51 protein-coding genes are annotated in these 55,918 nt (G+C 63.7%); 23 read left to right on the forward strand and 28 right to left on the reverse strand.

Features of this window, described 5'->3' with window-relative positions; translation table 11 throughout:
- Positions 1–93: 93 nt before the first annotated feature.
- Positions 94–822, reverse strand: coding sequence for a DNA/RNA nuclease SfsA (gene sfsA / locus LQ952_RS04155; protein ID WP_238621401.1), 729 nt, complete (start codon positions 820–822; stop codon positions 94–96).
- 114 nt (positions 823–936) lie between these two features.
- On the opposite strand from sfsA, the gene LQ952_RS04160 reads away from it, so the two are divergent.
- Positions 937–1,236: a hypothetical protein gene (locus LQ952_RS04160; protein ID WP_238621445.1), complete on the forward strand. Its 300-nt coding sequence runs from the start codon at positions 937–939 to the stop codon at positions 1,234–1,236.
- Positions 1,237–1,264: 28 nt separating this feature from the next.
- Positions 1,265–2,296 carry an agmatine deiminase family protein gene (locus LQ952_RS04165; RefSeq protein WP_238621402.1) on the forward strand — a complete coding sequence of 344 codons (1,032 nt, stop codon included), beginning with the start codon at positions 1,265–1,267 and terminating at the stop codon, positions 2,294–2,296.
- Between the two features lie 54 nt (positions 2,297–2,350).
- Here LQ952_RS04165 and mrcB read toward each other — a convergent pair whose 3' ends face one another.
- Positions 2,351–4,678 carry a penicillin-binding protein 1B gene (gene mrcB / locus LQ952_RS04170; protein ID WP_430733404.1) on the reverse strand — a complete coding sequence of 776 codons (2,328 nt, stop codon included), beginning with the start codon at positions 4,676–4,678 and terminating at the stop codon, positions 2,351–2,353.
- An 87-nt stretch (positions 4,679–4,765) separates the two neighbouring features.
- On the opposite strand from mrcB, the gene LQ952_RS04175 reads away from it, so the two are divergent.
- The 4 genes from LQ952_RS04175 (at position 4,766) to LQ952_RS04190 (ending at position 9,769) form a co-directional block, all read left to right on the forward strand.
- Positions 4,766–6,331 (forward strand): bifunctional aminoglycoside phosphotransferase/ATP-binding protein, encoded by a 1,566-nt coding sequence (locus LQ952_RS04175; protein ID WP_238621404.1) that lies wholly within the window; start codon positions 4,766–4,768, stop codon positions 6,329–6,331.
- Positions 6,332–6,344: 13 nt separating this feature from the next.
- Positions 6,345–6,824, forward strand: a complete 480-nt coding sequence (locus LQ952_RS04180) for a C40 family peptidase (protein WP_238621405.1) — start codon at positions 6,345–6,347, stop codon at positions 6,822–6,824.
- A gap of 14 nt (positions 6,825–6,838) precedes the next feature.
- Positions 6,839–7,336: a DUF302 domain-containing protein gene (locus LQ952_RS04185; protein WP_238621406.1), complete on the forward strand. Its 498-nt coding sequence runs from the start codon at positions 6,839–6,841 to the stop codon at positions 7,334–7,336.
- 75 nt (positions 7,337–7,411) lie between these two features.
- On the forward strand, positions 7,412–9,769 hold the full coding sequence (locus LQ952_RS04190; RefSeq protein ID WP_238621407.1) for a putative bifunctional diguanylate cyclase/phosphodiesterase: 2,358 nt from the start codon (positions 7,412–7,414) through the stop codon (positions 9,767–9,769).
- Between the two features lie 42 nt (positions 9,770–9,811).
- On the opposite strand, the gene LQ952_RS04195 is transcribed toward LQ952_RS04190, so the two are convergent.
- From LQ952_RS04195 to LQ952_RS04205, 3 genes are all read right to left on the reverse strand, one after another.
- Positions 9,812–10,129 (reverse strand): hypothetical protein, encoded by a 318-nt coding sequence (locus LQ952_RS04195; RefSeq protein ID WP_238621408.1) that lies wholly within the window; start codon positions 10,127–10,129, stop codon positions 9,812–9,814.
- A gap of 84 nt (positions 10,130–10,213) precedes the next feature.
- Complete coding sequence (locus tag LQ952_RS04200) at positions 10,214–10,654, reverse strand: nuclear transport factor 2 family protein (protein ID WP_238621409.1); 441 nt, start codon at positions 10,652–10,654, stop codon at positions 10,214–10,216.
- The gene (locus LQ952_RS04205) at positions 10,651–11,433 is read right to left on the reverse strand and encodes an SDR family NAD(P)-dependent oxidoreductase (RefSeq protein WP_238621410.1); all 783 of its coding nucleotides are present in this window, start codon (positions 11,431–11,433) and stop codon (positions 10,651–10,653) included. The genes LQ952_RS04200 and LQ952_RS04205 overlap by 4 nt, the downstream gene beginning before the upstream one ends.
- 63 nt (positions 11,434–11,496) lie before the next feature.
- Here LQ952_RS04205 and LQ952_RS15855 point away from each other — a divergent pair, with 63 nt between their 5' ends.
- Positions 11,497–12,477, forward strand: coding sequence for a MerR family transcriptional regulator (locus LQ952_RS15855; RefSeq protein WP_274521953.1), 981 nt, complete (start codon positions 11,497–11,499; stop codon positions 12,475–12,477).
- Positions 12,474–13,931: a cryptochrome/photolyase family protein gene (locus tag LQ952_RS04215; protein WP_238621411.1), complete on the forward strand. Its 1,458-nt coding sequence runs from the start codon at positions 12,474–12,476 to the stop codon at positions 13,929–13,931. Before LQ952_RS15855 ends, LQ952_RS04215 begins: the two co-directional genes overlap by 4 nt.
- 238 nt (positions 13,932–14,169) lie before the next feature.
- Here LQ952_RS04215 and folE read toward each other — a convergent pair whose 3' ends face one another.
- Positions 14,170–14,751 carry a GTP cyclohydrolase I FolE gene (gene folE, locus LQ952_RS04220; protein WP_238621446.1) on the reverse strand — a complete coding sequence of 194 codons (582 nt, stop codon included), beginning with the start codon at positions 14,749–14,751 and terminating at the stop codon, positions 14,170–14,172.
- A gap of 345 nt (positions 14,752–15,096) precedes the next feature.
- Between folE and LQ952_RS04225 the strand changes: the two genes are divergently transcribed.
- From LQ952_RS04225 to LQ952_RS04265, 9 genes are all read left to right on the forward strand, one after another.
- Positions 15,097–16,434 (forward strand): NAD(P)/FAD-dependent oxidoreductase, encoded by a 1,338-nt coding sequence (locus LQ952_RS04225; protein WP_238621412.1) that lies wholly within the window; start codon positions 15,097–15,099, stop codon positions 16,432–16,434.
- Between the two features lie 3 nt (positions 16,435–16,437).
- Entirely contained in the window at positions 16,438–17,187 is a 750-nt protein-coding gene (locus LQ952_RS04230) for a DUF1365 domain-containing protein (RefSeq protein ID WP_238621413.1), read from the forward strand.
- Positions 17,188–17,202: 15 nt separating this feature from the next.
- Entirely contained in the window at positions 17,203–18,432 is a 1,230-nt protein-coding gene (locus LQ952_RS04235) for an SAM-dependent methyltransferase (RefSeq protein WP_238621414.1), read from the forward strand.
- A 1-nt stretch (position 18,433) separates the two neighbouring features.
- The gene (locus LQ952_RS04240) at positions 18,434–19,003 is read left to right on the forward strand and encodes a DUF3833 domain-containing protein (RefSeq protein ID WP_255722026.1); all 570 of its coding nucleotides are present in this window, start codon (positions 18,434–18,436) and stop codon (positions 19,001–19,003) included.
- Between the two features lie 364 nt (positions 19,004–19,367).
- Positions 19,368–19,688 carry a high-potential iron-sulfur protein gene (locus LQ952_RS04245; protein ID WP_238621416.1) on the forward strand — a complete coding sequence of 107 codons (321 nt, stop codon included), beginning with the start codon at positions 19,368–19,370 and terminating at the stop codon, positions 19,686–19,688.
- Positions 19,689–19,835: 147 nt separating this feature from the next.
- The gene (locus LQ952_RS04250) at positions 19,836–20,609 is read left to right on the forward strand and encodes a hypothetical protein (protein ID WP_238621417.1); all 774 of its coding nucleotides are present in this window, start codon (positions 19,836–19,838) and stop codon (positions 20,607–20,609) included.
- Positions 20,610–20,702: 93 nt separating this feature from the next.
- Positions 20,703–21,509 (forward strand): proteasome-type protease, encoded by an 807-nt coding sequence (locus tag LQ952_RS04255; RefSeq protein WP_238621418.1) that lies wholly within the window; start codon positions 20,703–20,705, stop codon positions 21,507–21,509.
- A gap of 213 nt (positions 21,510–21,722) precedes the next feature.
- Complete coding sequence (locus LQ952_RS04260; protein WP_238621419.1) at positions 21,723–22,031, forward strand: DUF485 domain-containing protein; 309 nt, start codon at positions 21,723–21,725, stop codon at positions 22,029–22,031.
- The gene (locus LQ952_RS04265; RefSeq protein ID WP_255722028.1) at positions 22,028–23,659 is read left to right on the forward strand and encodes a cation acetate symporter; all 1,632 of its coding nucleotides are present in this window, start codon (positions 22,028–22,030) and stop codon (positions 23,657–23,659) included. The genes LQ952_RS04260 and LQ952_RS04265 overlap by 4 nt, the downstream gene beginning before the upstream one ends.
- Positions 23,660–23,718: 59 nt before the next feature.
- On the opposite strand, the gene LQ952_RS04270 is transcribed toward LQ952_RS04265, so the two are convergent.
- From LQ952_RS04270 to LQ952_RS04290, 5 genes are read right to left on the reverse strand one after another with little or no spacing between them, the layout of a single operon-like run.
- The gene (locus LQ952_RS04270; protein ID WP_238621420.1) at positions 23,719–24,594 is read right to left on the reverse strand and encodes a transglutaminase family protein; all 876 of its coding nucleotides are present in this window, start codon (positions 24,592–24,594) and stop codon (positions 23,719–23,721) included.
- Positions 24,591–27,152: a circularly permuted type 2 ATP-grasp protein gene (locus LQ952_RS04275; RefSeq protein ID WP_238621421.1), complete on the reverse strand. Its 2,562-nt coding sequence runs from the start codon at positions 27,150–27,152 to the stop codon at positions 24,591–24,593. Before LQ952_RS04275 ends, LQ952_RS04270 begins: the two co-directional genes overlap by 4 nt.
- A gap of 24 nt (positions 27,153–27,176) precedes the next feature.
- On the reverse strand, positions 27,177–28,127 hold the full coding sequence (locus tag LQ952_RS04280; RefSeq protein WP_238621422.1) for an alpha-E domain-containing protein: 951 nt from the start codon (positions 28,125–28,127) through the stop codon (positions 27,177–27,179).
- 36 nt (positions 28,128–28,163) lie between these two features.
- Positions 28,164–29,609, reverse strand: coding sequence for a circularly permuted type 2 ATP-grasp protein (locus tag LQ952_RS04285; protein WP_238621423.1), 1,446 nt, complete (start codon positions 29,607–29,609; stop codon positions 28,164–28,166).
- A 50-nt stretch (positions 29,610–29,659) separates the two neighbouring features.
- Positions 29,660–30,346 carry a class I SAM-dependent methyltransferase gene (locus LQ952_RS04290; protein WP_238621424.1) on the reverse strand — a complete coding sequence of 229 codons (687 nt, stop codon included), beginning with the start codon at positions 30,344–30,346 and terminating at the stop codon, positions 29,660–29,662.
- A 185-nt stretch (positions 30,347–30,531) separates the two neighbouring features.
- Between LQ952_RS04290 and LQ952_RS04295 the strand changes: the two genes are divergently transcribed.
- Positions 30,532–31,494 (forward strand): hydrolase, encoded by a 963-nt coding sequence (locus LQ952_RS04295; protein ID WP_238621425.1) that lies wholly within the window; start codon positions 30,532–30,534, stop codon positions 31,492–31,494.
- 119 nt (positions 31,495–31,613) lie between these two features.
- On the forward strand, positions 31,614–33,020 hold the full coding sequence (locus LQ952_RS04300) for an alanine/glycine:cation symporter family protein (RefSeq protein WP_238621426.1): 1,407 nt from the start codon (positions 31,614–31,616) through the stop codon (positions 33,018–33,020).
- 56 nt (positions 33,021–33,076) lie between these two features.
- On the opposite strand, the gene LQ952_RS04305 is transcribed toward LQ952_RS04300, so the two are convergent.
- Positions 33,077–33,271 carry a hypothetical protein gene (locus tag LQ952_RS04305; RefSeq protein WP_008932680.1) on the reverse strand — a complete coding sequence of 65 codons (195 nt, stop codon included), beginning with the start codon at positions 33,269–33,271 and terminating at the stop codon, positions 33,077–33,079.
- A 143-nt stretch (positions 33,272–33,414) separates the two neighbouring features.
- On the opposite strand from LQ952_RS04305, the gene LQ952_RS04310 reads away from it, so the two are divergent.
- Complete coding sequence (locus LQ952_RS04310; protein ID WP_238621427.1) at positions 33,415–33,774, forward strand: cytochrome b5 domain-containing protein; 360 nt, start codon at positions 33,415–33,417, stop codon at positions 33,772–33,774.
- A gap of 55 nt (positions 33,775–33,829) precedes the next feature.
- The gene (locus LQ952_RS04315; RefSeq protein ID WP_238621428.1) at positions 33,830–34,384 is read left to right on the forward strand and encodes a glutathione peroxidase; all 555 of its coding nucleotides are present in this window, start codon (positions 33,830–33,832) and stop codon (positions 34,382–34,384) included.
- A 52-nt stretch (positions 34,385–34,436) separates the two neighbouring features.
- Here the strand turns inward: LQ952_RS04315 and pnp are convergent, their stop codons facing one another.
- The 8 genes from pnp to LQ952_RS04355 all read right to left on the reverse strand — a co-directional run bounded on the left by pnp (position 34,437) and on the right by LQ952_RS04355 (position 43,981).
- Positions 34,437–36,527, reverse strand: coding sequence for a polyribonucleotide nucleotidyltransferase (gene pnp, locus LQ952_RS04320; protein ID WP_238621429.1), 2,091 nt, complete (start codon positions 36,525–36,527; stop codon positions 34,437–34,439).
- A 49-nt stretch (positions 36,528–36,576) separates the two neighbouring features.
- Positions 36,577–36,846 (reverse strand): 30S ribosomal protein S15, encoded by a 270-nt coding sequence (rpsO, locus tag LQ952_RS04325; RefSeq protein ID WP_238621430.1) that lies wholly within the window; start codon positions 36,844–36,846, stop codon positions 36,577–36,579.
- Between the two features lie 104 nt (positions 36,847–36,950).
- Positions 36,951–37,877 carry a tRNA pseudouridine(55) synthase TruB gene (gene truB, locus LQ952_RS04330; protein ID WP_238621431.1) on the reverse strand — a complete coding sequence of 309 codons (927 nt, stop codon included), beginning with the start codon at positions 37,875–37,877 and terminating at the stop codon, positions 36,951–36,953.
- Positions 37,874–38,263, reverse strand: a complete 390-nt coding sequence (gene rbfA / locus LQ952_RS04335; protein ID WP_238621432.1) for a 30S ribosome-binding factor RbfA — start codon at positions 38,261–38,263, stop codon at positions 37,874–37,876. The genes truB and rbfA overlap by 4 nt, the downstream gene beginning before the upstream one ends.
- Before the next feature lie 41 nt (positions 38,264–38,304).
- Positions 38,305–41,046 carry a translation initiation factor IF-2 gene (infB, locus tag LQ952_RS04340; RefSeq protein WP_238621433.1) on the reverse strand — a complete coding sequence of 914 codons (2,742 nt, stop codon included), beginning with the start codon at positions 41,044–41,046 and terminating at the stop codon, positions 38,305–38,307.
- Between the two features lie 96 nt (positions 41,047–41,142).
- Entirely contained in the window at positions 41,143–42,648 is a 1,506-nt protein-coding gene (gene nusA / locus LQ952_RS04345) for a transcription termination factor NusA (RefSeq protein ID WP_238621434.1), read from the reverse strand.
- A 68-nt stretch (positions 42,649–42,716) separates the two neighbouring features.
- Positions 42,717–43,157 carry a ribosome maturation factor RimP gene (rimP, locus tag LQ952_RS04350; RefSeq protein ID WP_238621448.1) on the reverse strand — a complete coding sequence of 147 codons (441 nt, stop codon included), beginning with the start codon at positions 43,155–43,157 and terminating at the stop codon, positions 42,717–42,719.
- Between the two features lie 329 nt (positions 43,158–43,486).
- Positions 43,487–43,981: a disulfide bond formation protein B gene (locus LQ952_RS04355; RefSeq protein WP_238621435.1), complete on the reverse strand. Its 495-nt coding sequence runs from the start codon at positions 43,979–43,981 to the stop codon at positions 43,487–43,489.
- Positions 43,982–44,213: 232 nt separating this feature from the next.
- Here LQ952_RS04355 and LQ952_RS04360 point away from each other — a divergent pair, with 232 nt between their 5' ends.
- A complete protein-coding gene (locus LQ952_RS04360; protein WP_238621436.1) occupies positions 44,214–45,470 on the forward strand; it encodes an MFS transporter in 1,257 nt (418 codons plus the stop codon).
- A gap of 184 nt (positions 45,471–45,654) precedes the next feature.
- On the forward strand, positions 45,655–46,002 hold the full coding sequence (locus tag LQ952_RS04365; RefSeq protein ID WP_238621437.1) for a hypothetical protein: 348 nt from the start codon (positions 45,655–45,657) through the stop codon (positions 46,000–46,002).
- 96 nt (positions 46,003–46,098) lie between these two features.
- Here LQ952_RS04365 and arsA read toward each other — a convergent pair whose 3' ends face one another.
- The 8 genes from arsA to LQ952_RS04405 all read right to left on the reverse strand — a co-directional run bounded on the left by arsA (position 46,099) and on the right by LQ952_RS04405 (position 55,719).
- Positions 46,099–47,817: an arsenical pump-driving ATPase gene (gene arsA, locus LQ952_RS04370; protein ID WP_238621438.1), complete on the reverse strand. Its 1,719-nt coding sequence runs from the start codon at positions 47,815–47,817 to the stop codon at positions 46,099–46,101.
- Positions 47,818–47,952: 135 nt separating this feature from the next.
- The gene (gene arsD, locus LQ952_RS04375; RefSeq protein ID WP_238621439.1) at positions 47,953–48,303 is read right to left on the reverse strand and encodes an arsenite efflux transporter metallochaperone ArsD; all 351 of its coding nucleotides are present in this window, start codon (positions 48,301–48,303) and stop codon (positions 47,953–47,955) included.
- Positions 48,304–48,465: 162 nt separating this feature from the next.
- Complete coding sequence (mobB, locus tag LQ952_RS04380) at positions 48,466–48,984, reverse strand: molybdopterin-guanine dinucleotide biosynthesis protein MobB (RefSeq protein ID WP_238621440.1); 519 nt, start codon at positions 48,982–48,984, stop codon at positions 48,466–48,468.
- Between the two features lie 56 nt (positions 48,985–49,040).
- Complete coding sequence (locus tag LQ952_RS04385; RefSeq protein WP_238621441.1) at positions 49,041–49,916, reverse strand: TorD/DmsD family molecular chaperone; 876 nt, start codon at positions 49,914–49,916, stop codon at positions 49,041–49,043.
- 81 nt (positions 49,917–49,997) lie between these two features.
- Positions 49,998–51,137 (reverse strand): NrfD/PsrC family molybdoenzyme membrane anchor subunit, encoded by a 1,140-nt coding sequence (nrfD, locus tag LQ952_RS04390; protein WP_238621442.1) that lies wholly within the window; start codon positions 51,135–51,137, stop codon positions 49,998–50,000.
- 14 nt (positions 51,138–51,151) lie between these two features.
- Positions 51,152–51,913 (reverse strand): 4Fe-4S dicluster domain-containing protein, encoded by a 762-nt coding sequence (locus LQ952_RS04395; protein ID WP_371200083.1) that lies wholly within the window; start codon positions 51,911–51,913, stop codon positions 51,152–51,154.
- A gap of 30 nt (positions 51,914–51,943) precedes the next feature.
- On the reverse strand, positions 51,944–54,430 hold the full coding sequence (locus LQ952_RS04400; RefSeq protein ID WP_238621443.1) for a molybdopterin-dependent oxidoreductase: 2,487 nt from the start codon (positions 54,428–54,430) through the stop codon (positions 51,944–51,946).
- A 23-nt stretch (positions 54,431–54,453) separates the two neighbouring features.
- Complete coding sequence (locus LQ952_RS04405; RefSeq protein ID WP_238621444.1) at positions 54,454–55,719, reverse strand: 4Fe-4S dicluster domain-containing protein; 1,266 nt, start codon at positions 55,717–55,719, stop codon at positions 54,454–54,456.
- Between the last annotated feature and the right edge of the window lie 199 nt (positions 55,720–55,918).

Consider the following 55,918-nt stretch of genomic DNA (forward strand, 5'->3'; position numbering starts at 1 on the left):
CCTGCCGTCACTCCCGCGAAAGCGGGAGTCCAGGATCTTCAGCCCCTGACTGGATTCCCGCTTGCGCGGGAATGACGTTCCTGAAACACCATGTCAGAGAGGCGATGACGGCCCCCGAATCGACAGGTCCACCGGCAGGGGACGCATGAGTTCAATCCCGCAAGGCGAGACCCGGGCGCCCAGCGCCAGCACCTCAACCCCGGCCGCATGGGCCCGGCGCAGCCAGATCCCGTATTCCGGATCGATGGCGTCGGCAGGCCGGACCTGATGGACATCCTCCCTCTGGACACAGAAGATCAGGGCCGCCCGATGTCCCGCCTCCACCATGGCGATCAGCTCCCGCAGATGCTTGCTGCCGCGACTGGACACGGCATCGGGAAACAGGGCCACGCCCCCCTGTACGGCCGCCGTGACGTTCTTCACTTCCACGTAGCAATCCACCCCGTTCAGATCCAGCAGCAGGTCGACGCGGCTGTTATGCAGGCCGTATTTCACCTCCCGGCGCAGGCCGGTGAAGTGTGCCAACTCCGGCACCCGTCCTGCCCTGAGGGCCTCCTCCACCAAGGCATTGCTGCGACCGGTATGGATGCCCACAAAGACCCCGTCGGCCTCCACCAGTTCCCAGGTATGGGGGTATTTGCGCTTGGGATCGTCGGAACGACTGAGCCAGACCCGGGCCCCCGACGTCATGCAGCCCAGCATGGAACCGGTGTTGGGACAATGGGCGGTGATCGTCTCACCGTCATCCATCAGGACATCGGCCAGAAAACGCTTGTAACGCCGCTGCAGGATGCCGGATGTCAGGGGCTGGGAAAAGATCATCGGACGAAGGGTCTCCATCGGGGGAACGGGCGGGAACAGTCGGTATTTCCTCACCCTGGGTGCGGTGCTATATTCAAGCTCGTATAGTTTAGTTCGGAGACCATGATGCCAAGAATGCCCGCCTTCTGCGCAGTCCTTGCCGGGGCCCTGTTCATGGTATCCACTGCGACCGCCGATGTCCTCGTCATGCCCAGCGGCGAACCCCGGGTCGTGCAGCAACCTGAGCAGCCTGCCCGTGGCATGCACAAGAACACGGTGCTGCATCGCCATGGTGAGCCGGAAGTCCGTCACCCCACCGTGGGCGCCCCCCCCATCACCCGCTGGGACTATGACGGCTTTGCTGTGGTCTTTGAGGGCCATCATGTGATCCATACCGTGGTGCGCGGCAGCCGGACCGACGCCCTGCACCCCTGATCCCTGCATAAAACCCGAAGATACATTCATGTCCCGCACCCTGCTCCCCGAGTGGGCGCCTCAGAGCGCCGTGATGCTCACCTGGCCCCATGAAGACACCGACTGGGCACCGATCCTGGAGGAAGCCGAAACGGTCTTCTGCCGGATCGCCCATGAAGTCACCCTGCGCCAGGGCCTGGTGGTCACCTGTCAGGATGAGGCCCACGAGGCCCATGTCTGTCGGCGTCTGACCGAGGCGGGCGTGGACATGACGCGGGTGATCACCGGGCTGGCTCCCGCCAACGACACCTGGGCTCGGGATCATGGTCCGATCACCGTGCTGGCCGACGGCGCCCCGTTGCTGCTGGATTTCACTTTCAACGGCTGGGGCGGCAAGTACCCGGCCGAGGCGGACAACAAGGTCACCCGCCGGCTGCACCAACAAGGGGCTTTCGGCAACCTGCCCCTGGCCACGGTGGATTTCGTGCTGGAAGGCGGCTCCATCGAGTCGGACGGCCGGGGCACCCTACTCACCACCCGCCAGTGCCTGCTGACACCCACCCGCAACCCCGACCTGGACGAGGCCGCGATCGAGGCCGTGTTGCGCCGGGAGCTGGGCGTGGAGCGGGTCCTGTGGCTGAGCCGGGGTCATCTGGCCGGGGATGATACCGACAGCCATGTGGACACCCTGGCCCGGCTGTGCAGCCCCGACACCATTGCCCATGTAGTCTGTGATGACCCCAAAGACCCTCACCACGCCCCCCTGGCGGCAATGACGGCAGAGCTGGAAGCCTTCCGGACCGCGAATGGGGAACCCTACCGGCTGATCCCCCTGCCCCTACCGGCCCCGATCTACGACGAGGAAGGTCGCCGCTTGCCCGCGACCCATGCCAATTTCCTGATCATCAACAGGGCGGTGCTGGTGCCGACCTATGGGGACCCTATCGATGGAGTGTCGCTCACCCGGCTGGCGCAGGCCTTCCCGGACCGGGAGATCGTGGGTATCGACTGCCGCCCCCTGATCCACCAGTTCGGTAGCCTGCATTGCGTCACCATGCAACTACCGGCCGCCATCGACTGACCGCAAGATGGCACATTGAGCCTCTGTGGGAGCCGGCCTGCCGGCGAACGGGGGCTATGGCATCATCCCGCAGGGGGAATACTCCCGGGGGGCCGAGCCGCGGATGAACGGCATCCAGCGCGCAGTCTCGCACTGTTCCACTGCCCGCAGACCGTAGGCCGGGTCCACCAGCAGCCACTCGATCTCCTCCGGCGGCGTCTGCGACAGCCCCCGTCGGGCCACCCGGGCCATTACCTCACCCCAGACCGGCAGGGCGCCGCTGGCACCGGTCAGCCCGGTGGGCTGGTTGTCATCCCGCCCCACCCAGACCACGGACAGGACATCCCCGCTGTAACCGGCAAACCAGGCATCACGCAACTCATCCGTGGTGCCCGTCTTGCCCGCCACCGGCAGATCCGCCGGCAGCCGCCGCTGCAGGGCGCGACCGGTACCGCTGCGGGTCACCTCATGTAACGCAGCCGTCACCAGGTAGACCGCCTCGGGATCCGCCGCCAGACGCAGAGACAGAGGATAACGCTGCAACAATTGACCCTCCCGGTCCACCACCTCCCGGATCGCCCGCAAGGGGACCTGGTAGCCGCCGGAGGCCAGCCCCTGATACAGCGCCGTCACCTCCAGGGGCGTCATATCCACCGCCCCCAGCACCAGCGAGGGGAACGGCGGCACCCGACGCTCCAGCCCCAGGGCGTTGAGCTGATCCACCACGGAGGCAATGCCCAGATTCAGGCCCAGCCGGGTGGTGGCGATGTTATAGGACTGGACCAGGGACTCCTGGGTGGTGACCCAGCCGTGATATTGACGGTTGGCATTGCGCGGGGTCCAGGTATCGCCGTTCTCCAGGCGCACGGTGAGGGCCTCATCATCCAGCAGGGTGGCCAGGGTAAAGCGCTCCGGCCGGGACAGGGCTGCCAGGTAGACCACCGGCTTGATCACCGACCCCACCGGCCGACGGGCCTGCAGGGCCCGGTTGAAGGCGGCCTGACGCATCTGCCGGTCCCCCACCAGGGCCAGAACCTCGCCGTTGTCGGCACTGGTCACCACCACCGCCCCCTGCAGGCTCCCCGCCTCCAGGCGCCGCTCCCGCTCCAGCCGGTCCAACTCCCGGGTCAGGGCCTGCTCGGCCGCCAGCTGGGCCATCGGATCCAGGGTGGTGAAGATCAGTAGCCCCTCTTCCCGCAGATCCTCGTCCCGGTAATCCCGGCGCAGCTGCTCCCGTACCAGCTGGATGTAGGCCGGGAAGGGGCTGACACCGGAAGGGGCCTGGGCACTGACGTGAAGCGGCCGGGCCTGGGCCTGGGTCAGTTCCTCCGCGCTCAGATACCCCGCCTGCCCCATCAGTCCCAGGACCAGGTTACGACGGTTCATGGCCCGCTCCGGACGGCGACGGGGTTCGTAGAAGTTCGGTCCGCGGATGATACCCACCAGCAGGGCCATCTCCGGCACTTCCAATTCATTGAGGCGGCGCTGGAAATAGAACTGGCTGGCCAGCCCGAACCCGTGAATGGCGCGACCGCCGTCCTGGCCCAGATAGACCTCGTTCAGGTAGGCCTCAAGGATCTCATTCTTGTCATAGCGCCGTTCCAGCAGCAGGGCCATGATGGCTTCGTTGAACTTGCGCGCCAGGGTACGATCGTCGGTGAGGAAGTAGTTCTTCACCAGCTGCTGGGTCAGGGTGCTCCCCCCCTGGACGGTGCGCCCCGCCCGCAGGTTGGCCAGGGCGGCCCGGGCGATGCCCATAGGATCGATCCCGAAGTGCCGGTAGAACTTGCGGTCTTCCACCACCAGCAGGGCCTGGATCAACTCCGCCGGCACATCTTCCAGACGCACCAGCACCCGGTCCTCCCCGTGGGAGGGGTAGATGTTGGCGATCGGTACCGGCTCCAGCCGCAGCAGGGAGAGAGGGCCGCCGGCTTCCAGGTCCTCCAGGACCGAAACCTGCCCGCCGCTGAAACCCACCCGGACCCGGCGGGGTGGCTCATGCCCATCGGCGAAGGGAAATCCCCGGGTGCGGATGACCAGACTGTTCCCCTGGCGCCGGTACTCCCCCTCCCGATCCCCTTCCCGGTAGTGCAGCAGGCTCAGTTCCCTGACCAGAGAATCGGCATCCAGGGGCAGTCCGGCATACAGTTCCAGGGGGCGGGCGAACACCCGCGCCGGCAACGCCCAGCGCTTGCCCTCGAACTGGGCCTGGATCTGCCGATCCAGCTGCATCGCGTGATTCCCGAGTACCACACCGCCGAACACCAGGATCACCAGCAGCAGGGGCCAGAGCCGGAATCGCCGGGGCGGCCGGGACTTGCCTCCTTTGCGGGGCGCAGTGCGGGCACGCGTCTTGCCGCGGGCGGGGCGGCGGGAGGTGGAAGGCTTGCGGGTCTGGGTCATGACATTGATCGACAGGAAGGCTGCGGTTTTGTGCCCTACACTATACCCTTGAATCCAGTCGCCCATCCGGAGCCTGTTCACACCCTCATGCCCCCCGATCAGACGACGCAGCAGACGCTCATCCAGACCCTGAAACATCCGGCGGCCTATCCCCATCCCGTGGGTGAGGTGCAGTGCATCGAGACCCACATCTCCACGGTGCTGCTGGCCGGCGAATTTGCCTACAAGTTCAAGAAACCGGTGAGCCTGGGGTTTCTGGATTTTTCCAGCCTTGAACAAAGACGGCATTACTGTGAAGAAGAAGTGCGCCTCAACACCCGCCTGGCCCCGAAGGTCTACGATGGCGTCGTCGCCTTTTCCGGCAGCCCGGAACACCCGGTCTTCGACGGCCCCGGCCTCGCCTTTGAATATGCGGTACGCATGCACCGCTTCGATCCCGCCGACACCCTGGATCACCTCCAGGAACAGGGCCGGCTGTCCCTGGACCTGATGGATCCGATCGCCGCCCGGCTGGCCCGGTTCCATGCCAAAATCCCGGCCAGCACGGACTACGGCCACCCGCTACAGGTACTGGCGCCCATGGTGCAGAACTTCGAGCACATCCGGCATCTGCAACCGGCCGGGCTGGACCTTGCGCCACTGGACCCGCTGGAAGCCTGGACCCGGTCACGACACCAGGCCCTCACCCCCCTGCTGGAACAGCGTCGCCGGGACGGTTTCATCCGCGAATGCCACGGCGATCTCCACCTGGGCAACATCGCCCTGGTGGACGGGGAACCCACCCTGTTCGACGGCATCGAGTTCAACCCGGCCTTGCGCTGGATCGACATCATCAGCGAAGTGGCCTTCCTCACCATGGACCTCATCGACCGGGGTGCCGAGGCCCATGCCCACCGGGTTCTCAATGCCTGGCTGGAGTCCACGGGCGACTACGAAGGTATGCCTCTGCTGCGTTTCTACCAGGTCTACCGGGCCATGGTACGGGCCAAGGTGGCCGCCATCCGCCTGGGACAGTCGGATCTGTCTGAAGCGGAGACCCGGGCAGCCACGGCTGCCTGCCGGACGTATCTGCAACTGGCGGAACGATTCACCCGACCCGGCCCGACGGCCCTGTTCATCAACCACGGCTTTTCCGGCAGCGGCAAGACCACTCTGAGTCAGCCCCTGCTGGAAGCCACCGGCGCCATTCGCATCCGCTCCGACGTGGAGCGCAAACGTCTGGCGGGCATGGCCGCCACCGATCGAGGTACAAACAGCTACCAGCAGGGCCTTTACGGTCAAGACCTGACCCGGCGCACCTATGATCGGCTGGCGGAACTGTCGGGCCTGCTGATCCGGGCCGGTCATCCGGTAATCGTGGATGCCACCTTTCTCAAGGCGAACGCCCGCGACCACTTCGCCGAGTTGGCCCGGCACTTGGGCGTCCCGTTCAGAATACTGGATTATCGGGCGGATCCGGACTGTCTGCGGGCACGGATCAGCCGACGCACGGCTACGGGCGATGATGCCTCGGACGCCGATCTGGAGGTGCTGGAGATGCAACTGCAACACCACGACCCGCTGGAGCCGAATGAGCCTGTCATCATCATCCTGGCGGACCGGCCATCGCCGGTGGATGAGATGCGGGGACTGCTGATTACCCTACCGGACTGACGGGGCGAATCCGATGAGCCCATGGCTTCGCCTTGCCCTGCCCCTTGCCGCACTGCTGCTGGGGGCCTGCGGCACCACACCGTCGCATCCGCCCGCGGACCCCCAGGTGCTGGATGCCCAGCGATCTCAGGTCGTGTTTCATGCCCTGTCCATGGTGGGCAAGCCCTATCGGTATGGCGGCACCTCCCCGGAGAAGGGCTTTGATTGCAGCGGGCTGGTATGGTTTACCCACCACAACGCGGGCATTCCGGTGCCCCGGACCACTACCACCCAGAGTCAGGGTGCCCGGCGGATTTCAACAGATGCACTGACCCCGGGGGATCTGCTGTTCTTTCGCACCGGCCGTGCCGGCCCCGGCCATGTGAGCATCTACATCGGTGACGGACGCTTCGTGCATGCCCCTTCCAGTGGACGGCCCGTCACCACGGAAGATCTGGATCATCCCTACTGGAGCCGGCGGTTCCTGCATGCCGGCCATTTCTACTCACCCTGAAGGAGCGCCCGACCATGATGCCGCTATCCATCCGTACCCTGTGCCTCGTCCTGCTGAGTGCTTCGGCCCTGAGCCTGCCCGCCCAGGCCGTGGAACCAAGGGTCGCGAACGAGCACCTGAAGGTCTACAGCATCGGGGGTGACTATGCCCTGTACCGGGAGGCCGTGGAGATGGCCATCATCGACCGGGGCATCGTCATCAACAACGTGGCCCACATCGGTCCCATGCTCTCCCGCACCGGGGCGGACATCGGGGGGGAAGCAATCTTTCTGCACGCCGAGGCCCTGGAGTTCTGCAGTGCCCTGCTGTCGCGGCGCATGATGGAGGCCGAACCCCATCACATCGTCTTCTGTCCCTACGTCATCAGCGTGTACGAACTGGCGGATGAGCCGGGCACCATCCACCTGGCCTACCGGCGTCCCACCCTGCTGGGGGACGCCCGATCCCGGGAGGCCCTGGAAGTGGTGGATACCTTGCTGGACGAGATCGTGCGGGAAGCGCTGGCGTTCTAAGCGGTGTCGGTATGGACAGTCGGGCAACGGCACCGGATACTGTCGGCATCACTGGATCCCCCCTCCGGAGGGCTCATGGATCGGCTCAGCCCCCGCATCAGCCTGGCCATTGGCGCACCCATCATCGCTTTCATGGTGATAGCCGGGATGGCACTCTTTGACCGACAACAGTTCAGCCATGATGTGTCCCAGGGCCTGGCTGCCGCCGGTCTCGCCCTGGAAGGCAAGCGACTGATTCACGCGCTGCAGGCGGAACGAGGCAGCTCCGTGGGCTTTCTGAGCGCCCGGGACAACGATTTCCAGATCATTCTGGAAGAGGCGCGTCAGAGTACGGATGCCGTCATGGCGCGCTTCATACCCCTGGCAAGACAATCCCCGGATATCGAAGACCCCGTCCTTCAGCAACTGATGGGAAGGCTGCTGGCCGATCTGGATCACCTGGAAAACCACCGCATCGAAGTGGACCACCTCGGGCTGGAGCCTATCGAGGCGCTGCTCCTTTACAACCGCCTGGTGGAGGCGATGATCCTGATCGCCACCCATATCCCCGAGACACTGCCCGACGCGGATATCCGCAAACTCATCACGGCGTACCGGCCATTGCTCCTTCTCAAGGAGTATTCGGGTCTTGAACGGGCACTGGGCAGTGCCTGGCTGGGCGCACGGGCACCGGATTCGCTGGTGTTCCAGCATTATGTCGGCGCGGTTGCCATTCAGGGCAATCATCGCGGCCAGTTCATGGCGCTCGCCCCACCCCATCTGGCCGACCTCCTCGTCACCATCGAGGCCCAGCCGGCCAATCAGGAATTGCTGGCCACGCGCGCGGCCATCCTCAATTACGGCGTGGCGGCCAAACCCGAATATCTGAGCGCCATCCGCTGGTTCAGAATCACCACCGAACGGATCAATGCCCTGCTGGAACTCGAGATAACTCTGACCGGAGAAATCATGACCAAGGCCGGGAACGCCCGGAAGCGGGCTCAGCATGAGGTGATTATCCTGCTGATCACGATTCTGTTGCTGATGGGTCTGAGCCTGGGACTATCGGTCGCCATTGCCCGCGATCTCATCCACCGATACAGGATGTATCAGGCGTCCATGGATCGGATCGCTCATATGGCCCGTCATGACCCCTTGACGGACCTGCCCAATCGACGTTACTTCACCGAACTGCTGGAGCAAAGGCTACAATCCGCCACGTCGACACAAATCCCATGCAGCCTTTGCCTGCTGGACCTCAAGGGATTTGCAGACCTGAACCGCATTTGGGGTGAGTCGGTGGCGGACCAGGTGCTGACTCAGGTGACCGACAACATCAGGGCCATCACCCCTGCGGAGACACTGCTGGCCCGGATCTATGGTGACCAGTTCGCCCTGTTCATCGAGCACCGTTTGGGTTCGCAGGACTCGGTGGCCTTTGCGGAACAGATTCTTAAAGCACTGGGCTCCCCCCTGCAGGTGGGACAAAGGCGGATCGACGTGACCGGCAAGGCCGGCCTGATAACCTGCCCCCCCTACCCCGAACATGCCGCGGAACTGCTCGCCTTGGCCGCCTTCGCGCTGGAGCATGCCAAATCCGACCACCGCCGGAATATCCGGTCGTATGAGCCGGCGATGCTGGCCAATCACACCACCCTCAAGCAGTTGGACAAGGACCTGGAAAAAGGACTTAAAGAAGGCCAGTTCAGCCTGCACTACCAACCCAAGATTGATCTGGAAACCGGCCGTATCGTCAGTGTGGAGGCGCTGCTGCGGTGGCAGCACCCTGACCGGGGAAACGTGCCCCCGGACATGTTCATCCCCAGAGCCGAGGCCAACGGCACCATCATTGAAATTGGGGATTATGTTCTGCACGAGGCATGCCGACAGGCCCGGCACTGGCGGGAACACGGTCACCCGACACTGACCATGGCGGTCAACCTGTCCACCGTACAGATCTACCAGGCAGACCTGCTGGAAAGGGTGGAAAAAGCGCTGGCACAGTCGGGGTTGCCCGCCGCAGCCCTGGAACTGGAGCTGACTGAAGGTGGCCTGATGGAAGATATGGACACCGCGGCCTCCGTGCTGCAGCGACTGGTGGGACTGGGTATCTCTCTGTCCGTGGATGACTTCGGCACCGGTTATTCGTCCTTGGCTTATCTGCGACGTTTCCCGGTGGACACCTTGAAGCTCGACAAGCGTTTCGTGCAGGACCTGGAATCAGGGGGCGATGAGGAAGGGGAAACCGTTGCCGAGGCAGTGTTGGCCATGGCCAGGAGTCTGTCTCTGATCTGCGTGGCGGAAGGTGTCGAGACCCCGGCACAGGCCGCCTGGCTCAAGGCCCGAGGGTGCCAGCAGGCGCAAGGATACCTTTACGGCCGACCACTACCGCCGGAGCAGTGCGAAAGGCTGTTCAGCCCGGAAACGGGAGCGTCCCATTCCGACGAGCCGTAACGACTGCCCCCATGAGCAACCGCTACGGCTCGGGACGTGCGGCTATCTCACGGGACGTTCACGCAAGGCCGCAACCCCCTCCGGGACACGGCGATCAGCCCCCAGTAGCGCCGGCAGCTCTTCCATCTCTTCCGTCATGAGCTGATCGCCATCCATCCAGGGCGGCGGATTGCCCGGCCACATCTCCAGGGTCCGGGCCAGGGTGGGCGCCTCCAGGCCGGAGACGAGATCGGCCATGGCATCCTGCGCCACGGGCGTCTGCAGGGTCAGCGCCAGTCCGGTCAGCATGACCAGACCTCCCATCAGGAAGGAACGGTCACCGGACAGGGCATGGGAACGGGAATGGATTCGGTCAGACATGATACCGGCCTCAGGCTTGATTCTTCTGCAGGGTATGGCCTTTTCAGACGTCGATTCAAGACAAAAATTCAACATCGCACGGCTTCAGGTCCCGATCCGACGGCGCACGAACCGAAGCATGCCGCCCAACAGAGGGATCTGATCGTAGAGATATTCCGCCGTATCCCAGTAGTCGATATGACTGAAGACCTTGCCCTCGTCGTTGAACAGTACACGACTGATGCCGTCCACATCCAGTGACATCCGGCCGTCGGCGCCCTCGTCCCGATCCATGAAACGCCAGTGGAAAAAGGCCGTATTGCCCTGCGTGGCCCAGCAATGCACATAGAAACGAGGGGCCGGGCACTGGCGGAACATGTGCCGAAACACCGCGGCAATCTGCTCCAGCCCGGTCACGTCATTGAACGGGTCTTTGAACCGGGCATCCGGCGCGAAGAACTCATCCAGCCGCTGCAGATCCGGCTCCTTGAGTTGGGTAAAAAAATCGGCATACCGCCGCGCCCATCCATCCATTTGTTCGCTCATCGGCTGTCCACCATGCGTCGGGTCAATGCCAGAAAGAGGCGATGGGGCATCATTCTGAGGGTTTTCATGATCAAGGCAAAGGGGCGCGGGAAACTGATTTCAAACCCTTTGCCCTCCAGCCCCTTCATGATGGCATCCACGGCAGCCTCCGGCTCCATGAGAAAGGGCATGTGGAAGCGGTTCTTGTCGGTCATGGGCGTCTTCACGAAACCGGGGTTGATCACCCGCAACTGCACCCCCTTCATGGCCAACTCCGGCTGCAGGGACTCGGCCATATTGATCACCGCGGCCTTCGAAGCGCCATAGGGAGCGGCCCTGGGTAGTCCACGATATCCGGCCAGGCTGGCGGTCACCAGGATCTGGCCCTCTGCACGTGACAGCATGGAAGGCATTACCGCCGCCAGTCCGTTCACCACGCCCAGGTAGTTGACCTCGATGAGGCGACGGAACAGATCGGGATCGAAGTCCTCCAACGCCATGGGCTCGTAGTCACCGGCGTTGAGGATGGCGACCTGGATGGGACCCATCCGGGATTCGATCCGGGCGACCACATCGGCCAGTCCCCGGGTATCGGTGACGTCTCCCGGGAAGGCCTTGATGGCACCGGGTACCGAAGACTGGTCCGCCAGCGCCTGCAGACGTTCGGCGCTGCGAGAGGTCACCGCCACGTGCCGACCGGAGGCAGCCAGGCGCAGGGCCAGGGCCTTGCCGATGCCGGTACTGGCGCCCACCAGCCAGACCACCGACTGTGGGGTTACCGTCCGAGTCTGATGCGTCATCGCTATTCTCCTGTCGCCCAAAGGTCTACACAAAAATTATACAACGGTTGTACAATCCTGCAGATGAACCTTGCTCCGCCCCCCCGCCTGCGCCTGCCCGCTTCCGACGAAGGCGGACTCTATCCCATCCGCACCGTGTCTTCGGTCACCGGTGTCAACGCGGTGACCCTGCGGGCCTGGGAACGACGCCACGGGTTGATCATGCCGCAGCGGACACCCAAGGGACACCGGCTTTACAGCATGCAGGACATCGAACGCATCCAGCAGATACTGGCCTTGCTGGAACAGGGAATTTCCATCAGCCGGATTCATGGCGTGCTGTCACAGGACCCGCCCCCGGCCGCCCCACCGTCATCCCCTCCTGTTGCCCTGAAGGCACCGGCGTCCCGGGTCACGGCGGATGTCTGGCAGGATTACCGCTACCGGATGGAGCATGCGGTACGGCATTTCAGCACCCGCGGCCTGGAAAAGGTCTACGGTGATGCCGTGTCCCTGTTCCCCCCCCAGCACGTGATCATCCGCCTGATACACCCGCTGCATCTGGACCTGGCGCAGAAAACGAACCAGGGCGGCCCGGCAGAAGCGGAACATCGGTTCTTTCAGGCCTGGGCTTTCCATACCCTCTGCACCCGCCTTCGTCATGAGTTGCACCACGGCACCGGTCCCGTGCTGGGTATCGCCCCCCTCCCCCATGAAACCGATCATCTGGAACTGCTCATACTGTCCCTGCTGCTCATCATCCAGGGGCTGCAGGTGGTCAGGTTTTCAGGCCCGCTGTCACTGTCATCCCTGGGGACGGTATCCCACCGGGCCGCCCTGGCGGGCATGGTCCTGTCGGGGCGGCCTCCAAAAAATACCGCACAAGTTGAGTCATGGGCCATCGCTCTGAATATCCCGGTCTTCCTGGCCGCGACAGGGGCCGAGAAAGGGCCGGACACATGGCGCGGCCTCAGTGTGTACCTGCTGCCCGAAGACCCGCAGGCGGCCGCCGAACAGATCAGCCGCCGACTCCACTCCCGGAACTCGGTCGTGCAAGGCCCATGAAGCCCATCCTGCTGTGGCTGCGCCGGGATCTGCGCCTGGCCGACAACCCGGCCCTGTCCCACGCCCTGCGGACAGGGCGGCCGGTGATCCCAGTCTATATCCATGCACCGGAGGAAGAGGCTCCCTGGCCCCCCGGGGCGGCCTCCCGCTGGTGGCTGCACCACAGCCTGGCGGCCCTGTCCCGATCCCTGGAGGGGCTGGGTTCGCGCTTGATCCTGCGCCGGGGATCCAGTCTTGCGAGCCTCCGCCAGTTGATCGACGACACCGATGCCGATCAGGTGATCTGGAACCGCTGCTATGAACCGGCCCTGATCGAACGGGACCGCCGGATCAAGGCAACGCTCAAGGATCAGGGGCTGCAGGTGGAGAGCTTTAACAGTGCCCTGCTGTTCGAACCCTGGACGGTCAGCAACAAAAGCGGCGAACCCTACCGGGTGTTCACCCCCTTCTGGAAGGCCTGTTGCGCCATGGGGTTGCACGATGACGTGGAAGCCGCCGCGGGGTCCATCACACCGCCGGCACGCTGGCCCGACACCGTGCCCCTGGATCAATTGGAACTGCTGCCCCGCGTCCCCTGGGACCAGGACATGGCCACCTGCTGGCAGCCGGGCGAGGACGGTGCCCACCAGGCACTGAAAACCTTCCTGACCGGCCCCATCCTGACCTACAAGACCGACCGGGACCTGCCGGGACAACCCGGCACCTCGCGGCTGTCTCCCCATCTGCATTTCGGGGAGATCGGCCCAAGACAAGTGATCCGGGCCTGCCGGCACCTGTCGGCCCAGGGAGCGGGCGCCGTCGGCACCGCCTCGGTGGAGGCCTTCATGCGGGAGGTCGGCTGGCGTGAATTTGCCTTCCACCTGCTGTTTCATTTTCCTCATACCCCCGAACAGCCGCTGGATGGACGCTTTGCGGACTTTCCCTGGCGTGACATCCGGGACTACGCAGCGGATCTGGAGGCCTGGCGGCAGGGCCGTACCGGTATCCCTCTGGTCGACGCCGGGATGCGGGAACTGTGGCAGACCGGCTGGATGCACAACCGGGTACGGATGATCACCGCCTCGCTGCTGGTCAAGAACCTGCGTATTCCTTGGCAGGTCGGGGCACGCTGGTTCTGGGACACCCTGGTGGATGCGGATCTGGCCGCCAATACCCTGGGCTGGCAATGGGTCGCGGGTTGCGGGGCCGACGCAGCCCCCTACTTTCGGGTATTCAATCCGGTGCTGCAGGGGGAGCGTTTTGACGGCCAAGGAGACTATGTCAGGCGCTGGGTGCCGGAGCTGAAGACATTGCCGGAGCGGTATCTGCAGGCGCCCTGGACCGCCCCTGCCGGCCTGGTGCCGAAGGATTACCCGCGCCCCCTGGTTGACCTGGGGGAGAGCCGCAAGGCGGCCCTGGCGGCATGGGAGCAGCTCAAGGGCCTCTCGCGGTCCGGGATATCGGGGATGCCCTGAACCCGTCATTCCCGCGCAAGCGGGAATCCAGTCATGGGCTGAAAATACTGGGCTCCCGCTTTCGCGGGAGTGACGAAAGGGGAGCCGGAGAGCGACGCAAGGGAACCAGGGAGCGACGCAAGGGAACCAGGGAGCGACGCAAGGGAACCGGGAGCGGCGCAAGGGGGGAATTGTTCAGTGTTCCCCGTGGATACCCTTCCCCCTTGCAGGAGAAGGGCATGGGTGAGGATGGGTCTGCTCAGCCGCGTCGGATCAGATCCATGAACTCCGACCGGGTACGGGCATCATCCCGGAAGGTGCCCAGCATCACCGAGGTCACCATAGTGGAGTTCTGCTTTTCCACCCCCCGCATCATCATGCACATATGGCGCGCCTCCGCCACCACGGCCACACCCTTGGCCTCGGTCACGTCCATGACGGCCTGAGCGATCTCCCGGGTCATGCTTTCCTGAATCTGCAACCGACGGGCGAACATGTCCACGATACGCGCCACCTTGGAGAGACCCAACACCTTGCCGTTCGGGAGGTAGGCCACATGGCATTTACCGATGATAGGCAGCAGGTGATGCTCGCACAGGGAATACAGCTCGATATCCTTCACCAGCACCATCTCGTCGCTGCCGGAGGCGAACAGGGCACCATTGACCAGCTCATCCACCGACTGATGATAGCCCTGAGTCAGGTACTGCATGGCCTTGGCGGCGCGCAGCGGCGTACCCTTGAGACCCTCACGTTCGGGATCCTCCCCCAGGCCCACCAGCATCTTGCGGTAATGGTCCGCCAGAGCATCGGCCGACATCAGCTTGAGCGGGGCTTTCATGGCGCCGTCTCCGGCGATCTGTGCAACTGTCTTCATGGTCTTGATCTCCTGATGATTCATGAAAGACCACCCCCGCAGGAGGTGGTACGCTGCCCTTTCCGGCCTTGCTGATGCGGGCCTCCAGTGTTTTAGCAGCTATGCTGCACCATGGGGGCATGGACGGTATGGGCGTCGCCGGCACTGACCAGGAACGATCCGGAAGCACCGAATGTCGAACCTCTCTGTCAGGTCCTGCCGGAAAATGCCCAGGCCGTGCAAAATCGCCCCGTCATTGCTTGTACAGTATTTTACAAGCTTTGTACATATAATGTATAAGAATAATTCCAGATCAGAGGAACTGAACCCATGGCCCATGAACGTATCGCCGTTGTTGGTGCAGGCATTGCCGGACTGGCCGCCGCCTGGCTGCTGTGCCGTCAATACGATGTGACCCTGTTCGAAAAGAACGATTACATCGGCGGACACACGCACACAGTGGACATTCCGGGCCGCGATGGCCCCCGCGGCGTGGATACGGGCTTCATGGTGTTCAACCATCGCAACTACCCTCACCTCACCGCGCTGTTCCAGCATCTGGGGATCACCAGTCAGCCCACCGACATGTCCTTCGCCGCCTCAGTGGGCAACGGGCGCCTGGAATACGCCGGCTCGGACCTGAACTCCGTGTTTGCCCAACGCCGCAATCTCACCAATCCGCGTTTCCTGCGCATGCTGGCGGACATCCTGCGCTTCAACCGAGCCGCCAAGCGCCTGTTGCAGGCGGGCAGCAGTACGGACATGACGCTGGGGGGGTATCTGCTCAACGAGGGCTATGGACCCGGCTTCCGGGATGACTATCTCCTGCCGATGGCGGCGGCCATCTGGTCCTGTCCCACCCACAAGATGCTGGATTTCCCGCTACTCTCCTTCCTGAACTTCTTTGCCAATCACGGCCTGCTGGATCTGCGCGATCGCCCCCAGTGGCATACCGTCACCGGAGGCAGCCGGGAATACGTGAGAAAGATGCTCAAGGCTCTGCCGGAGAATGTCCACGTGGCCCGCCGGGTGGTGGCGGTACAGCGTCAGGAGACACAGATCCGATTGATCACCGATGACGGCGCTGAGGCCTTCTTCGATCAGGTGGTATTCGGCTGCCATGCCGACGATACCCTGGGCATGCTGGAAGCGCCCACGGAGGATGAAGTCCGCATCCTGGATGCTTTCCACTACCAGTCCAACCGAGCCATCCTGCATACCGACACCCGCCTGATGCCGAAGCTGCGCAAGGTCTGGTCCTCGTGGAACTACCTGGCCCGCCACCGTCTGACCGATGCGCCGGTCAACGAAGTCTCCGTCACCTACTGGATGAATCGCCTCCAGGCCCTGGATGAGCCGGAGGAGTACCTGGTCAGCCTCAACCCCCTGGAAGAACCCCTGCCGGAGAAGGTGATAAAGGAGATCATCTATCACCACCCGGTCTTCGACCAGGGCGCCATGGCGGCTCAGCGGGCCTTGCCCACGATCCAGGGTCGTGACCGCCTGTGGTTCTGCGGCGCCTGGACCGGCTACGGCTTCCATGAAGACGGGCTGCGCTCCGCCCTGCAGGTGGCGGGCCAGCTCGGTGTCATACCGCCCTGGACCACGGCACTCCAGTCCGAAAATACCCTGCCGGTGTGTACCTTGCCCCAGGTCGAGGCGGTCTGAGGCATGACGCAACCTGACCGTCTTTACCGTACCCGGGTCATGCACCGGAGGCTGTTCCCGGTGGAATACCGTTTCATCTATCGGGTCTTTAGCCTGCTGGTGGACGTGGACAAACTGGACGACCTGAACCGCTCCCTGCGCCTGCTCTCGGTCAACCGTTTCAACCTGCTGGGTCTGAATGCCCGCGACCACGGACCACGAGACGGTTCCCCCTGGCGTCCGTGGGTAGATGCCTGTCTGGGCCGTGCCGGAATCGATCTTGAGGGGGGGCAGGTGCAGCTCCTGTGTTTTCCCAGGGTGCTCGGGTATACCTTCAACCCGCTGAGCCTGTGGTACTGCCGGCACCGGGACGGTAGCCTGCGGGCCGTGATCTGCGAGGTCAGCAATACCCTCGGTGACCATCACCATTATCTCCTGCACGCCGACGGCGCCCCCATGGCATGGCCGGTGCGCGCCTCCCAGGACAAGCTGTTCTACGTCTCCCCCTTCATCGAAATGGATGCGCGTTATCAGTTCCGGCTGTCGGAGCCCGATGAGGCATTGAATGTCTTGATTCACGAATACCAGGATTCCCGACTCATGCTGTCCGCGGCCCAGACCGGCCATGCCCGCCCCCTCACCGATGGTGAGCTGCTCAAGGCGACGGCGGCTGTCCCCTTCATGACGCTGAAGGTGCTCGCCGCCATCCACTGGCATGCCCTGAAAATCTGGTGGAAGGGCGGACAGTACTACAGCAAGCCGACGCCGTCCTGAAGAGGAGAAGCACCGATGTCCCTGGAACAGACACCCACCCAAGGCAGTACCACTCTCGCGTCCCGCGTCCCCTCCCTGGGGCTGCGGTTGCTGCTGCGCCATCTTCGGCACCTGCATCTGGGGGATCTGACCATCGAAACACCGGATGGTCATCGCTGGACCATCGAAGGCAGGCACCCCGGGGGCAGCGGTGAGATCCGTATTCACCGTCCATTCGCGCTGGTGCGACGCATGATCACCCGGGGGTTGGTGGGATTCGGCGAAGGCTACATGGTGGGCGACTGGGACAGCCCGGATCTGCCGGCCCTGCTCAACATGGGGGCGGTGAATCAACCCCACATTCCTCAACTGGTCAATGGGTCAAGGCCGGCCCATCTCTGGGATAGCCTGCGCCATCGCCTGCGGGGCAACAGCCGTCCCGGCAGCCGCCGCAACATCGCCTTTCATTATGATCTGGGCAACGACTTCTACCAGCTGTGGCTGGACGCCACCATGACCTACTCCGCGGCCCTGTTCGAGCAGCCGGAAGAGTCCCTGGAGACAGCCCAGGAACGCAAGTACGCCCGACTGTTGGAGCGCCTGGAGGCCCCGCCCGGCGCGCATATCCTCGAGATCGGCTGCGGCTGGGGCGGTTTTGCCGAACATGCGGCCCGGCAGGGCTACCGGGTGACCGGCATCACCCTGTCCCGGGAGCAACTGGACTACGCCCGCCGACGCATGGAAGCGGCCGGGCTGTCGGACCGGGTGGAACTGCGGCTGCAGGACTACCGTGACCTGAACGAACAGTTTGACCATGTGGTTTCCATCGAGATGTTCGAGGCCGTGGGGGAACGTTGGTGGCCCACCTGGTTCCAGACCGTGCGGCAATGCCTGCGTCCCGGCGGCCGAGCCGCCGTCCAGATCATCACCATCGATGTCAAGGCCTTCGACTACTATCGCAGCCATGCGGACTTCATCCAGCTCTACATCTTCCCCGGGGGGATGCTGCCCTCGGTGCCGGCGTTCGAGCAGGCCGCAAGCGATGCAGGCCTGCAGATCAGGGAGTCCGCCTTCTTCGGTCAGGACTATGCAGATACCCTGCACCGCTGGTACCAACAGGTCTGCGAGCAGGCACCGGTCATCCTGGGCCTGGGCGGTTATGACCAGCGCTTCCTGCGCACCTGGTGTTTCTATCTGGCCTATTGCGAAGCCGGGTTCCGCTCCCGCAACACGGACCTGATGCACGCCGTCCTGGAGGCCCGATGACATGGCGCGGCAGGGTTTTGCGGCCCGGTGCGGGCGAGCAATCGCCCTTCTCATTCTCCTTCTGACACTGACGGGGTGCAGCATGAAACCCGAAGACTATGCGAACACCACACCGGCCCTGAATCTGGAGGCCTATTTCACCGGCGACGTGCGCGCCTGGGGACTGTTCCAGGATCGCTTCGGCAAGGTCAGGCGACAGTTCACGGTGGATATCCGGGGGTATGTGGAAGATGACGAACTGGTGCTGGAAGAGGACTTCGTCTACCTGGACGGTGAAAAGGACCGGCGGGTCTGGCGTCTGCGACGTCTTGACGAGCACACCTATGAAGGGCGCGCCGCCGATGTGGAGGGGGTGGCCGTCGGCAAGCTCTACGGTCAGGCCTTCAACTTCCGTTACGTGCTGAACCTGCCCATCGGCACCCGAGTGGTGAAGGTGAACTTTGACGACTGGATGTTCATGCACGAGGACGGAGTAATGGTGAACCGGGCCGTGATGAGCAAGTTCGGCATCCGCCTGGGGGAAGTAACGCTGTTCTTCCAGAAGCAGGACAGGGAACCGGAATCTGCGTGAAATGGAAAAACCGCGCAGTCGCTCCCTCTGTGCCGTCGCTCCCGCGAAAGCGGGAGCCCAGACTCTTTCAACCCACCACCTGGATTCCCGCTTTCGCGGGAATGACCGATCCGGAACATCCACGGTTTTTTTGACACAGACCAAGCTTCCGGGCTAGCCCTTGGCACCACAATGTTGGATACTACCGCCCGTTATATTCCGTTATATTTGTAAGCCCATCAGGAATGGCGACACACATTCTTGCCGGGATCTTGGGTGGCGAATTGGTTTCCGCCACCTCCTGAGGCACAGACCAGGATCGGGCCATGTACCCGCGGCTGCGCCCCATGATGTAACCATCGCGAGACGTTAGGAGAAGACCGGAATGAAAAAACAAGACCTCAGCCGCAGAAGCTTTCTGAAGTTCGGTGCCGCCGGCCTGGCCGCCATCCCTGTCGTAAGCATGGGTATCAGCACCGCTGCTGCTGCCGAGCGCCTGGATGAAAGTGCCCCCGAGGCCCAGGCCCTGAACTACAAGCACGACGGCGCCAGCGTGGATCACCCCTCCCACGCCGCTGGCCAGAAGTGCATCAACTGCCTGCTGTACACCGACCCCACCGCCACCGAGTGGGGCGGTTGCGCCGTGTTCCCCAACAAGCTGGTGAACGCCAACGGCTGGTGTACCGCCTACGTGGCTCGCGGCTGATCAGGCCACGACTGCTGATGGTGTAGGCGACCTTTGCAGGGCGCCATGCAGTAAAGACCCGCCCCGTGCGGGTCTTTCTGTTTTCGGGGAATCTTCCCGCCCCGGAGCAGTCGGAACAGACAGACTGCCCTGCCCGGAGACCCGCCAATGACACCACCGTCCGCCGGACGACTGCGCAAAGCCCTGGTGCTGGCGCTGGCCCTGCTCCTGCCCGGCATCACCGGGGCCGGCGTCCCCACCGCCCGGGTGATTGCCCTGGAACATCGTTCGGCCGAGGAGATCCTGCCCCTCATCAAGCCCTTGCTGGGACCCCGGGATGTGGTCACCGGCAGCGGCTTTCAGCTCATCGTCCGTGCCCGCACCCAGACCCTAGCGGAGATCCGTCAGGTGGTCGCCGACCTGGACACGCCACCCCGCAATCTGTACATCAGCGTCCGCAGGGGAGAGGCCGGTCACGGCAGTGACACCGCCCGCATCACCCGCCGCACCACCACCGACCGGGGCGGGGACTACCAGACCCTGAGGGTCCTTGAAGGGCATGTCGCCTTCATTCGCAGCGGCGAGTCGATACCCGTGGGCAGTCAGCGCCTGATTTCCATGCCCGGCGGCCTTGCCCTGGAGCAAACGGTGGAATACCGGGACCTGGGGCGAGGCTTTCTGGTCCGTCCTCGGCTGCTGTCCGCAGGTAGGGTTCACCTGGACATCCGCACCGTATTCGAGCGTCAAAGCCCGACCGGCGGCGGGCGTCTGGATCTGCAGGCCGTCGACAGCACGCTTTCCGGCCCGGTGGGCGAATGGATATCCCTGACCCATACCGGCACCAGCGGCAGAGAGGACGCCGCCCGCATCACCGGCACCCGACGTCAGCAGGACTGGCAGGATATGCCGCTCTTCGTGCGCGTGGACGTGATCCACGACTGAAACCGTCGTCCCGGCCCATGACCGCCGTGATTGACGCCCGTCCCCCCCCCGCCTACTATGCCTACCGACGATTGCGCCGGATTCCCTTCCTTCATGACCTATTGCCTTGCCATCACCCTCGACGACGGACTGGTATTCGCTTCCGATTCCCGCACCAATGCGGGAGCAGACCAGGTCTCCATGTACAGCAAGATGCACACCTTCGAACTGGAGAAGGAACGCGTCTTCGTACTGCTGACTGCGGGCAATCTGGCCACCTCCCAGGCAGTCCTGTCCCGTATCAAGCGGGACATTGAGGACGAAGCCGAGGAAAGCCTGCATTCGGTACGGGGTCTGTCGGATGCCGCCGCCTACCTGGGGCGCATCAATCGGGAAGAACGGGAAAAGCATGACGAGACCCTGACCAAGGCGGGTTTCAGCGCCGATGCGTCCTTCATCCTGGGCGGACAGATCGGGCGGCAGACACCGGAGATCTACCTCGTCTATCCACAAGGCAACTTCATCACCACCTCCAGCCACACCCGCTTCTTGCAGATCGGTGAAAGCAAGTACGGCAAGCCCATCCTGGACCGTATCATCGCCCGGGAGACCCCGCTGGGGGATGCCGCACGCTGCGCCCTGGTATCCATCGACTCCACCATGCGCTCCAATGTCACCGTGGGTCCCCCCATCGAAATGATCGTCTACGAGCGCGATGCCCTGACGTTCGAACATTATCTGTGCCTGGACGCGGACGACGAGTATCTGATGGATCTCAAACGCGCCTGGGATGACAATATCCGGCACGCCTTCCAGGATCTGCCCCGGTTCGACTGGGAGGCCTCCCGCCGCAGCCGACACCGGGGCAGCCAGTTGACCACCACGGGCAAACCCGGCAAGAAGCCCGGGAAAAAGTCCTGAGACGCACCGCGTTCGGTCAACACCTCCCCCAATTTGCTGAAATCCTGACCTATATCCGTTCAAACCCGCGTTGATCGGCTATTTTCGCTGTCATCCGCACCGTTTTTATTTCGCATGTCGACGGCATGTGGGTAAACTGCGCAGCAGACTTTTTGCGCTGCAACAAAAAGTTATTTGATCATAACCAAAGTCAACCTGATAGAGGGGAGGTCCATGGACCAAAGTACGATCGATCGTATCAAGGCGGATCCCAATTTCCAGCAGCTCGTCAAGAAGCGGTCAAGGCTGGCCTGGGGACTGAGCGCACTCATGCTGTTGGTGTATTACGCCTTCATCATGCTGGTGGCTTTTGCACCGTCCGTGCTGTCCATCCGTCCCTTCGGTGACAGCATCGTCACCCTGGGCGTGCCCATGGGCGTGAGCATCATCGTGTTTGCCTTCCTGCTCACCGGCATCTATGTCTACAAGGCCAACACCGAGTTCGACAAACTGAGTGAAAAAGTAAGGGAGCTTGCCAAATGAAAGTCCTGCTAGCCCTGTCTTTCGCGGCATTGCTCATGGCTTCGGCCAACGCCTACGCGGGGGATGGCATCAGCTATGCCTCCACCATCATGTTCCTGGTCTTCGTGGTCGCCACCATGGGCGTCACCTACTGGGCGGCCCGGCGCACCAAGACCGCCTCCGACTTCTACACCGCGGGCGGCGGCATCACCGGTTTCCAGAACGGCCTGGCCATCGCCGGCGACTACATGTCCGCAGCCTCCTTCCTGGGGATCACCGCGCTGGTCTATACCTCCGGCTTCGATGGCCTGATCTACTCCATCGGCTTTCTGGTGGGCTGGCCGGTGATCATGTTCATCATGTCCGAACGCCTGCGCAACCTGGGTAAGTTCACCTTCTCCGACGTGGTGTCCTTTCGCTTTCAGCGCACCCCGATCCGCGTGTTCTCGGCCTTTGCCGGCATCACCATCGTCCTGCTCTACCTGATCGCCCAGATGGTGGGCGCGGGCGCCCTGATCCAGACCCTGTTCGGTCTGAGCTTTGAAGTGGCCGTGGTCATCGTGGGCATGCTGATCATTGCCTACGTGACCTTCGGCGGCATGCTGGCCACCACCTGGGTGCAGATCATCAAGGCGGTGCTGCTGCTCTCCGGTGCCACCTTCATCGCGGTGATGGCCCTGTACCTGTCCGGCTTCAGCCTGGAGACCCTGTTCCGTACCGCAGCGGAGACCCACCAGAAAGGTGAAACCATCTTCGATGTGGGCGGCCTGGTGAGCGACCCGATCTCCGCCATCTCCCTGGGTATCGCCCTGATGTTCGGTACCGCCGGCCTGCCGCATATCCTGATGCGCTTCTTCACCGTGCCCAGCGCCAAGGAAGCCCGCAAGTCCGTGTTCTATGCCACCGGCTTCATCGGCTACTTCTATGTGCTGACCTTCATCATCGGCATGGGTGCCATCGCCTTCGTGATGGGCAACCCGGCCTACTTCGACGAAGCCGGCAACATGCTGGGTGGTTCCAACATGCCCGCGGTTCACCTGTCCCATGCCCTGGGCGGCGACCTGTTCCTGGGCTTCATCTCCGCCGTGGCCTTCGCCACCATCCTGGCGGTGGTAGCCGGTCTGACCCTGGCCGGTGCCTCGGCCATCTCCCATGACCTGTACGCCAGCGTGATCAACAAGAAGGCCACCAGTCAGCAGGAGATGCGGGTGTCCCGCGTGGCCACCCTGGTGCTGGGCGTGATCGCGGTGCTGCTGGGAATCACCTTCCAGAGCCAGAACATCGCCTTCCTGGTGGGCCTGGCATTCACCATTGCCGCTTCCACCACCTTCCCGGTGCTGATCATGTCCATGTACTGGGGCGGCATGACCACCCTGGGCGCGGTACTGGGCGGCACCCTGGGCCTGATCTCGGCCGTGGTGATGGTGGTCCTGGGTCCGAACGTGTGGGTGCAGGTGCTGGGTAATGAACAGGCCATCGTGCCCTACAGCAACCCGGCGCTGTTCACCGTGACCATTGCCTTCCTGGGCATCTGGATCTTCTCCCTGCTTGACAAGTCCAAGCGGGCGGCGGTGGACAAGGCGCTGTTCGAAGCTCAGTACATCCGTGCCCAGACGGGTATCGGCATCGACAAGGCCTCGCAGCACTAAGGCGGCCACCATGAAGCCCTTCTCCCCGCCCCGGGGAGAAGGGCTTTTTTGTGCCCGTCTTACCCTTCCCGCACCACGTCCACCCGGACTTCCAGGGCGTGGGAATCGCCGCCGCCGAACAGCACGCCCTTGACCGGCGTCACATCCGTATAGTCCCGTCCCCAGGCCAGGGTAATATGCCGATCCATGGGGATCAGGTTGTTGGTGGGATCCAGGTCCAGCCAGCCCTCGCCCGGGATGTACACGGAAAACCAGGCATGGGAAGCATCGGCCCCTTCCAGCTTTTTCTGCCCCGGCGGCGGCAGGGTTTCCAGATAGCCGCTCACATAGCGCGCCGCCAGGCCATGACTGCGCAGACAGCCCAGCGCCAGGTGGGCAAAGTCCTGGCAGACCCCGCAGCGATGACGCATCACCATGGACAGCTCCGTGCTCACGGAAGTAAACCCCGGCCGATATTCGAAATCCTGAAAAATCCGCCCCATCAACTCCTCCACCGCCTCGCGCAGGGGTCGCCCCGGCAAGAGGGAGCGGGCCGCATAGTCATGCAACTCCGATAACAGCGGCACCTGGGGCGAAGGCAGCACATATTGACGGGCGTCCAGGGTCTCGGACGTGTTCTCCTGCAACAGCCGATCGCACACCGTTTCCCAGGCCTGCAGACCCCGTGGCTCCGCCCCGGAGGGCTGCAGGATCACCTGACTGCCGGCCGTGATCTCCAGTTCGCGATGGCTCTGCCGGATACTGAAGCAATGGACCCGGTTGCCGAAAAAATCCAGCCGCTCCGCCTGGTAACCAGGTAGCGGTGACACCTGGATTTCCAGCGACTGCAGGGACTGAACGGCCGTGTCCCGGGGTGCCAGATGAAGCTCGTTGTGGCACAGGCTCACGGGACCGGGATAGTGGTAATGGGTGACATGCCGGATACGATACTTCATATCCCCGGTACCGGCAGATTGGAGACCAGCAGATGCTGGCTGCGTGTGAAATCAAAATAGGATCGGCTCAGGGCTTGAGAGGCGCTGCCGAGCAGGTGCTGCTGGCGTGCCAGACACTGATCCAGTGCCTGACGATGCCCCCCCTGCGCATCCGGCTGCGTCAATTCGCGCAACTGCAGGCGACGCAGTTCAGTGCGCGCCTCCAAGATCAGGCGCTCCGCCGGGGTCAGGCGCTCGTCCCGCTCAGTGCGCGGCATGGCCGCCCCGTGGCACTCCAGGGCCGCCAATTGAAAACCCAGGGAACGAGGGTTTCGCTCGTCGACCAGCAGGCTGTCCAGCAGGGCCTCCGGACGCAGTGCCTGGGGATCGGCGGCGGTGTTCTCGGCATAGTTAAGGACCGCTTCCAGCAGCGGCGGTTCGTCCTCCGGCGCACAGGGACGCACCAGGGTGGCCCGCAGCAGGCTGGTCAACAGCAGCCCCCGCTCCAGACGTCGCCCGGCGTCCAGGAAGACCCAGTTCAGGTGCCTGGGCGTGCTCTCCTGGGCCAGACCGGACATAGCCAGCAGGTGCGTGATGAGTTCATCCAGGTTGCGTGCCAGGTGTTCCGGATCATGGGGTCGCCACTGCCCCAGGGCATTGCTGCGCTCCTGCAGGCCCGAGATGACCCGCCAACTGTCACCGGAGATGCGGTCTCGCAACTCGTGACCGGCCCGCAGCAGGGCCTGCAGGGTAAAACCCAGGCTACCGATGCGTTCACGATTGAGGATGAGTTCCAGTAATTCCGGTGCCGGATCGGCCAGGGCGGTCTCCGCCCCAGCCAGGACAAAACCGGGATACGTGGCCGTTAGATGAGTCAGTGCCCGCAGCAGGGTGCGCAGGGTGGCATCCCGGGTACCGATGGCACCGGACTCCCTCACCAGGCGGCGGCGCGTCAGCACCACCTGTATGAGCCGCAGGGTGCCCTCGGCCCGCTCCGCATAGCGCCCCATCCAGAACAGATTTTCCGCCACCCGCCCCGACAGCGATACCGGCGTACCCAGCCCGCCCACCATGGGCATGGCCCCCACCAGACCCAGTGACGGTTCGGCCTCGGAGGCCAGCACCCAGGTATCCTTGCTCACGCCGCCTGCCTGATTCGAGACCCAGGCGGCGCCCCGGGAACCGGCCACCCGGGACAGGCCGCCGGGCATCACCACGTAATCACCTTCCCGGGCACACAGGTAGGTCCGCAGCCAGCCACGACGGGGCTCCAGGTCCCCTGCCGGCCCCAAGGCCGGCAGGGTGGACAATTCCAGCCGTTCCTGGGCCACGAAACCACGAGGATTGGCATGGATGCGGTCCTTCAGGGCCTCACGCTCGGAACGGGAGAGCGTATCGCCGAACAGAGTGGCACTGCGGCCCGGCTCCAGATCGCGGATCACCAGCTGTTCCAGTCGGGACAGTACGTACTCCCGCTGCAGGGGGTCACCACACCACCAGGTTTCTACCGTGGACAGGATCAGGTCCTGCCCCAGCAGGTGGCGGGCAATGGCGGGCAGATAGGCCGACAGGGCCGGACACTCCAACACACCACTGCCCAGGGGGTTGACGATGGCCACCCGCCCCTGTCGCGCCACCTCCAAAAGACCCGCTACCCCCAGCCGGGAATCCTGACGCAGTTCCAGCGGGTCACAAAAGCTGTCATCCACACGACGCAGGATCACGTCCACCGGCTCCGGACCGTTCAGCGAGCGCAACCAGACCCGCCCTTCGGAAACCACCAGGTCCTGCCCCTGCACCAGGGTGTATCCCAGGTAACCGGCCAGGTACACATGCTCGAACCAGGTCTCGTTGAGGGGACCGGGGGACAGTAGCACCACCCGTGGGGCATCCGGCCCGGTGGCGGGCGAAGGCAACCCGATCAGACTTTGGCGCAGGGTCTGGAAGAAACGGGTGAGGCGATGGGCCTGGGCATCCCGATACAGGCTGGGGAACACCCGGGACAGGATCACCCGGTTCTCCAGGGCATACCCGGCCCCGGAAGGGGCCTGGGTACGGTCCCCCAGGACCACGAAATGTCCATCGGGACGGCGCACCAGGTCGGCCGCATACAGGGCCAGGGGATTGGGGACCTCGGGCAGACTGCCGACACAGGGACGCAGAAACCCCGGATACCCATAGATCAGTTCCAGGGGCAGCAGGCCCTTGCGGATCAGTTCGCGGGGACCATAAAGATCCTTGAGGATCAGGTTCAGAAGTTCCGCCCGCTGGATGAGGCCGGTCTCGATGACGGCCCATTCCTTGCTTTCCAGCACCATGGGCACCGGATCCAGCGGCCAGGAGCGCTCAGCCCCCTGAGGGTCGGAATAGACGTTGTAAGTGACCCCGCTTTCCCGCAGCAGGCGCCCGACATCCGCGGCCCGCTCCGCCAGCCCCTCCCGTCCCAACTGCGCCAAGGCCCCCATGATCGGCTCCCATTGCGGACGCAGGGCACCCTCGGGCGTGAGCAGCTCATCAAAGCGGTTCCCGGACAGGGCGTATTCCGGGGTCAACAGCGGCAGGGGCGCGTGGACAGCCATGAGGTAAGCCGGGCCGGGGCCCGGTCAGACAGCCCTGTCCAGACTGAACCAGGTGTCGGCGATCATGTCGTGCAATTCATTCATCTCCTGCTGGAGCTGGTCGATGAAGCGGTGCAGTTCATCTGCCTCCAGAAGCTTGTCGACGTTGGCTTCCATCACATGACGCCTGACCTGAATGGCCAGGCGCAAGGCGATCTCGTTGCGGGGCAGATTGGTCAGACTGATTTCCACCTCGCCCAGGGCATGGGCCACGGCACGGGGAAACTCGCGGTCCTGAAAGATGAATTTAAGCACATCCTCGCCATTGACCCGTCGCCGTACATGCTGGCGATACATCTGGAAGGCACTGAGGGACTTGAGGATATTCACCCACAGCAGGCTCTCGAACTGGGCCATGGCAGCCTCGTCCTGAGGATCGTTGCTCAACAGCCCCATGGCCCCCACATCCAGCAGGCGAGTGGTCATATCCGCCCGCTCCAGATTACGGCCGGCGCGAATGAAGTCATAGGCCGCGTCATGACTCATGGTGCCCGCCAACATGCCGGTAAGCTGCTGGCAATGGCTGATCACCTTGACCAGGTACTGATAGCGTCCCCGCTTACTCAGCCCGGTGTCCACGGCGGAGTCGGCATAGTGATACAGCTCGTTCACCGTCTCCCAGACCTCGCTGGGGACCAGATCCCGGGTGGTACGCACATTTTCCCGGGCCGCCCGCAAGGCATTGAGGATAGACCCCGGGTTATCGCCGTCCGCCAGCAGGAACTTCACCACGTTGCGTTCATCGTACTTGCGGTAGTTCTTTTCGTAGATCGATTCATTGCCGGTAATGGACACCATACCCCGCCAGGACAGGCGCACGCTGCGGGGCATGTCCAGGGCCAGATGGTTGAAGGCGGTGACCATGCGCGCGGCATTCTCGGCCCGCTCAATGTAGCGGGCCATCCAGTAAAGACGTTCGGCAACACGTGAAAGCATGGGGTCAGGCCTGCAGGTTGAGGGACAAGGACGAGGTCATTCCGTATCGACGATCCAGGTGTCCTTGCTCCCCCCGCCCTGGGAGGAGTTGACCACCAGGGAGCCTTTGCGCAAGGCTACCCGGGTCAGGCCACCGGCAGTCACGTCGGTACGCACCCCCTGCAGGATGAAGGGGCGCAGATCCAGATGGCGGGGCTCCAGATGACCATCGCACAGGGTGGGTGAGGTGGAGAGCTTCAGGGTGGGCTGGGCGATATAGTTGCGCGGGTCCTTGCGGATCAGCTCGGCGAACTCCTGGCGCTGCTTGCGCGTGGCATGGGGGCCGACGATCATGCCGTAGCCACCGGACTCATTGGCGGGTTTGACCACCAGATGTTCCAGGTTGGCCAGCACGTACTCCCGCTCCTTGGGGTTCATGCACAGATGGGTGGGCACATTGGGGATGATCGGGTCCTGGTCCAGGTAGTAGCGGATCATCTTGGGCACGAAAGCATAGACCACCTTGTCGTCCGCCACCCCCGCACCGGGGGCGTTCACCAGGGCCACGTTGCCCTTGCGCCAAGCCCGCATCAGTCCCTTCACCCCCAGCATGGAGTCGGGATTGAAGGCCTCCGGATCCAGGAACAGGTCATCAATGCGCCGGTAGATCACGTCCACCCGTTCCAGACCCGCGACCGTGCGCATGTAGACACAGTCATCGTCACTCACCACCAGGTCAGCCCCCTCCACCAGTTCGGCCCCCATGCGCTGCGCCAGATAGGCATGCTCGAAATAGGCGGAGTTATAGATGCCGGGGGTCAGTACCACCACCTGCGGATAGTCCATGGGGCGAGGGGACAGGGCAGCCAGCATGTCAAACAGCAAAGAGGGGTACTCGTCCACCGGGCGGATGCTGTAGTTCTCGAACAGTTCGGGGAAGACCCGCTTGGTGACCTGGCGGTTTTCCAGCATGTAGGACACCCCGGACGGGACGCGCAGGTTGTCCTCCAACACGTAGAAGGTACCGTCGGCATCGCGCACCAGGTCGGAACCGCAGATGTGGGCCCAGACACCATGGGTCGGCTGGATGCCGATGCATTGCTCGCGAAAGTTCTTCGACTTGGCCAGTACCGACTTGGGAAAGACCTTGTCCTTGACGATGCGCTGTTCGTTGTAGAGATCGTTGATGAACAGGTTCAGGGCCGTGAGCCGCTGGGCCAGCCCCGCCTCCACCCGTGCCCACTCACTGCGGGGGATGATGCGGGGGATGATGTCGAAGGGCCAGGCCCGGTCGATGTTACCCCCTTCGGTGTACACCGTGAAGGTGATCCCCATCTCCACGATGGCGTGCTCGGCGGCCGCCTTGCGTTCGTGCAGTTCCTCATCGCTCAGGGAGCGCAGATAATTGGTCAGGGTGAGTGCTGCCTCCCGTGCCTGTCCCGGGGCGGCGATGAGCTCATCATAGAATCCAGCCGGGTCGTAGGACTTCCAGTCAATGGTCATGGGATTTTCCGTGGTTCCTGGGGCGGGGCGCGCTGGTGACGGGTGGACATTCAGCCGGGCTGGTCGGCAGCCTTGACCACGACCGGCCCATCGCCACCGCCCTCCAGCGGCACCGGGGCATCACTGCTGCGATAATGAACCAGTTTCCAGTAACCGAACAGATTGGTCTTGTGCACCCCCACGCGATGGAGATCCGGCCATTGCGGCAGGCTGTCCAGTTCCATGTCAGGACGAAAACCCATGAGACGGGAGAGCGGACGCAGCATCTGCTCCAGCCGCCGCAGAAAAGGATGCCGGGAGGCGAAATGATTGATCACCACCACATCCCCGCCGGGTACACAGACACGGCGCATCTCCGCCATCAGCCTGTCCGGATTAGGCACGACCGAAGCCACATACATGGCCACCACCCCGTCAAAGCTGTTGTCCGGAAACGCCAGCGCCTCCGCATCCATCTCCAGCAGGGCCTCCACCTGGGGCAGCGACTCGTCCCGGGTCCGTTCCCGAGCCAGCTGCAGCATGTCAGGGCTGATGTCGATGCCGACCACACGGGCATCCCGACGATATTCCGGCAACGACAGGCCGGTGCCGACACCCACTTCCAGAATGCGCTGCCCGGGACCATTGTTGACCAAGTGCACAGCCATGCGCCGGCCCCCGGCGAAGATCGGTCCGAACACCCTGTCGTAGTAACGGGCATAGCGGCGGTAGGCGGTGCGGATTGAAGATAGGTCCATGGGGTCGGATCACTTTTTGAGTGTTAGCCTGTTTTAACGAGTCAAGGCGGCAGATTCAAGTCAGGATACTATGTATCCGCTCCCCATTGGGGTTAGAAAGTTCGGGGGGTGAGAGGGAACGAATGCTCAAAGGAGTAGCATGACATTGTTGATTCACTGTGACACCCGCCAAGGATCCCGGACCCATGCTGATTGAGGGTGACTTTCGTCCGGCCTGGTGGCTGCCGGGCGCCCATCTGCAGACTCTCGCGCCCACCCTGATGCGCCGACGATCACTGATCCCCCTGCGACGGGAACGCCTGGAGCTGCCCGATGGGGATTTCATGGATCTTGACTGGGCGCCGGAGCAGCCCGGCCCCCGGGTGATCCTGTTCCACGGGCTGGAAGGTTCCAGCCGTTCGCCCTACGCCAACGGACTCATGCGACGCCTGCACGACCAGGGGTTCCAGACCCTGACCATGCATTTCAGGGGCTGCAGCGGCGAGCCCAATCGCCTGCCCCGCAGCTATTTTGCCGGTGACACCGGGGACATGGCCTGGCTGGTCGAATACCTGTTGCGGCAGGATCCCGCAAGACCCGTTGCCGCCATCGGTGTCTCGCTGGGAGGCAACGCCCTGCTCAAGTGGCTGGGGGAAACCGGCACGGACAATCCTCTGGCTGCCGCCGTCGCCATCTCCGTCCCCTTCGACCTGGATCAGTCGGCCCGGCGCATGGAACAGGGTCTCTCCCGCTTTTACCAATGGTATCTGGTAGGGCGCCTGAAGCGTTCCACCTGGAGAAAGTGCCGACTCATGCCCATGCCACTGAACTGCAGCACCCTGAAGCGGCTGCGAACCTTCCGGGAATTCGACGATACCGTCACCGCTCCCTTGCACGGTTTTACCGGTGTGGATGATTACTACACCCGCTGCAGTTCCCGACCCTATCTGCGGGGTATCCGCCGCCCTACCCTCATCCTGCACGCCCGCAATGACCCGTTCATGACGCCGGGGACAGTCCCCACGGCCGATGAACTCTCGCCCAGCACCCGCCTGGAACTGACCCGGGGTGGCGGTCATGTGGGTTTCGTCGAAGGCGTGGGGCGCTACTGGCCTGAACGCAGGATTGGAGACTGGCTTGGGGGCATTTTTTTGAGCACCCCGGGTTAGCCCGTCACGGGTCAAAGGGTATGATCGATGGAGTCCCGGGGCAGGCTACGCCAACCTGCCCCGGGGACTGGTATTGCAGCGATAACGGCCCTGAAGGAATACCCAAGGAGAACAATAAAGTGCTTCAGACCTTGATCGACTTTAACAACTGGCTCAATGGGGTCGTCTGGGGCCCGCCCTTCATGATCCTGCTGGTGGGCACCGGTCTCTATCTCACCTTCCGCCTGGGTTTTTTCCAGTTCACCCATCTGCGCTTCGCCTGGCAGCGCACCTTCGCCACCCTGTTCCGTAAAAAATCCGCCCAGGACAAGGGCGCCATCACCCCGTTCCAGGCGGTGTCCTCGGCCATGGCGGCCACCATCGGCGTCGGCAATATCGCCGGCGTGGCCACCGCCATCGCCCTTGGGGGGCCGGGGGCCGTCTTCTGGATGTGGATGGTGGCTCTGGTGGGCATGGCCACCAAACTGGCCGAAGCCACGTTGGGCCTGAAATATCGACGCGTGGAGGATGACGGCCGGGTCTCCGGCGGGGTTTTCTATTACATCGAGAACGGCCTGGGCAAGCGCTGGAAGTGGCTGGCCGTACTCTATGCCATCCTGGCAGGACTGGCCGCCTTCGGCATCGGCAACATGGTGCAGGCCAACACCATGGCCCATGCCATGGAAACCGGACTGGGCATCCCCAACTGGGCCACCGGCATCGGCGTCATGCTCCTGGTGGGCGCTGTCACCCTGGGGGGTATCAAGCGCATCGCGGTGACCGCGGAACGCATCGTACCCACGATGGCCCTGATCTATGTGATCGGCGCCGTTGGCATCCTGATCAGCTACTACGACCAGATCCCCGGCGCCTTCGCACAGATCATCAGCGGTGCCTTCACCCCGGCCTCGGCCATCGGTGGTTTTGCCGGCGCCACGGTGGCCGGTGCCATCCGCTACGGCATTGCCCGGGGGATCTTTTCCAACGAGGCCGGTCTGGGCTCGGCGTCCATCGTCCACGCCCAGGCCCGTAACAAGCCCTTTGCCCAGGGCCTGTGGGGCATGTGGGAGGTGTTCATCGATACCCTGGTGATCTGCACCATGACCGCCCTGGTGATCCTGGTGACGGGGGTGATACAGACGGGACAGACCGGGGCCGAACTCACCACCAGCGCCTTCTCCCTCGGCCTGCCGGGCCTGGGTGGCTGGGTGGTGCTATGTGCCATCGTGCTGTTTTCCTACACCACCATGCTGACCTGGAACTTCTACGGGGAAAAGAGCTGGGAGTATGCCTTTGGTAAACGGGTCATCCTGCCGTACCGAATCATCTTCATCGGCTTTCTGTATCTGGGGGCCATCGGCGGCCTGACCACCATCTGGGATATCTCGGACACCCTCAACGGCCTGATGGCGGCGCCCAACCTGATCGCCCTGCTCCTGCTGGCGGGAGTACTTGCCAAGGAGAAGGTGCAATACCTCAAGGAGCAGAAGGAGGAAATGCGCAAGGAGAAAGAGAACGGGCAGGACGAGAAGGAAGGCCCCGGCTGAAGCCGCAAGCCCCCTGCCCTTCACCCCTCTCCCCCTGGGGAGAGGGGTTTTGGTCCTTACTGACGCTCGATGGGAGCGTCCTCGCTGCGGCCGTAGGCAAAGATGCCCAGGCCCACGATCATGACCCCCAGGTAGGGAGACAGCTGCCACAACACCCCGAACATGCCCAGTTCCGGGGGTACCCTGGGCAGGGCGTAGAAGATGCCGGCCAGGCCGGCAAGAAAGACCAGGATTCCAATACCGATACGCACGACACAAACCCTCTTGTTCCGATGGCGGCCGTCACCCTACCAGATCCGGCCCCGGGCATCCTTGCGCTGACGCATGGCTTTGGCAGGCAAATCGGTGCATGCTGGACATGAAGCCTCCATCCCTCAAAGAAAAAAGGCCTGCCATGAGACTCCCGCACCCACGTCTTCCCTTCACGCTGCCGCCGATGCTCTGTCTGCTGGCGGCCATGGCCTTCACACCGGCCACGGCGAATGAAACCGAAGCCACGCTCCCCGTCTTCACCCTTGAACAGGTGGCGGAGCACCACAGTCCAGATGACTGCTGGATGGCCATTCACGGCAAGGTCTATGACCTCACCCCCTACGTGCCGAATCATCCCGGACCGGCGGGCATGATGCTGGTCTGGTGCGGGCAGGAAAGCACCGAGGCCTGGGAGACCAAGAGCTACGGCGAACCCCACAGCAGTCTGGCGGCACGTCTGCTCCAGCGCTATTTCATCGGCACCCTGGAAGAAACCGACTAGAGAACTTGGGCTTTGCGCCGGGGTCTGAAAGCTCACACCCACCCGGAGCCCCGCCATGCGTCGATGTCTTCTGACCGCCCTGCTGATCACCCTGCCCTGGAGTCCCGGCCTCATTGCCCGGGAGGCACCGGGCCATGGCGATCTGTTTGACCATGACCTGCGGCGCCTGCACTCCAGCGAGGTGGTCAACCTGCGGGAGCGGTTCGCCGGACACCCCCTGCTGATCGTGAACACCGCCAGTCATTGCGGTTTCACCGGACAGTTTTCCGCCCTGGAGGCCGTGCACCGCAAGTATGCGGACCAGGGGCTGAAGGTGGTGGGATTTCCGTCCAACGACTTTCGTCAGGAAGCGGATGATGAAGCAGACACGGCCCGGGTCTGCTTTCAGAACTTCGGCGTGAGTTTCGACATGTTCGCCCCCATCAGCGTGCGGGGTGACACGGCCCACCCCATCTTCCAGGAACTGGCACGGCAAAGCCGGGCGCCGAGATGGAATTTCTACAAGTACCTGGTGGACCGGGAGGGACAGGTGGTGGCCACCTTCTCCAGCATGGTGTCGCCGGATTCCCGGCGTTTTGAGGCGGCGGTGGAAAGACTACTGCGGGATTGACATAAAAAAAGCCCCTCTCCCCTTGATCAGGGAGAGGGGCTTTGGGGACTTATCAGGAAGCCTCGTTGACCGCCTTCATGCTCAGGCGGATGCGGCCCTGCTTGTCCACTTCCAGGACCTTGACCTTGACGGTCTCGCCTTCCTTGACACGCTCGGAGACACTCTCCACGCGCTCTTCTGAGATCTGGGAGATATGCACCAGACCGTCGCGACCGGGCAGGATGGTGACGAAGGCGCCGAAGTCCATGATCTTGGCTACACGACCTTCGTAGATCCGACCCACTTCCACGTCGGCGGTGATCTCTTCGATCCGGCGACGGGCCTCTTCACCGGCCTCCTTGTCCACGGAAGCGATCTTCACGATACCGCTGTCGTCGATGTCGATGGTGGCACCGGTCTCTTCCGTCAGGGCGCGGATGGTGGCGCCGCCCTTGCCGATCACATCGCGGATCTTTTCCGGGTTGATACGAATGGTGATGAAACGTGGGGCGTAGGCGGACATCTCGACGCGCGGGGTGCTGATGACCTTGTTCATCTCACCCAAGATATGCAGGCGACCTTCGCGGGCCTGAGCCAGGGCGGCCTCCATGATGTCACGGGTGATGCCGTCGATCTTGATGTCCATCTGCAGGGCGGTGACGCCCTCTTCCGTGCCGGCCACCTTGAAGTCCATGTCACCCAGATGATCTTCATCACCCAGGATGTCGGTCAGCACTGCAAAACGGTCGCCGTCCTTGATCAGCCCCATGGCCACACCGGCCACCGGCGCCTTCAAGGGCACGCCGGCATCCATCAGGGCCAGGCTGGTACCGCAGACGGAAGCCATGGAGCTGGAGCCGTTGGATTCGGTGATCTCGGACACCACGCGCAGCACGTAGGGGAAGTCGCCTTCCGCCGGCATCACGCCCTGCACGCCCCGCTTGGCCAGACGGCCATGGCCGATCTCACGTCGCTTGGGCGAGCCCACCATGCCGGTTTCACCGGTGCAGTAAGGCGGGAAGTTGTAGTGCAGCATGAAGCGTTCGCGGCGCTCACCCTCGATGGCATCGATGATCTGGGAGTCCCGATCCGTGCCCAGGGTGGCAGTGACGATGGCCTGGGTCTCGCCGCGGGTGAACAGGGCGGAACCATGGGTACGGGGCAGCACGCCGACGCGCACGTCGATGGGACGCACGGTGCGTGTGTCACGACCGTCGATACGGGGCTGGCCGTCCAGGATGCGATCGCGCACGATGCGCTTTTCCAGACCGTGGAAGATCTCCTTGACCTCATCGGCCAGGGGGGAGCCTTCCTCGCCATCGGCAAGGCGGGCCACCACGGCCTCGCGGACCTCGGCGATGCGGTGGGTGCGTTCCTGCTTCTCGGCCACCTGGTAGGCGGCGGTCAGGTCGGCACTGCAGGCCTCCAGCACACGGGCACGCAAGTCGGTGTTGCCTTCCGCGGGCTGCCAGTCCCAAGCCGGCTTGCCGGCTTCGGCGGCCAGTTCCTGGATGGCCTGGATCGCCACCTGCATCTGCTCGTGCCCATAGATCACAGCACCCAGCATCACCTCTTCGGAGAGCATGGCGGCTTCGGATTCCACCATGATCACGGCGTTGGCCGTACCGGCCACCACCAGGTCCAGGGCGGAGTCCTTGAGCGGGGAACGATCGGGGTTGAGGATATACTGACCGTCCACATAGCCTACCCGGGCGGCGCCGATGGGACCGGCGAACGGCAGGCCGGACAAGGCCACCGCCGCGGAGGCACCCAGCAGGGCCGGGATGTCCGGGTCCACTTCCGGGTTCAGGGACATCACCGTGGCCACCACCTGGACTTCATTGATGAAGCCCTTGGGGAACAGCGGGCGCAGGGGCCGATCGATCAGGCGGGAGGTCAGGGTCTCCTTTTCGGAGGGACGACCTTCACGCTTAAAGAATCCACCCGGGATACGGCCAGCTGCATAGGTCCGTTCCTGATAGTTCACGGTCAGGGGAAAGAAATCCCGGCCCGGCACGGCATCCTTGCGGCCCACCGCCGTGACCAGCACCACGGTGCCGGCCACATTGACCATAACGGCGCCGGAGGCCTGACGGGCGATCTCGCCGGTTTCGAGGGTAACGGTATGCTGACCATACTGGAACGACTTGCTTATTGACGGCACGTTGAATCCCGGTTTTGACTGGTTCTTGTTCGATGGCTCCGGCCGAGACTCAACGGCGCAGGCCGAGGCTGCTCACCAGCTCCTGGTAACGATCCTGGTCCTTGCGCTTGAGATAGTCCAGCAGCTTGCGGCGCTGGTTGACCATCTTCAGCAGACCACGGCGGGAATGATGATCCTTCTTGTGCTTGGCAAAATGCTCCATCAGGTGCTGGATGCTGGCGGACAGCAGGGCCACCTGCACTTCCGGGGAACCGGTGTCCACGGAACCACGCTGGTATTTTTCCACGATGGCGGACTTGACTTCACTGCTAAGGGACATGCTCTAAGACTCCTGGAATTGACCCCGGCACCCTCTTGGCCGGAATCGTTACATTCGTTGAAGGCCCGCGATTCTATCACGCGCCCCCTGTTTGGAACAGGGTTTCACCCTGAATTCGAGGGGATCATCAGCCGCTTGGGTGCCACCTTGCCATCGTCCTGGAGCTGACCAATACCCATGAAACGATCACCGGGTCCGTAGAGTCGCAGCCACCCGGTCCGGGCAAGACCGGGTACGAACACCGCCTGCCCCTGGGCAAGATAGAAGGCGCTGTCCGCATCCAGATGCACCACGGGCCAGTGCATCAGGGCCTCGTCGGCCGGATGCAACGCCGTATCCAGGGCCTCGGGGCCCTGCTCGGCCAGCGTCTCCAGTTGTGCCAGCGTCACCATCCGGGGCGCTTGGAACGGCGTCAGCCCCACCCGCCGCAGTTCGATCACATGGGCGCCACACCCCAGTGCCCGGCCGATATCTTCCACCAGCGTGCGGATATAGGTCCCCTTGGAACAGGCCACATCCAGACTCAGGGTATCCGCGGTCCGGGACAGGCAGTCCAGATGGTGAATGGTCACCGGGCGCGGTGCCCGTTCCACTTCCCGCCCCTGGCGGGCCAGATCATAGAGCCGCTGCCCCTGGTGCTTGAGGGCGGAATACATGGGCGGGATCTGCTCGATAGGACCCCGGAACCGGGCAAGGACCGCCTCGATCCGGGTGTCATCCAGTTCAGGCACGGGGCAGGTCTCGATCACTTCTCCTTCCGCATCCGCCGTGGTAGTGGTCACCCCCAGGCGGCAGACGGTGCGGTACTGCTTGTCCGCATCCAGCAGGAAGGCGGACACCTTGGTGGCCTCGCCGAAACACAGGGGCAAAAGACCGGTGGCCAGCGGATCCAGGCTGCCGGTATGACCGGCCTTTCTGGCCTTGAACAGATACTTCACCCGCTGCAAGGCCTGGTTGGAGGTATAGCCCACCGGCTTGTCCAGCAGGATCAGGCCGTGCACATCACGGCGCTGGATTCTTGGCTTGCTCATGAATGGTCGTCGGTGTCATCCCGATGGCGGGCCTTGTCTTCGGCCACGGCCCGGTCGATCAGCGCGGAGATGCGAGCACCTTCGCGCTGGGTATCGTCATAATGAAAATGCAGCTCGGGTATGGAGCGGATGCGCATGCGCCGCCCCAACTCCCGACGCAGGAAGCCGGCCGCCTTGCGCAGTCCTTCCGAGGTGACCTTGATGGCCTCATCGTCCCCGAGCACGGTGAAGAAGACCTTGGCGTGGGCTAGGTCCCGACTCACCTCCACCCCGGCGATGGTGAGCATCCCCACCCGGGGGTCCTTGAGCTCCTCACGCACCAGCTCGGCCAGCTCCCGCTGGATCTGATCCCCCACGCGCTGGGCACGGGAATATTCTTTAGGCATCTCGAAACATCTCCAGGCCTTCGCGTATCGGATACGGGCGATTACAGCGTCCGCGCCACTTCCACCCGCTGGTAGACCTCGATCTGGTCGCCGGGCTTCACATCATTGTAGTTCTTCACCGCGATGCCGCACTCAGTGCCGGTCCGCACCTCGTTGACGTCATCCTTGAAGCGACGCAGGGATTCCAGCTCGCCCTCGTAGACGACCACGTTGTCTCGCAGCACGCGGATCGGGTTGCCGCGGCGCACCGAGCCCTCAATGACCAGACAGCCCGCCACCGCACCGAACTGGGACGACTTGAACACATCCCGCACCTGGGCCAGACCCACGATCTCCTCCCGCAACTCGGGGGAGAGCAGACCGGTCAGGGCCTGTTTGACGTCGTCGATGGCCTCGTAGATCACGCTGTAGTAGCGCAGATCCACTTCCTGTTCCGCCACTGCCTTGCGGGCACCGGCATCGGCACGCACGTTGAAACCGATGATGATGGCGTTGGAGGCCTTGGCCAGATTGACGTCGGACTCGGTGATACCACCCACACCGGCAGCCACGATCTTCACCTTGACCTCGTCGGTAGACAGCTTTTCCAGGGAGTCGCGCAGGGCCTCTGCGGAACCCTGTACATCGGCCTTGAGCAGGATATTGACCACCGAGGCGGCACCTTCCTGCATCTGGCTGAACAGGTTTTCCAACTTGGCGGCCTGCTGGGTGGCCAGCTTGGACTCGCGGAACTTGCCCTGACGGAACAGAGCGACTTCGCGGGCCTTGCGTTCGTCGGCCAGTACCAGCATGTCGTCACCGGCATTGGGCACGCCGGACAGGCCCAGCACTTCCACCGGGATGGAGGGACCGGCCGTCTTCTCGGGCCTGCCGTTCTCATCGAACATGGCACGCACCCGACCGAATTCCTGACCGGCCAGGATCACATCACCCTTGTTCAGGGTACCGGCCTGCACCAGCACGGTGGCGACGGGACCGCGCCCCTTGTCCAGGCGGGATTCGATGACGACACCCCGGGCCGGGCCTTCCTTCGGCGCCTTGAGCTCCATCAACTCCGCCTGCAGATGAATGGCCTCCAGCAGACGCTCCATGCCATCACCGGTCTTGGCGGAGACATGGACGAACTGGGTATCGCCACCCCATTCCTCGGAAATCACGTTGTGCTGGGACAACTCGTTCCTGACCCGATCCAGATCGGCCTCGGGCTTGTCGATCTTGTTGACTGCCACCACCATGGGCACTTCACCGGCCTGGGCGTGCTGAATCGCCTCCAGGGTCTGGGGCATGACGCCGTCATCGGCGGCCACCACCAGCACCACCACGTCGGTGACCTTGGCACCACGGGCACGCATGGCGGTAAAGGCCGCGTGGCCGGGAGTATCAAGGAAAGTGATCCCGGTGCCTTTCTTGAAGGGGACGTGATAGGCGCCGATGTGCTGGGTAATGCCCCCCGCCTCGCCCGAAGCCACCTTGGTGCGACGGATGTAGTCCAGCAAAGAGGTCTTGCCATGGTCCACGTGTCCCATGACGGTGACCACGGGAGGACGCGACAGGGCCTCGCCCATCTCCTCGGTCTCCAGGGCCAGCTCCTCACCCACTTCGGCATCCTGCATGGGCTTGGCGACATGCCCCATCTCCTCCACCACCAGGGTGGCGGTATCCTGATCAATGGACTGGTTGATGGTGGCCATCACACCCATGCCCATCAGGGTCTTGATCAGCTCGGGGGCCTTGATGGCCATCTTCTGGGCCAACTCACCCACGGTGAGCATCTCGGGAATGCTCACTTCGCGCACCACCGGGGCGGTGGGACGCTCGAAACCGTGCTTGCCCGTCGGACTCGCGGCAGCCCCACCGCGTCCAGCCTTACCCTTGCCGCGGCGGCCGCGCTTGTCGCTGGCCACGTGCAGCTCTTCACGCTTGGACTTGCCGACCTCTTCGCGCTCCTTGCCACGACGGCGGCGGCGGGGGTTGTCCGACGCCGGCGCCGGGGTAGCGGCAGCACCAGAGGGTGAGGCAGGTCCGGGAGTCGCCGCAGCGGCGGGGGTGGGGGTGGTGGGGGCGGCGGCCGCGGCCCGTTCCATGGCCGCCTTGCGGGTCGCCTCTTCCACAGCCTGGCGCGTCTGGAGCTCAGCCTCGCGCCGGGCCATGGCCTCGGCCTCCTTGATCATTTCAATCTCACGGGCCTTGAGTGCTTCCGCCGCCTGGCGAGCCGCTTCTTCCGCTGTCCGCTGTGTCTCCTCGGCACGGCGCAACTCAGCCTCGGCAGCGGCACGCTCGGCTTCCTTAGCCTGCATTTCCAGCTCTTCCGGTGTCGGCTGCGGGACTTCCGCCGTCACGACCGGCGTCGGCTCCGGGGCGGGCGGTGCCATATCGGCAGCCGTCTTCTCAACCGAAGACGGGACTTCCGGGATCTCGCTGGAGGTCTCCGTCACCAGGGATTCCGGCGCCGTCTCAACCACATCGGCGTCCGTCTCACCCTGTTTCACGTAGGTGCGACGCTTGCGCACCTCCACGCTCACGGTCTTGGCGCGACCCTGGGCGCTGGTCACTTTGAGTTCCGTGGTGCTCTTGCGTCGCAGGGTAATGCGGCGGGCCTGGCCGGCCTCTGAAGTCTTGCCGTGAACCTTGCGCAGATGTTCCAGGAGCTGCAATTTCTGCTCCTCGGTGACGGTCTGATCGGGATCCGCAACGGGCACTCCCGCCTCGGACAACTGCTCCAGCAGTCGTTCCACGGGCGTCCCAACTACTTCGGACAATTGTTTCACCGTAACGTCGGTCATGTGCCGTTACCTCCGATCTGAATGCTTCCGCGAACCCTGGCCGCGACTCAGGGTCGCGGGGCGTGCGCACGGCTGGCGCACACCGGTCCAACTGTCTTATGCGTCTTTTGGCTGGTCCGCAAACCAGGGGGCACGGGCAGCCATGATCAGGCCGGCGGCCTGCTCGGCATCGATCTGTGCCAGTTCTACCAAGTCGTCCACCGACTGTTCCGCCAAGTCTTCCATGGTGCAGACCCCGCGGGATGCCAGTCGGTAGGCCAACTCACGATCCATACCATCCATCTCCAGCAGATCCTGCGCCGGCTCACCCGTGGTCACCTGCTCTTCGGTGGCAATGGCCCGGGTCAGCAGTGCATCGCGCGCCCGACGTCTGAGCTCTTCGACCATATCTTCGTCGAACTCTTCGATCTGCATGATCTCTGTGGTGGGCACATAGGCCACTTCATCAATGCTGGAAAAGCCTTCTTGCACCAGAATGGCCGCAACTTCCTCATCCACGTCCAGACTGCCCATGAACATCTGCTGCAATTCTGCGGACTCGCTCTCGCTCTTTTCCACCGCCTGCTTTTCGCTCATGACATTGAGTTCCCAGCCGCTCAACTGAGAGGCCAGGCGGACATTTTGCCCACCACGGCCGATGGCCTGGGAGAGCTTTTCTTCCGCTACGGCGATATCCATGACCCGATTATCCTCATCCACCACAATGGACAGGACTTCGGCCGGGGACATGGCATTGATCACGAACTGAGCGGGATTGTCATCCCAAAGGATAATATCAATTCGCTCTCCGGCCAGTTCATTGGATACGGACTGCACCCGGGAACCACGCATGCCTACGCAGGCGCCCACCGGGTCCAGCCTGGGATCCAGGGATCGGACGGCAATCTTGGCGCGCATCCCGGGATCACGGGCCGCGCCCATGATCTCGATCAGGCCCTGCCCCACTTCCGGCACTTCCAGCTTGAAGAGCTCCACCAGAAACTCGGGGGCGGTACGGCTGACAAACAGCTGGGGACCACGAGCCTCGGTACGCACATCCTTGAGATAGCCGCGGAGGCGATCATTGGGGCGCACGGACTCACGGGCGATCATCTCGTCCCGGGGGATAAAGGCCTCGGCATTGCCCCCCAGATCCAGAAACACACCATTGCGCTCCGAGCGCTTGACCACGCCCATCACCAGCTCACCGACACGGCTCTGGAATTCATCCACCACCTTGGCACGCTCGGCCTCGCGCACTTTCTGCACGATCACCTGCTTGGCGGTCTGGGCGGCAATACGACCAAAATCCACCGACTCAATGGGCATCTCGACGTATTCACCCACCTGGACATCGGGGTTTTTCTGGATGGCGTAGGAATACAGGATCTGTCGATCCGGGGATTCGAACTCGGGGTCCTCATCATCCACCACCAGCCAGCGGCGAAAGCTCTCGTAATCCCCGGTGTCCCGGTGGATGCTGACACGCACATCGATGTCGCCACCGTGCTTCTTGCGCGTGGCAGAGGCCAGCGCGGCCTCGATCGCCTCGAAGATCACTGCCTTCTCGACACCTTTCTCGTTGGAGACGGCGTCCACCACCAGCAAGATTTCTTTGTTCATCAGTACGTCTCCACAGGACTGTCCCGCTGGGCCGGGATACAGCCCCCGCCGGACAGGACACGGATTATCTAGAATTTGGGCACCAGCCGTGCCCGGGAGATGGCTTCCAGAGGCAGTCGCACGGAATTTTCTTCCACCGCCAGGATCACTGCGGTCTCCTCGACACCGGCGATCCGGCCACGGTAATTGCGCTGCCCCTCGACCGGCCAGTTCAGGCGGACTCGGATATCTTCGCCCTGGTAGCGTCGGAACTGATCCGGGGTAAACAGCGGCCGGTCCATCCCAGGGGATGAAACCTCCAGCCGGTAGGGAACAGGGATGGGATCTTCCACGTCCAGGACACCGCTGACCTGGTCACTGACTGCGGCGCAGTCATCCAGGTTGATGCCATTGGGACCATCGATAAAGATGCGCAGCAAGGCACTGTTGCGCTGCACACGGTACTCCAGCCCCCAGAGCTCGAAACCGAGTCCGGCGATGACGGGAGTGATCAACTCTTTCAATTCCAGGGCGTCCTGACTCACGCACTCTCCACAAACAAAAAATGGGCCTACGGCCCATTCAAGAATACTCGCCGGCCCGGCACCGTACCGGATGCCACCTTGCCATCCCGCCCTACCGGACGACTGACAACATTGCTGGCCAGCTAACAAAAAAACCCCATTAGGGGCCTTGAACAAACAAAAACTCAAGACTCACGCCGGATTGAGCACTGGAATCAGCAATCAATCCGCCGGATTCATCGTGTCTGACACCGCTGTAGGCCCGGACCCATGATCTGAAGGCGGCGTCATCAGGGATGCGTATCCTAACTCACAAAGACGTACCACGTAAAGGGCTACCGGCTGCGCCACAGCGCCCAGGCGGCCAGGCCGAATACCAGCAGATAGCCGGCGAACGCGGCATTGGCGAAGGAGATCCCCAGCCACTGGGGACCCATCTCGTCACACAGACCGGTGGCCAGGAACAGTGTGGGCACCTGCTGCCCCAACCACTCCACCAGGCGTTCAATGATGCCCATCTGAGGCCCCACGCAGGAAAACCCCAAATCCGGCGGCTGGCGCTCAAGCCAGCTCTGATAGCCCGCCACCCCCAGGCCGGCACCCGCCGTGGCCAGCACCAGCCCCCCTGCAATCATCCCCGCCGAGGCAGCCCCGAACACCACGCCGCCCAGCGCCAGTACGGCCAGGGCCATGAACAGCAGGCGCTGAAAGATGCACAGGTGGCAGGGGTGCAGGCTGAACCATTCGGTCAGGCCGATGCTCAGCGCAGCAGACGTCGCCGAAAACAGGGCGATCAGCAACCAGATGGGACGAACCGCGGGTGCGAACATGCATGTCTCCCGAAGACGGGCTATGACCATTGCTTGAGCTTGCGGCACATGATGACCGAATCGGCGGACGGGGAAAAGAGGCATGCCCGACACCCGCCCCTGCGGCTGCACCATCGAGTATTGAACCACCCCTCGAACCCTTCAAAGCCCCCCGCTCACGCGGGGGACCTTGAACTTGACCCGTGGGTCTGCATCCGGATACTGAAAAGCAAACCCAAGCTCCACGGTCAACATGGTTGAACATCTTCCCATAAGAACACGGGCACTGCTGCTCGGGGCCGGCCTGCTGTTTGCTGCCGGCGCCATGCTGGGGCTGGTGCTGCCCATTCGCGCCGAGTTGGAAGGCTTTCCCACATCCCTGATCGGTCTCATCGGCAGTGCCTTTGCCGCCGGCTACGTGGCCGGCTGCCTGTATGTGCCGCGCCTGGTGGCCAAGGTAGGTCATATCCGGGTGTTCGGGGTGATGGCGGCGCTGGTGGCGATGACCGCCCTGATCAACGTCCTGTACGTTTCGCCCCTGGCGTGGATTCTGGTCCGCGCCATGACCGGTTTCGCCTTTGCCGGCGCCACCATGATCATCGAAAGCTGGCTCAGCGAGAGCGCCAGCAGCGAGACCCGCGGACGGGTGTTTGCCCGCTACATGGTGGTCAACCTGGCCAGTTCAGTGCTCGGCCAGCTGGCGGTGATGCTCTATCAGCCGGGTGGCTTTGAACCGTTCGTGATCGTGGCGATCCTGGCCTGTCTGGCCCTGATCCCCACCGCCCTGAGTTCCAGCCGGGCGCCTGAGCCGCTGCACGAGGTCAAGCTGGACTTCAAGCGACTCATCCGGGTGTCTCCCATTGCCGTGGTGGCCTGCTTCGGCGTCGGCCTGGCCAATGGGGCCTTCGGCACCCTGGCGCCGGTCTATGCCAACAGCATCGGCCTGCCGGTCTGGGCCGTCGCCCTGCTGGTGGCCGGAGCCATCGTCGGCGGTGCACTCATGCAGGTGCCGATAGGCCGCCTCTCCGACCGGCTGGACCGGCGCTGGGTGGTGGTGGCCATCGCCCTGACCGGGGCGGGCCTGTCCTTCCTGCTCTACAGCCTGGATCTGCGTGAACCGACGCAGGTGATCCTGATGGTGGTCTTGCTGGGGGGGGCCATGCATACGATCTATCCGGTGGCCGTGGCCCATGCCAACGACCGGGCGGCGGAAGGCAATTTCGTCGCGGTGTCCAGCGGCCTGCTACTGGTCTTCGGCGCCGGCGCCACGCTGGGTCCGGCGGTGGCGGCACCCTTGATGCAGTGGGGTGAGCCGGGCTGGCTGTTCCTGTTCCTGGTCTTCATCTATTCCGGCATGGCCATGCATGCCATCTGGCGGACCCGCATCCAACCGCCCGTGGCAGAGGTGCGGCACACCTTCGTCGGACTGGAGACCATGCAGGGAGCTACTCAGGAAACCATGCACCTGGACCCAAGGGCCGAGGACCCCGGTCAAGAGGCAACGCCATGAGATAACCAGGAATCATCCCGGCGGCCGCCTGAATTGCGACGAAGTTCCCGGATACGAGGCCGCGCAGCGCGCAACATCAGGCGCAGGGCGACTCATCCGCAAGGAAAAATCATCGCCCCGCCGCGCCCTTCGTCCAAGCGAAGGGCGCGGGAGACACAGGTTAACTCCACAAGGAGGCTACGCCATGAACAAGGCACTCATTTTTGGTTTTGCCGTCGCTCTCGGCCTGCTGCCCGCGCTGGGTGCGGTCCAGGCGATGGAAGAGGAAAAGACCATCTACGGCAGCCAACTCATGACCCAGGAGGAGCGGGACGAGTATCGTGCCCGGATGCGGGCGGCAACCACACCCGAGGAAAAGGCACAGATCCGGGAGGAACACCACGCCCGCATGAAGGCGCGGGGCGAGGAAATGGGCGTTGAACTGCCGGACGAGCCCCCCGCTCGGGGTGGGCGCATGGGACCTGGTGGCGGCATGGGACCTGGTGGCGGCATGGGACCTGGGGACGGCACGGGACCCGGCTACGGCCGCTGAGACGACGTTTGTTGGACTGAACGACATCCAGGGTGCCCATGCACCCTGGATCTGAGATGAAGTCACGCAGGCGCATGACGGCGATGACCTGTCCGGTCAGTCGTGGACCTCGCTCCAGGGCACCACCAGCAGTCTTTGGTGATGTTGCTCAAGAATCTCCCGGATCCATCGGCCCTCGGCAGCCTGTCGCGCCTTAAGGACGGGATCGCTCACCGTCACCGGGCTGAGTGCCTGATTCACGATCCAGCCGGCGGGCTCGATGCCGGCCCGCCGCAGATCCGCCTGCAGCGCCGCGGCCTCATGCACCGGCGTGGCCTCCGGCAGGGTACAGATCAGCACGTGGGTGAAGGCCGGATCCCGTAGCCGGGGCAGCAGCTGTTCCACTGCCTCCGGCACGCCCTGGCTCTGGCGCCCCAACTCCCGATGGTAGGCCTGCGCGGCATCCAGCAGGAGGATGGTGTGGCCGGTGGGTGCCGTGTCCAGGACCACGAACTGTTCCCGGGCCTGATCGACCGTCTTGGCAAAAGCCTGGAAGACGGCAATCTCCTCGGTACAGGGAGAACGCAGATCCTCTTCCAGCAAGCGGCGGCCCTCCTCGTCCAGATCCTTGCCGGCGGAGGCCATGACCGCTTCCCGATAACGCCGGGTTTCCAGAACCGGGTCCACGCGCCCGATGGTCATGCCTTCGGGCATCTCGCCCACGGCGGCCTGCACATGCGCCGCCGGATCCGTGGTGGTCAGATGGACCTTGTGGCCGCGCTCGGCCAGGGCCACCGCGATGCGGGCCGCCAGGGTGGTCTTGCCCACACCGCCCTTGCCCATGGTCATGATGGCACCATGGCCACCGACTGCCAGGGCATCCACCAGTGCATCGAAGGATTCCCCCTCCGGCACCGGGAACGATTCGCCGGGCTCGGGCGCGGGCGCGGGCTCCGTGTCGGCCAGCAGGATGCGCAGGCCTTCCAGCCCCATGGGGGGACGACCCCGCAGCGGGCGTTCACTGCGCGGCAGGTCCCTCAGCATGGCGGGTATGCGTTCCAGGGCCTGGCGCCCCCGCGCCTCCAGGGCGCGGGCCACTGGATCATCTTGAGCCACGGCCCGGAACAGGCCGTTGACCACCAGATGCTGATTCGCCACACCCAACTCCCGCAGTTCCCCGCTGGAACGGGCCGCCTCGTTGAGGGCCGCCGCCTCGGGGCGGCTGACGAGTACCAGAGTGGTGCGTCGGCCATCGCCAAGGCTCTCCATGGCCCGGGCATAGATCTCTTTCTGGCCGGCCAAACCCTCCAGCGGCCCCAGGCAGGAGGTACCGGAGGTATTGCTTTCGATATACCCGGTCCAGGCGCGGGGCAGGGACAAGAGGCGCAGGGTGTGCCCCGTGGGCGCGGTATCGAAGACCAGGTGATCGAAGTCCCGGGTGGATCCGGGATCCCCCAACAGGGCAGCGAAGGCGTCAAACGCCGCAATCTCCATGGTGCAGGCCCCGGAGAGCTGTTCCTCCATGCTGTTGACCACGGTTTCCGGGAGTTTGCCCCGGTAGGGACCCACCACCCGCTCGCGATAGTCGGCGGCGGCCTTTTCCGGGTCGATGTTCAGGGCCATGAGGCCCGGCACGCCCCGGATGGGGGTCGGCGTGTCGCAGAGGGGGGTTTCCAGGACCTCGTCCACGTTTGAAGCCGGATCGGTGGAAATGAGCAGGACCTTCCTACCCTGTTCAGCCAGGGCCAGGGCACCGGCGCAGGCCAGCGAGGTCTTGCCCACGCCCCCCTTGCCGGTGAAGAAGAGATGTCGGGTGGGGTCTTGCAGGAAATTCATGAGAAGCCTCGATGTGAATTCATGTCCCCCTGAGTGGAGAAGGGAGCCAGGCCCCCCCCTCAGGGAGAAAAGGAAGTCAGAGCCCCTCTCCCGCTGGCGGGAGAGGGGTTGGGGTGAGGGTGGAGAAGCTTCAATTCAGCCGCAGCAACTGTTACCCGGACTGACGCTCTTGCTGCATTCCACCTCCAGACCCGTCCACTGGGCCAATTGCTCCCGATCCGGGTACACACCCCGACTCCTGACCTCTCCGTTCACCAAGAACACCGGCAGGGCGCCCTCGCCGTCCTGCTCCAGGATGGCCTGAATGGTCGCGTTCTCCACGAAGGCGCCGGGTTGCTGGGACAGGTTGTAACGGGTCACGGTCACGCCGGCATGACGCAGCCAGGCCAGATCCCCTGCCAACTTTGAGAGCTTGGGATCCACACTGGGTCCGCACACGCCGCTGGCACAGCACTGGGGTGGGTCGAATACGGTCACTTCGGTCATGATGATTGTCTCCGGGAGAATGGCATTGCTCGTGTAGAATACGCATTTACGCATATATGATCAAACATATATGATGCACTTGGCGCACCCGCCTCTCTGGGCCTAGAGGCCATCCAGACAGCGATCAGCCCTTCATCAAGAGGAACACTGCCAGCCCCGGATTCAGGACAATGACGCCCAGTTCAGGATGAAATCCCGGATCTGTCCCACATCGCTGAGCGACAGTACGGGCAAAGCGGTCTGCACCGATACCGGCTCGTCCGTAGCCACGGCGATGATGTCCGGGTCCTGAAGGTAGCGGGCAGGCTTGCCCAGGGAGGGACGAAACAGTTCCAGCTTGGGGAAGGGCTCCGCCTTGAATCCCTCCACCAGGATCAGATCGGTGCGGGACGCATCCAGGTGCCCGATCAGCTCCCACAGATCCGGCTCCCGGGACTCGGGCTGCTCCACCATCAGGGCAAACCGCTGAGTGGAGGCAATGAGCATCTGCTCGGCACCCGCCTTGCGCAGTGCGTGGCTATCCTTGCCCGGTTGATCCACATCGAAAGTGTGATGGGCATGCTTGATGACCGCAATCCGAATGCCCCGCTCCCGCAGCAGGGGGATCAACTGCACCAGCAGGGTGGTCTTTCCGGTACCGCTCCAGGCGGCAAAACCCAGGATGGGTGGGGAATGCTCCATGGGGTGTTCTGTCTCCCGCCGAAGGCCTTCGGATCTGTTGGGTGGGGTCACTTCACTTACCGGCCGGAAAAGGATCGCCGTCTTCCCGGCAGACCCGGAGGACACATGGCGGCCATCCCCATGACCTGATCCCGCTCGTCCACGGGGATCGCCACATGTTCGGCGGGCAGGCCGTCGGCCGCCAGTCGCTCCCGGATCACCGCCATGTCCGCCTCGCTCAGGTGGCGACCGGCATACTGGGCACGCAGACGGGCGATCTCCGGATCGATGTCCTCACCGCCTTGGCATGGGACGGGGGGCGCCGACACATGGCCAGCCATGTCCGCCTGTACCGCCGCCTCCAGCAGGCAGGCCAGAGCCGTGTAGGGATGGTCGGGCAGTTCGAATCGGCGGCCTGCCTGCTCGATATCCAGCCGTAGCGGCGTGACCCAGCGGGCCACGAAATGCTGCAGAAACTCATCGGCCGTCATTGGCGCAGGCTCACCCTCCCCGGCTGCGGCCTCGGCACGGGCCGCCAGCAGCCAGGCCACAAACTCCAGCTGCACACTGATCTGATCCGGCAGATCGTGGAAGTCTTCGCCCTTGTCCAGACCGCAGCGCCGGTAGCAGCCGTGTATAGCATGCACCGAACCGCCGGCGATGGTGCCATCCAGGTAACTGGCGGTGTTGAGACTGGGATGATCCGCGCCCGGCATCAGAAAGAGACGGGAATACACCACCAGCAGACCCGGGTCATCCAGGCCCCTCAGGCTGTCCCGCAAGGCCGCCAGCGGGACCTCGACGTCATAGCCGCAGGGTCCGGCGGCCGCTTCCAGGTCCAGGGGCAGGGTATCCCGCAGGGCACTCAGGGTGCCGGGGGCCGGGACCGCAAAGGCCCGGGACAGGCACAGATAATAGGCGGCGCGTTCGATCTCTCGGCCGACGTCGTACATGGAATCACCTTCATCAATTTGCCGTGACTGCAGAACCCCCGGGCATCCGGCACCCGGGGGCGTGACGGGAACGTGGCCTAGTCAGCGGCTGCGGGTGATCCCCAGCACCCCGCCCAGGGCGTTGACCACGTTGGCCAGGAAGATGGCCATGATCAGCAACAGCCACTCCGTGGACGACGGGGCATAGGACAGCACCGGCGGTGCCCAGCTACCCTTGAACAGGGGGATGATCTGGCCGCCGATGATGTACTCGTAACGACCGATGAACAGCCCCACCATCACCAGCACGGCGGCGGCCACCTGGACCAGAATGTTGCGCCGCAGGGCATGACTGAACATGATCACCAGGGCCGTCATCAGGGCCGCCAGTTCAATCCAGTACAGGGGGGAGGAAACGATGTACTGCCAGGCCTGCAGACCTTCCACGTTGCCGTACAGGCCGTTGACGGTCCGGCCCACCACGAACACCAGATGCAGCACGATGGCCCAGGCGAAGACGCCCCCCATCCTCCCGGCAAACACCGAACGAATGGACACCGGCACCTTGTCGGCCTGGAAGCCGTAGGCCAACAGGGTGAAGAAATAGACGAAGGCCAGACCGCCGACGATGGATTCCACGATGAAGGCGGCCGGGATGTCACCGGAGGCCCAGAAGGGGCGGAAACTCTGGGAGCCGTACACCACCCCTGCCAGGGCCGTCACCAGGATGGCAAACAGCAACGTCAGCCGGGTGAGCCCCCGCAGACTGTCCAGGGTGGACTGGGTGGCCCGGGCACGCCAGATCAACAGCAGCAGGCAGACGGTGAAACCGATCACCGCCAGCACCTTCCAGTACAAGGGGGAGCTGAAGGCGAAACTGAAGGGAATGAGGAACATGGCCCGCAGGGGGTAGCCCAACTCCATCATCAGCACCGCCACCCCACCGCTGAGACCGGCCAGGGCCAACCACAAGCTGCGCGCAAACAGGGGACGGAAGGTCTCGCCGGTGAACAAAAAACCGAAGCAGGCCACCATGGCGATGCCGGTGGAGGTGAGCAGGAAAAAGTCATACACCACGATGGGAAAACCCCAGAACAGGCCGTCGTTGGAGATGTTGAAGGCCGCATGGCCCTGGCTGGACAGATTGAACATCACCAGCCCGGCGGTGATCAGAAAGCCGATCCCCGCCACCAGCAGGATGGGCATCTGGATGCCCTTGTTGTCCATGGTTGCAGTGGTCATGGTCTGGATTCCTCTCAAGCCTTGTCTTGGTGGACCGCACGCAGTGAGGGCACTGCCGCGGAGGCGCCGCCCGACAGGTAATAGACCTGGGGCTTGTTGCCGGTTTCATCCTTCAGCCGGGTGCCCCGGTGATCGGCGATGAGCTTATTCACCCGGCTCTCCGGATGATCCAGGTCACCGAAGAAACGGGCCTTGGGGGCGCACACCCGCACACAGGCGGGCACGTATTCCTTCAGTTCCGGGATGTCCTCGTCCAGGTCCGGCACGCCCGCGGGGGCCTGGCTCACCTTGTGGTAACAGAAGGTGCACTTGGAAACGACCCCGTGGGGCTGGATGCCGATGCCCCGACGGGGGTCGTCCTGGGGTCCCTTCCAGGGCGGATCCCACTGGCGGCCCTCCTCCGACGGGAAGACCGTGCGGATGTCCGGCTGCACCACCGCCTTCTCATCGGTGTAGAAACGCACCCCGTAGGGACAGGCCACCTGGCAGTACTTGCAGCCGATGCAGCGGTTCCAGTCGATGAGCACGAACCCGCCCTCCGGGTCCTTGTAGGTGGCCCGGGTGGGGCACACCGAGACACAGGAGGGGTTTTCGCAATGCATGCAGGGACGGGGCAGCCACTTGAGCTGCACGTTGGGATACTTGCCCTCGTGATAGAAGAGCACGTCCTGCCAGTTCTCCCCCGGCAGGCGGCTGTTTTCCATGGCACAGGCCGTGGTACAGGCTTGGCAGCCGGTGCAGGTGTCCAGGTCGATGACCATTCCCCATTTCGCCATGTCTCATGTCTCCTCTGACCGCCAGCGCGCTCAGGCGCGCTCGATGCGAACCTTGGTGGTGTAGTAACTGCACTGGCCGGTGATGCGGTCGGACTGGTTCACCGTGATTTCGCCGCTGTGGCCGGGCTTGCGTCCCTTGGCCCAGCGTCCGTGAGCCCAGTGGCCGTGCTCCATCGGGAATACCAGAGTGTCCGGACGCACCCCCTCGTAGTACTTGCAGAAGCCCTCGATGGCGCCCAGATCGGAACTGATGCGCACCCGTGACCCGTCCGGAATGCCTCGGGCCCGGGCGGTCTTGGGATTGATTTCGATGTAAATGGTATTGCGGCCACCCAGGGTGGGCTGCATGTTGGCGATGGCCACCGGCAGGTTGGCGCCCCGCCCTTCCGCGTGCAGCGCCACCTTGGGGGTGACCATGTAAAGATCACCACCGCCGGGATGGCTGGGTTCCTCCCAGATGGGGAACATGAGCCGGGACGGGTCACGACCGGTCTTGGCGGCGATCCAGTCCGCATGGGCCTCCAGCCAGCCGGAACGGATCTCGAACTTGCCGGACGCGGTCTTGAACAACGCGCCCCTGACTTCATCGGCGGACATGAGACGGGCATGGTCCTGGCCGTCCCACTCATAGAACTCGCCATCGATCTGCCGATAGGGGTAGACCCGCTTGTACCAGACCCCCTTTTCCTTCCAGCTCTCGAAGGAATTGACGCCGTTGTCGCCGGGGTCGCTTTCAAAGCCCTTGGCCAGGTGCCGAATGACGTTCTCCGTGTTGTCCAGGGCTTGGTAGTACTCGCCCATGGAACCATTGATCCGCTTGCCCAATTCGATGAGGACATCACCGAAGTATTTCGTATCGTAGAGGGGCTTGACCGCCGGCACCCGCAACTGGGTCATGGGCCAGCCCTGGAAGGGATAGGTGGGCGCATCCTGCAGCCGCTCCAGATAGGTGTGGTCCGGCAGGATCACGTCGGCGAACATGGCCGTCTCGCTGGGGAACGGGGAAGTCTCGATGACGAACAGTTCCTTGAGGGCCGCCTCCCAGGCCTTCACGTCCGGCGCCGTCCAGATGGCGTTGTTCAGGTAGAACATGATGGTATCCAGCTTGTAGGGCTTGCCCTGCAGGGAGTTGGGCCCGATCTCCTGCATCATGTTGTTGGCCAGCAGGTAGCCGTCGGGATGACCCTTGAGGTCGATGCGAGGCTGCGCCTTCCAGCCACCGGCTCTGGCCCAATCATCCAGGTAGTCATCCGCGTTCACCGGCAAAGGACCGTAGGAGGGCCCCACCTGGTAGGCCAGGCCGCCCTTGGCGTAGAGGGACCCCACCAGGGCATTGAGGGTGTGGATGGCCATGCCGTTGAAGATGCCGTTGCTGTGAGCATGGGCCCCCCGCTCATACAGGGCGATGGCCGGACGGGTGGTACCGAACTCATGGGCGGTGGCCAGGATATCCCGCTCGTACAAGGTGGTGACCTGGGCCGCCCAGCGGGGAGTGCGATCCTTGAGTTCCGCATTCCACCATTCCACCAATCCCTTGACCCACTTCTCCTCGAAGCTGTCCGGGTCCACGGTCTCGCCCGGGATGAAGCGGTTGACGCCGTCGCCGAAATCACCCACGAATGCCTTCTCCCACAGCCCTTCGACAAGGATCACGTGGGCGATGGCCAGGGCCAGGGCACCATCCGTCCCCGGCTTGATGAGCAGGGCCCGATCCGAACCGGCCAGGGTGGTGTTCATGTGTACATCCACCGCCGTGATGCGGGTCTTGGGCACCTTCACCCCGCGGATGTAACCCCACACCTGCATGTTGTTGTTGTAGGGACGGAAGGCCTCCAGGAAACCGGCACCGAACATGAGCAGCATGTTGGCGTTCTTGTAGTCATAGCTGTTGTACCCGCCGATGCCGTCCACCGCCTTCTTGGAGATGATGCTGCCGTCGGAGCACATGGAGGAATGACCGATGGCCACGTTGGGGGAGCCGTAAAGCTTGCCGAAATTGCCCAACAGTCCGGCGCAGGAAGCGCCCCAGCCGCGCCCGTAGAGCAAGGCGAAGCGATGGGATTCCTCCCGCTCACGCAGCCCGTTGAGGCGCTCGGCCACCATGTCCAGGGCCTCGTTCCAGCTGATGGGCACGAAGCCAGGGTCCTGGTCCCGGCCCTTGCTCGGGTTGGTGCGCTTCATCGGCCCCTTGAAACGATCGGGGTCATAGAGGATGTAGGCCCCCAGGGGACCCTTGGGGCAGAGCTTGCCGTTGGAGATGGGGTGGTCCGAGGTCCCGTAGATGGCGTGGACCCGGCCCCCGGTGGTGTAGACATCGATGCCGCAACGGGCCGGGCACTGATGGCAGATGTTCTTGGTGATGGTGGTATCGGCCGACGGTGCCGGCGACCGGGCATGGGACAGGGTCGTCAGGCCGGGGACCACCCCGGCCCCACCGGCCACCACCCCGGCACCCGCCACGGCGCCGGTGGCCTTGAGAAAACGGCGCCGATTGATCAAGGTTTCAAGCAGCTTCATCGAGATCCCTCCTCAGGGTTGACTCAGGCCCGGGACACACCGGGCGCATCCGGAGCAGCCTCCGGGGGATGACATGGGTCCGCTATCCGGGCCGAATCCTCACATTCGGCCATTTGCCGAAACAGGGATCTCGCAAAGGCCTGGGAACGGGCGCAGGGGACACATTCGCTCTCATCGCCGAGGGTCTGGAACGGACTGCCACAGCGGCGGCAGGTGCGCGAACCGAACTCGCGCAGGACTTCCGGCAAGCGCCAGTCATCGTCCTGCCGTGCCTCAATCCGCAGGGCCTGCTCCGGACAGGCCCGCTCACAGGCCCCGCAACCGATGCAGTGACAGGGATCAAAGATCAATGCCGTGGACCCGCTTTCCTCCTGCCGACGAAACAGGGCCCCGGTGGGGCAGACCGAACTGCAGACCCCATGGCCGCGGCAGTCATCACCGACTTCCATGGCACTGAACAGTCCATGGGGCATGGGTAAAGCTTGTTGCCGGGCCAGTTCCAGACAGGCGTTGAGCAGACGCAGACGGGCATCCGAAGGCCGGGCCGACGGCACGCGGGACAAGGCTGGGGGTGCCGTGAGTGACGCCGTCCCGGTCGCCGGGGAGACGAGCGACATCGCCGGTACGGTATGGCCCATCAAACGCCCCGCCTCCAGCCCCAGGCGGCCCAGAAAGGCCCGGCGTGAGGCGTCGGGGATCGAGGGATCTTGTGCCGTCACCCCGCAAGCCCCCGGGGCCGGGGCCGATTGCAGGCGCGGCAGGTGAGACAGGGGGACCCCCATGGTTTCCAGCAGATGGCGGGCCTGATCCAGGGTCGCCCGGGACGGATGGATCTCTGCCCCGCCACCGGAAGGGCAGTGGGCACAGAGTCCACGATCCACCAACCGGGGTCCCTCCCCCGCCAGACGATGGGCGTGGATCAGGGCGGCCGCATCCAGCCCGCCCAGACAGGGCACCATCCGTGATCGAGGCAGGCGCGCAGAAGGCGGAACCTGCTCACACTCCAGATGCGTGGCCGGCGACGCCTCGGACCCGACCCCCTCCAGGGACAAGGCGCCCATGGGACAGGCCGCCACGCAACGGCCACAGCCGGTGCAACCCTCGGCGGGTTCCGGCGCCGCGTCGGCGCTCGACGGCCGCAGGGCCTGAACGGGACAGACCCGCACACAGGCGTCACAGCCGCCGAGGCGAATGGAGAGGGTCTGGCAGGTCATCACCGCCAACTGCAGTCCCCGGGCGGGGTGCAAGGTACGATGCACGGCGACGGGCAGGGAAGAATATGCTTGCATGGCATATGTAAAGCACAAAAAATGCCTGGTTTTATACCAGACTGTTTTCAAAGATGATTTTGACAATCATCAAAATCATCCAGAGGGTCCCGTTACCATGCGGTAACATGAGCACCCGCTAACCCGTCACCATCGGGTAACACCCGGCACAAAGCGTTACCATGCGGTAACCAGGAGTCTGTACGACATGGGCGAACCT

This window comes from Ectothiorhodospira lacustris (genome assembly GCF_022227785.1).
Lineage (GTDB): Bacteria > Pseudomonadota > Gammaproteobacteria > Ectothiorhodospirales > Ectothiorhodospiraceae > Ectothiorhodospira > Ectothiorhodospira lacustris.

Coding starts and splice junctions, on each gene's coding strand:
- LQ952_RS04225 (WP_238621412.1), top strand. CDS start 15,097: ATGGCCCATGAACGTATCGCCGTTGTTGGTGCAGGCATTGCCGGACTG.
- rpsO (WP_238621430.1), bottom strand. CDS start 36,846: ATGTCCCTTAGCAGTGAAGTCAAGTCCGCCATCGTGGAAAAATACCAG.
- LQ952_RS04395 (WP_371200083.1), bottom strand. CDS start 51,913: ATGGCGAAATGGGGAATGGTCATCGACCTGGACACCTGCACCGGCTGC.
- nusA (WP_238621434.1), bottom strand. CDS start 42,648: ATGAACAAAGAAATCTTGCTGGTGGTGGACGCCGTCTCCAACGAGAAA.
- LQ952_RS04355 (WP_238621435.1), bottom strand. CDS start 43,981: ATGTTCGCACCCGCGGTTCGTCCCATCTGGTTGCTGATCGCCCTGTTT.
- infB (WP_238621433.1), bottom strand. CDS start 41,046: ATGACCGACGTTACGGTGAAACAATTGTCCGAAGTAGTTGGGACGCCC.
- nrfD (WP_238621442.1), bottom strand. CDS start 51,137: ATGACCACTGCAACCATGGACAACAAGGGCATCCAGATGCCCATCCTG.
- LQ952_RS04285 (WP_238621423.1), bottom strand. CDS start 29,609: ATGACCATTGACTGGAAGTCCTACGACCCGGCTGGATTCTATGATGAG.
- LQ952_RS04175 (WP_238621404.1), top strand. CDS start 4,766: ATGCCCCCCGATCAGACGACGCAGCAGACGCTCATCCAGACCCTGAAA.
- mrcB (WP_430733404.1), bottom strand. CDS start 4,678: ATGACCCAGACCCGCAAGCCTTCCACCTCCCGCCGCCCCGCCCGCGGC.
- LQ952_RS04240 (WP_255722026.1), top strand. CDS start 18,434: ATGGCGCGGCAGGGTTTTGCGGCCCGGTGCGGGCGAGCAATCGCCCTT.
- LQ952_RS04185 (WP_238621406.1), top strand. CDS start 6,839: ATGATGCCGCTATCCATCCGTACCCTGTGCCTCGTCCTGCTGAGTGCT.
- LQ952_RS04310 (WP_238621427.1), top strand. CDS start 33,415: ATGAGACTCCCGCACCCACGTCTTCCCTTCACGCTGCCGCCGATGCTC.
- LQ952_RS04205 (WP_238621410.1), bottom strand. CDS start 11,433: ATGACGCATCAGACTCGGACGGTAACCCCACAGTCGGTGGTCTGGCTG.
- mobB (WP_238621440.1), bottom strand. CDS start 48,984: ATGGAGCATTCCCCACCCATCCTGGGTTTTGCCGCCTGGAGCGGTACC.
- LQ952_RS04215 (WP_238621411.1), top strand. CDS start 12,474: ATGAAGCCCATCCTGCTGTGGCTGCGCCGGGATCTGCGCCTGGCCGAC.
- LQ952_RS04400 (WP_238621443.1), bottom strand. CDS start 54,430: ATGAAGCTGCTTGAAACCTTGATCAATCGGCGCCGTTTTCTCAAGGCC.
- LQ952_RS04280 (WP_238621422.1), bottom strand. CDS start 28,127: ATGCTTTCACGTGTTGCCGAACGTCTTTACTGGATGGCCCGCTACATT.
- LQ952_RS04250 (WP_238621417.1), top strand. CDS start 19,836: ATGACACCACCGTCCGCCGGACGACTGCGCAAAGCCCTGGTGCTGGCG.
- truB (WP_238621431.1), bottom strand. CDS start 37,877: ATGAGCAAGCCAAGAATCCAGCGCCGTGATGTGCACGGCCTGATCCTG.
- LQ952_RS04265 (WP_255722028.1), top strand. CDS start 22,028: ATGAAAGTCCTGCTAGCCCTGTCTTTCGCGGCATTGCTCATGGCTTCG.
- LQ952_RS04165 (WP_238621402.1), top strand. CDS start 1,265: ATGTCCCGCACCCTGCTCCCCGAGTGGGCGCCTCAGAGCGCCGTGATG.
- LQ952_RS04405 (WP_238621444.1), bottom strand. CDS start 55,719: ATGCAAGCATATTCTTCCCTGCCCGTCGCCGTGCATCGTACCTTGCAC.
- LQ952_RS04180 (WP_238621405.1), top strand. CDS start 6,345: ATGAGCCCATGGCTTCGCCTTGCCCTGCCCCTTGCCGCACTGCTGCTG.
- LQ952_RS15855 (WP_274521953.1), top strand. CDS start 11,497: ATGAACCTTGCTCCGCCCCCCCGCCTGCGCCTGCCCGCTTCCGACGAA.
- LQ952_RS04260 (WP_238621419.1), top strand. CDS start 21,723: ATGGACCAAAGTACGATCGATCGTATCAAGGCGGATCCCAATTTCCAG.
- LQ952_RS04315 (WP_238621428.1), top strand. CDS start 33,830: ATGCGTCGATGTCTTCTGACCGCCCTGCTGATCACCCTGCCCTGGAGT.
- rbfA (WP_238621432.1), bottom strand. CDS start 38,263: ATGCCTAAAGAATATTCCCGTGCCCAGCGCGTGGGGGATCAGATCCAG.
- LQ952_RS04255 (WP_238621418.1), top strand. CDS start 20,703: ATGACCTATTGCCTTGCCATCACCCTCGACGACGGACTGGTATTCGCT.
- LQ952_RS04365 (WP_238621437.1), top strand. CDS start 45,655: ATGAACAAGGCACTCATTTTTGGTTTTGCCGTCGCTCTCGGCCTGCTG.
- LQ952_RS04290 (WP_238621424.1), bottom strand. CDS start 30,346: ATGGACCTATCTTCAATCCGCACCGCCTACCGCCGCTATGCCCGTTAC.
- LQ952_RS04385 (WP_238621441.1), bottom strand. CDS start 49,916: ATGTACGACGTCGGCCGAGAGATCGAACGCGCCGCCTATTATCTGTGC.
- LQ952_RS04190 (WP_238621407.1), top strand. CDS start 7,412: ATGGATCGGCTCAGCCCCCGCATCAGCCTGGCCATTGGCGCACCCATC.
- LQ952_RS04360 (WP_238621436.1), top strand. CDS start 44,214: ATGGTTGAACATCTTCCCATAAGAACACGGGCACTGCTGCTCGGGGCC.
- LQ952_RS04295 (WP_238621425.1), top strand. CDS start 30,532: ATGCTGATTGAGGGTGACTTTCGTCCGGCCTGGTGGCTGCCGGGCGCC.
- arsA (WP_238621438.1), bottom strand. CDS start 47,817: ATGAATTTCCTGCAAGACCCCACCCGACATCTCTTCTTCACCGGCAAG.
- arsD (WP_238621439.1), bottom strand. CDS start 48,303: ATGACCGAAGTGACCGTATTCGACCCACCCCAGTGCTGTGCCAGCGGC.
- LQ952_RS04235 (WP_238621414.1), top strand. CDS start 17,203: ATGTCCCTGGAACAGACACCCACCCAAGGCAGTACCACTCTCGCGTCC.
- LQ952_RS04200 (WP_238621409.1), bottom strand. CDS start 10,654: ATGAGCGAACAAATGGATGGATGGGCGCGGCGGTATGCCGATTTTTTT.
- LQ952_RS04270 (WP_238621420.1), bottom strand. CDS start 24,594: ATGAAGTATCGTATCCGGCATGTCACCCATTACCACTATCCCGGTCCC.
- LQ952_RS04160 (WP_238621445.1), top strand. CDS start 937: ATGCCCGCCTTCTGCGCAGTCCTTGCCGGGGCCCTGTTCATGGTATCC.
- folE (WP_238621446.1), bottom strand. CDS start 14,751: ATGAAAGCCCCGCTCAAGCTGATGTCGGCCGATGCTCTGGCGGACCAT.
- LQ952_RS04195 (WP_238621408.1), bottom strand. CDS start 10,129: ATGTCTGACCGAATCCATTCCCGTTCCCATGCCCTGTCCGGTGACCGT.
- LQ952_RS04245 (WP_238621416.1), top strand. CDS start 19,368: ATGAAAAAACAAGACCTCAGCCGCAGAAGCTTTCTGAAGTTCGGTGCC.
- LQ952_RS04230 (WP_238621413.1), top strand. CDS start 16,438: ATGACGCAACCTGACCGTCTTTACCGTACCCGGGTCATGCACCGGAGG.
- sfsA (WP_238621401.1), bottom strand. CDS start 822: ATGATCTTTTCCCAGCCCCTGACATCCGGCATCCTGCAGCGGCGTTAC.
- LQ952_RS04275 (WP_238621421.1), bottom strand. CDS start 27,152: ATGGCTGTCCACGCGCCCCTGCCGCTGTTGACCCCGGAATACGCCCTG.